This window comes from Escherichia sp. KTE31 (assembly GCF_000407925.1).
In the GTDB taxonomy this organism is placed as follows: Bacteria; Pseudomonadota; Gammaproteobacteria; order Enterobacterales; family Enterobacteriaceae; genus Escherichia; species Escherichia ruysiae.
The window spans coordinates 64,032-120,603 of the sequence record NZ_KE136726.1 but is presented as its reverse complement, the minus strand read 5'-3'; the positions used below and the strand labels follow the sequence as shown (position 1 = coordinate 120,603).

57 protein-coding genes and 3 tRNA genes (1 of these 60 running past the window's edge) are annotated in these 56,572 nt (G+C 53.0%); 39 read left to right on the top strand and 21 right to left on the bottom strand.

Annotation, left to right across the window (positions count from 1 at the left end):
* From cysI to WES_RS04930, 3 genes are all read left to right on the top strand, one after another.
* Nucleotides 1-624, top strand: the final stretch of a protein-coding gene (gene cysI, locus WES_RS04920) for an assimilatory sulfite reductase (NADPH) hemoprotein subunit (RefSeq protein ID WP_001290644.1). It extends 1,089 nt beyond the left edge of the window; the window shows 624 of its 1,713 coding nt (coding positions 1,090-1,713); the start codon falls outside the window, past its left edge; its stop codon occupies nucleotides 622-624.
* A gap of 69 nt (nucleotides 625-693) precedes the next feature.
* Nucleotides 694-1,428: a phosphoadenosine phosphosulfate reductase gene (gene cysH / locus WES_RS04925; RefSeq protein ID WP_000088608.1), complete on the top strand. Its 735-nt coding sequence runs from the start codon at nucleotides 694-696 to the stop codon at nucleotides 1,426-1,428.
* Nucleotides 1,429-1,692: 264 nt separating this feature from the next.
* Entirely contained in the window at nucleotides 1,693-1,845 is a 153-nt protein-coding gene (locus tag WES_RS04930) for a Hok/Gef family protein (protein ID WP_000956460.1), read from the top strand.
* 124 nt (nucleotides 1,846-1,969) lie between these two features.
* Here WES_RS04930 and iap read toward each other — a convergent pair whose 3' ends face one another.
* Nucleotides 1,970-3,007, bottom strand: a complete 1,038-nt coding sequence (gene iap, locus WES_RS04935) for an alkaline phosphatase isozyme conversion aminopeptidase (RefSeq protein WP_016159617.1) — start codon at nucleotides 3,005-3,007, stop codon at nucleotides 1,970-1,972.
* Between the two features lie 251 nt (nucleotides 3,008-3,258).
* Here iap and cysD point away from each other — a divergent pair, with 251 nt between their 5' ends.
* The 12 genes from cysD (at nucleotide 3,259) to rpoS (ending at nucleotide 13,029) form a co-directional block, all read left to right on the top strand.
* Entirely contained in the window at nucleotides 3,259-4,167 is a 909-nt protein-coding gene (gene cysD, locus WES_RS04940; protein ID WP_000372392.1) for a sulfate adenylyltransferase subunit CysD, read from the top strand.
* Nucleotide 4,168: 1 nt separating this feature from the next.
* A complete protein-coding gene (gene cysN / locus WES_RS04945; RefSeq protein WP_016159616.1) occupies nucleotides 4,169-5,596 on the top strand; it encodes a sulfate adenylyltransferase subunit CysN in 1,428 nt (475 codons plus the stop codon).
* Nucleotides 5,596-6,201: an adenylyl-sulfate kinase gene (gene cysC / locus WES_RS04950; protein ID WP_016159615.1), complete on the top strand. Its 606-nt coding sequence runs from the start codon at nucleotides 5,596-5,598 to the stop codon at nucleotides 6,199-6,201. The genes cysN and cysC overlap by 1 nt, the downstream gene beginning before the upstream one ends.
* A gap of 49 nt (nucleotides 6,202-6,250) precedes the next feature.
* Nucleotides 6,251-6,574, top strand: a complete 324-nt coding sequence (locus WES_RS04955; protein ID WP_016159614.1) for a DUF3561 family protein — start codon at nucleotides 6,251-6,253, stop codon at nucleotides 6,572-6,574.
* 193 nt (nucleotides 6,575-6,767) lie between these two features.
* Entirely contained in the window at nucleotides 6,768-7,079 is a 312-nt protein-coding gene (ftsB, locus tag WES_RS04960; protein WP_000517479.1) for a cell division protein FtsB, read from the top strand.
* 18 nt (nucleotides 7,080-7,097) lie between these two features.
* On the top strand, nucleotides 7,098-7,808 hold the full coding sequence (gene ispD, locus WES_RS04965; protein ID WP_000246151.1) for a 2-C-methyl-D-erythritol 4-phosphate cytidylyltransferase: 711 nt from the start codon (nucleotides 7,098-7,100) through the stop codon (nucleotides 7,806-7,808).
* A complete protein-coding gene (gene ispF, locus WES_RS04970) occupies nucleotides 7,808-8,287 on the top strand; it encodes a 2-C-methyl-D-erythritol 2,4-cyclodiphosphate synthase (protein WP_001219242.1) in 480 nt (159 codons plus the stop codon). The genes ispD and ispF overlap by 1 nt, the downstream gene beginning before the upstream one ends.
* Complete coding sequence (gene truD / locus WES_RS04975; RefSeq protein ID WP_000568938.1) at nucleotides 8,284-9,333, top strand: tRNA pseudouridine(13) synthase TruD; 1,050 nt, start codon at nucleotides 8,284-8,286, stop codon at nucleotides 9,331-9,333. The genes ispF and truD overlap by 4 nt, the downstream gene beginning before the upstream one ends.
* Entirely contained in the window at nucleotides 9,314-10,075 is a 762-nt protein-coding gene (surE, locus tag WES_RS04980; RefSeq protein ID WP_016159613.1) for a 5'/3'-nucleotidase SurE, read from the top strand. The genes truD and surE overlap by 20 nt, the downstream gene beginning before the upstream one ends.
* Nucleotides 10,069-10,695, top strand: a complete 627-nt coding sequence (gene pcm / locus WES_RS04985; protein WP_000254704.1) for a protein-L-isoaspartate O-methyltransferase — start codon at nucleotides 10,069-10,071, stop codon at nucleotides 10,693-10,695. The genes surE and pcm overlap by 7 nt, the downstream gene beginning before the upstream one ends.
* Nucleotides 10,696-10,834: 139 nt before the next feature.
* A complete protein-coding gene (gene nlpD, locus WES_RS04990; protein WP_001272603.1) occupies nucleotides 10,835-11,974 on the top strand; it encodes a murein hydrolase activator NlpD in 1,140 nt (379 codons plus the stop codon).
* A gap of 62 nt (nucleotides 11,975-12,036) precedes the next feature.
* Nucleotides 12,037-13,029: an RNA polymerase sigma factor RpoS gene (gene rpoS, locus WES_RS04995; RefSeq protein WP_000081550.1), complete on the top strand. Its 993-nt coding sequence runs from the start codon at nucleotides 12,037-12,039 to the stop codon at nucleotides 13,027-13,029.
* A 202-nt stretch (nucleotides 13,030-13,231) separates the two neighbouring features.
* On the opposite strand, the gene pphB is transcribed toward rpoS, so the two are convergent.
* Together pphB and mutS are read right to left on the bottom strand one after the other, a co-directional pair.
* The gene (gene pphB, locus WES_RS05000) at nucleotides 13,232-13,888 is read right to left on the bottom strand and encodes a protein-serine/threonine phosphatase (RefSeq protein ID WP_016159612.1); all 657 of its coding nucleotides are present in this window, start codon (nucleotides 13,886-13,888) and stop codon (nucleotides 13,232-13,234) included.
* 105 nt (nucleotides 13,889-13,993) lie between these two features.
* A complete protein-coding gene (mutS, locus tag WES_RS05005; RefSeq protein ID WP_016159611.1) occupies nucleotides 13,994-16,555 on the bottom strand; it encodes a DNA mismatch repair protein MutS in 2,562 nt (853 codons plus the stop codon).
* A 285-nt stretch (nucleotides 16,556-16,840) separates the two neighbouring features.
* Here mutS and WES_RS05010 point away from each other — a divergent pair, with 285 nt between their 5' ends.
* On the top strand, nucleotides 16,841-17,194 hold the full coding sequence (locus WES_RS05010; RefSeq protein ID WP_000015504.1) for a nitrous oxide-stimulated promoter family protein: 354 nt from the start codon (nucleotides 16,841-16,843) through the stop codon (nucleotides 17,192-17,194).
* A 38-nt stretch (nucleotides 17,195-17,232) separates the two neighbouring features.
* Here the strand turns inward: WES_RS05010 and flhA are convergent, their stop codons facing one another.
* From flhA to hypA, 6 genes are all read right to left on the bottom strand, one after another.
* Nucleotides 17,233-19,311, bottom strand: a complete 2,079-nt coding sequence (gene flhA / locus WES_RS05015) for a formate hydrogenlyase transcriptional activator FlhA (protein WP_016159610.1) — start codon at nucleotides 19,309-19,311, stop codon at nucleotides 17,233-17,235.
* Between the two features lie 73 nt (nucleotides 19,312-19,384).
* Entirely contained in the window at nucleotides 19,385-20,395 is a 1,011-nt protein-coding gene (gene hypE / locus WES_RS05020) for a hydrogenase maturation carbamoyl dehydratase HypE (RefSeq protein ID WP_001059920.1), read from the bottom strand.
* Nucleotides 20,392-21,513, bottom strand: a complete 1,122-nt coding sequence (gene hypD, locus WES_RS05025; protein ID WP_016159609.1) for a hydrogenase formation protein HypD — start codon at nucleotides 21,511-21,513, stop codon at nucleotides 20,392-20,394. The genes hypE and hypD overlap by 4 nt, the downstream gene beginning before the upstream one ends.
* A complete protein-coding gene (gene hypC / locus WES_RS05030; protein ID WP_000334881.1) occupies nucleotides 21,513-21,785 on the bottom strand; it encodes a hydrogenase 3 maturation protein HypC in 273 nt (90 codons plus the stop codon). The genes hypD and hypC overlap by 1 nt, the downstream gene beginning before the upstream one ends.
* Entirely contained in the window at nucleotides 21,776-22,648 is an 873-nt protein-coding gene (gene hypB, locus WES_RS05035) for a hydrogenase nickel incorporation protein HypB (protein WP_016159608.1), read from the bottom strand. Before hypB ends, hypC begins: the two co-directional genes overlap by 10 nt.
* A 3-nt stretch (nucleotides 22,649-22,651) precedes the next feature.
* Nucleotides 22,652-23,002, bottom strand: a complete 351-nt coding sequence (gene hypA / locus WES_RS05040) for a hydrogenase maturation nickel metallochaperone HypA (RefSeq protein ID WP_001516945.1) — start codon at nucleotides 23,000-23,002, stop codon at nucleotides 22,652-22,654.
* A 212-nt stretch (nucleotides 23,003-23,214) separates the two neighbouring features.
* Here hypA and hycA point away from each other — a divergent pair, with 212 nt between their 5' ends.
* From hycA to WES_RS05090, 10 genes are all read left to right on the top strand, one after another.
* Nucleotides 23,215-23,676 (top strand): formate hydrogenlyase regulator HycA, encoded by a 462-nt coding sequence (hycA, locus tag WES_RS05045; protein ID WP_000158052.1) that lies wholly within the window; start codon nucleotides 23,215-23,217, stop codon nucleotides 23,674-23,676.
* A 124-nt stretch (nucleotides 23,677-23,800) separates the two neighbouring features.
* Nucleotides 23,801-24,412 carry a formate hydrogenlyase subunit HycB gene (hycB, locus tag WES_RS05050; protein WP_016159607.1) on the top strand — a complete coding sequence of 204 codons (612 nt, stop codon included), beginning with the start codon at nucleotides 23,801-23,803 and terminating at the stop codon, nucleotides 24,410-24,412.
* Nucleotides 24,409-26,235 (top strand): formate hydrogenlyase subunit 3, encoded by a 1,827-nt coding sequence (gene hycC / locus WES_RS05055; RefSeq protein WP_016159606.1) that lies wholly within the window; start codon nucleotides 24,409-24,411, stop codon nucleotides 26,233-26,235. Before hycB ends, hycC begins: the two co-directional genes overlap by 4 nt.
* A 2-nt stretch (nucleotides 26,236-26,237) precedes the next feature.
* A complete protein-coding gene (gene hycD, locus WES_RS05060; RefSeq protein WP_000115224.1) occupies nucleotides 26,238-27,161 on the top strand; it encodes a formate hydrogenlyase subunit HycD in 924 nt (307 codons plus the stop codon).
* Nucleotides 27,162-27,178: 17 nt separating this feature from the next.
* Nucleotides 27,179-28,888: a formate hydrogenlyase subunit HycE gene (gene hycE, locus WES_RS05065; protein ID WP_016159605.1), complete on the top strand. Its 1,710-nt coding sequence runs from the start codon at nucleotides 27,179-27,181 to the stop codon at nucleotides 28,886-28,888.
* A 9-nt stretch (nucleotides 28,889-28,897) separates the two neighbouring features.
* A complete protein-coding gene (gene hycF, locus WES_RS05070) occupies nucleotides 28,898-29,440 on the top strand; it encodes a formate hydrogenlyase subunit HycF (protein ID WP_000493799.1) in 543 nt (180 codons plus the stop codon).
* Nucleotides 29,440-30,207 carry a formate hydrogenlyase subunit HycG gene (hycG, locus tag WES_RS05075; RefSeq protein WP_000067387.1) on the top strand — a complete coding sequence of 256 codons (768 nt, stop codon included), beginning with the start codon at nucleotides 29,440-29,442 and terminating at the stop codon, nucleotides 30,205-30,207. The genes hycF and hycG overlap by 1 nt, the downstream gene beginning before the upstream one ends.
* Nucleotides 30,204-30,614: a formate hydrogenlyase assembly protein HycH gene (hycH, locus tag WES_RS05080; RefSeq protein WP_001291925.1), complete on the top strand. Its 411-nt coding sequence runs from the start codon at nucleotides 30,204-30,206 to the stop codon at nucleotides 30,612-30,614. Before hycG ends, hycH begins: the two co-directional genes overlap by 4 nt.
* Nucleotides 30,607-31,077, top strand: a complete 471-nt coding sequence (hycI, locus tag WES_RS05085) for a hydrogenase maturation peptidase HycI (RefSeq protein WP_000132966.1) — start codon at nucleotides 30,607-30,609, stop codon at nucleotides 31,075-31,077. Before hycH ends, hycI begins: the two co-directional genes overlap by 8 nt.
* A gap of 42 nt (nucleotides 31,078-31,119) precedes the next feature.
* Nucleotides 31,120-31,875, top strand: a complete 756-nt coding sequence (locus WES_RS05090) for a hypothetical protein (protein WP_016159604.1) — start codon at nucleotides 31,120-31,122, stop codon at nucleotides 31,873-31,875.
* 103 nt (nucleotides 31,876-31,978) lie between these two features.
* Here WES_RS05090 and ascB read toward each other — a convergent pair whose 3' ends face one another.
* Together ascB and ascF are read right to left on the bottom strand one after the other, a co-directional pair.
* Nucleotides 31,979-33,403, bottom strand: a complete 1,425-nt coding sequence (ascB, locus tag WES_RS05095; RefSeq protein ID WP_016159603.1) for a 6-phospho-beta-glucosidase AscB — start codon at nucleotides 33,401-33,403, stop codon at nucleotides 31,979-31,981.
* 8 nt (nucleotides 33,404-33,411) lie between these two features.
* Entirely contained in the window at nucleotides 33,412-34,869 is a 1,458-nt protein-coding gene (gene ascF / locus WES_RS05100; protein WP_001107826.1) for a PTS cellobiose/arbutin/salicin transporter subunit IIBC, read from the bottom strand.
* 259 nt (nucleotides 34,870-35,128) lie between these two features.
* Here ascF and ascG point away from each other — a divergent pair, with 259 nt between their 5' ends.
* The 3 genes from ascG (at nucleotide 35,129) to hypF (ending at nucleotide 39,226) form a co-directional block, all read left to right on the top strand.
* The gene (gene ascG, locus WES_RS05105; protein WP_016159600.1) at nucleotides 35,129-36,139 is read left to right on the top strand and encodes a DNA-binding transcriptional regulator AscG; all 1,011 of its coding nucleotides are present in this window, start codon (nucleotides 35,129-35,131) and stop codon (nucleotides 36,137-36,139) included.
* 148 nt (nucleotides 36,140-36,287) lie between these two features.
* Nucleotides 36,288-36,815 (top strand): electron transport protein HydN, encoded by a 528-nt coding sequence (gene hydN / locus WES_RS05110; RefSeq protein WP_001078777.1) that lies wholly within the window; start codon nucleotides 36,288-36,290, stop codon nucleotides 36,813-36,815.
* 152 nt (nucleotides 36,816-36,967) lie between these two features.
* Entirely contained in the window at nucleotides 36,968-39,226 is a 2,259-nt protein-coding gene (hypF, locus tag WES_RS05115; protein WP_016159599.1) for a carbamoyltransferase HypF, read from the top strand.
* A 128-nt stretch (nucleotides 39,227-39,354) separates the two neighbouring features.
* Here the strand turns inward: hypF and norW are convergent, their stop codons facing one another.
* Nucleotides 39,355-40,488, bottom strand: a complete 1,134-nt coding sequence (gene norW, locus WES_RS05120; protein WP_000064714.1) for an NADH:flavorubredoxin reductase NorW — start codon at nucleotides 40,486-40,488, stop codon at nucleotides 39,355-39,357.
* On the bottom strand, nucleotides 40,485-41,924 hold the full coding sequence (gene norV, locus WES_RS05125) for an anaerobic nitric oxide reductase flavorubredoxin (RefSeq protein ID WP_016159598.1): 1,440 nt from the start codon (nucleotides 41,922-41,924) through the stop codon (nucleotides 40,485-40,487). Before norV ends, norW begins: the two co-directional genes overlap by 4 nt.
* A 186-nt stretch (nucleotides 41,925-42,110) precedes the next feature.
* Here norV and norR point away from each other — a divergent pair, with 186 nt between their 5' ends.
* Entirely contained in the window at nucleotides 42,111-43,625 is a 1,515-nt protein-coding gene (norR, locus tag WES_RS05130) for a nitric oxide reductase transcriptional regulator NorR (protein WP_016159597.1), read from the top strand.
* On the opposite strand, the gene gutQ is transcribed toward norR, so the two are convergent.
* From gutQ to srlA, 7 genes are all read right to left on the bottom strand, one after another.
* Complete coding sequence (gutQ, locus tag WES_RS05135) at nucleotides 43,622-44,587, bottom strand: arabinose-5-phosphate isomerase GutQ (protein ID WP_016159596.1); 966 nt, start codon at nucleotides 44,585-44,587, stop codon at nucleotides 43,622-43,624. The genes norR and gutQ overlap by 4 nt on opposite strands.
* On the bottom strand, nucleotides 44,580-45,353 hold the full coding sequence (gene srlR / locus WES_RS05140; RefSeq protein WP_000804552.1) for a glucitol operon DNA-binding transcriptional repressor SrlR: 774 nt from the start codon (nucleotides 45,351-45,353) through the stop codon (nucleotides 44,580-44,582). Before srlR ends, gutQ begins: the two co-directional genes overlap by 8 nt.
* Before the next feature lie 66 nt (nucleotides 45,354-45,419).
* Nucleotides 45,420-45,779, bottom strand: coding sequence for a transcriptional regulator GutM (gutM, locus tag WES_RS05145; protein WP_000252898.1), 360 nt, complete (start codon nucleotides 45,777-45,779; stop codon nucleotides 45,420-45,422).
* Between the two features lie 118 nt (nucleotides 45,780-45,897).
* Nucleotides 45,898-46,677: a sorbitol-6-phosphate dehydrogenase gene (gene srlD, locus WES_RS05150; RefSeq protein ID WP_001077345.1), complete on the bottom strand. Its 780-nt coding sequence runs from the start codon at nucleotides 46,675-46,677 to the stop codon at nucleotides 45,898-45,900.
* Nucleotides 46,678-46,682: 5 nt separating this feature from the next.
* Nucleotides 46,683-47,054: a PTS glucitol/sorbitol transporter subunit IIA gene (srlB, locus tag WES_RS05155; protein ID WP_000216197.1), complete on the bottom strand. Its 372-nt coding sequence runs from the start codon at nucleotides 47,052-47,054 to the stop codon at nucleotides 46,683-46,685.
* 10 nt (nucleotides 47,055-47,064) lie between these two features.
* The gene (gene srlE / locus WES_RS05160) at nucleotides 47,065-48,024 is read right to left on the bottom strand and encodes a PTS glucitol/sorbitol transporter subunit IIB (protein WP_016159595.1); all 960 of its coding nucleotides are present in this window, start codon (nucleotides 48,022-48,024) and stop codon (nucleotides 47,065-47,067) included.
* A complete protein-coding gene (srlA, locus tag WES_RS05165) occupies nucleotides 48,021-48,584 on the bottom strand; it encodes a PTS glucitol/sorbitol transporter subunit IIC (protein ID WP_000573315.1) in 564 nt (187 codons plus the stop codon). The genes srlE and srlA overlap by 4 nt, the downstream gene beginning before the upstream one ends.
* Before the next feature lie 255 nt (nucleotides 48,585-48,839).
* Between srlA and mltB the strand changes: the two genes are divergently transcribed.
* Complete coding sequence (gene mltB / locus WES_RS05170) at nucleotides 48,840-49,925, top strand: lytic murein transglycosylase B (protein WP_000476834.1); 1,086 nt, start codon at nucleotides 48,840-48,842, stop codon at nucleotides 49,923-49,925.
* Nucleotides 49,926-49,963: 38 nt separating this feature from the next.
* Here the strand turns inward: mltB and WES_RS05175 are convergent, their stop codons facing one another.
* Entirely contained in the window at nucleotides 49,964-50,212 is a 249-nt protein-coding gene (locus WES_RS05175) for a hypothetical protein (RefSeq protein WP_000201678.1), read from the bottom strand.
* Nucleotides 50,213-50,393: 181 nt separating this feature from the next.
* Here WES_RS05175 and pncC point away from each other — a divergent pair, with 181 nt between their 5' ends.
* The 8 genes from pncC to WES_RS05215 all read left to right on the top strand — a co-directional run bounded on the left by pncC (nucleotide 50,394) and on the right by WES_RS05215 (nucleotide 56,571).
* A complete protein-coding gene (gene pncC / locus WES_RS05180) occupies nucleotides 50,394-50,891 on the top strand; it encodes a nicotinamide-nucleotide amidase (protein WP_010353997.1) in 498 nt (165 codons plus the stop codon).
* Between the two features lie 79 nt (nucleotides 50,892-50,970).
* Entirely contained in the window at nucleotides 50,971-52,032 is a 1,062-nt protein-coding gene (gene recA / locus WES_RS05185; protein ID WP_000963153.1) for a recombinase RecA, read from the top strand.
* Between the two features lie 230 nt (nucleotides 52,033-52,262).
* Entirely contained in the window at nucleotides 52,263-52,763 is a 501-nt protein-coding gene (recX, locus tag WES_RS05190; protein ID WP_000140512.1) for a recombination regulator RecX, read from the top strand.
* Nucleotides 52,764-52,891: 128 nt separating this feature from the next.
* Nucleotides 52,892-55,522 carry an alanine--tRNA ligase gene (gene alaS, locus WES_RS05195; RefSeq protein ID WP_016159593.1) on the top strand — a complete coding sequence of 877 codons (2,631 nt, stop codon included), beginning with the start codon at nucleotides 52,892-52,894 and terminating at the stop codon, nucleotides 55,520-55,522.
* Between the two features lie 234 nt (nucleotides 55,523-55,756).
* Nucleotides 55,757-55,942 (top strand): carbon storage regulator CsrA, encoded by a 186-nt coding sequence (gene csrA, locus WES_RS05200; RefSeq protein ID WP_000906486.1) that lies wholly within the window; start codon nucleotides 55,757-55,759, stop codon nucleotides 55,940-55,942.
* A gap of 315 nt (nucleotides 55,943-56,257) precedes the next feature.
* Nucleotides 56,258-56,350: transfer RNA gene (locus WES_RS05205), tRNA-Ser, on the top strand.
* 3 nt (nucleotides 56,351-56,353) lie between these two features.
* A tRNA-Arg gene (locus tag WES_RS05210) sits at nucleotides 56,354-56,430 on the top strand.
* Nucleotides 56,431-56,494: 64 nt separating this feature from the next.
* Nucleotides 56,495-56,571: transfer RNA gene (locus tag WES_RS05215), tRNA-Arg, on the top strand.
* Nucleotide 56,572 lies beyond the last annotated feature (1 nt).

Genomic DNA, 56,572 nt, shown 5'->3' with positions numbered 1-56,572 from the left:
AATGGTCGTATTCTCGATTATCCGGGGCGTCCGCTGAAAACGGGGCTGCTGGAGATCGCGAAGATCCACAAAGGCGATTTCCGCATTACGGCGAACCAGAATCTGATCATCGCCGGTGTACCGGAAAGTGAGAAAGCGAAGATCGAGAAGATCGCCAAAGAGAGCGGGTTGATGAATGCCGTCACGCCGCAGCGTGAAAACTCAATGGCCTGCGTGTCATTCCCGACTTGCCCGCTGGCGATGGCGGAAGCGGAGCGTTTCCTGCCGTCTTTTATCGACAACATCGATAATTTAATGGCGAAACATGGTGTCAGCGATGAGCATATCGTGATGCGTGTAACAGGCTGCCCGAACGGTTGTGGTCGCGCGATGCTGGCGGAAGTGGGCCTGGTGGGTAAAGCGCCGGGTCGCTACAACCTGCATCTTGGCGGCAACCGCATTGGGACACGTATCCCCCGGATGTATAAAGAAAACATCACCGAGCCGGAAATCCTGGCGTCGCTTGATGAACTGATAGGGCGCTGGGCGAAAGAGCGCGAAGCGGGTGAAGGCTTCGGCGACTTTACGGTGCGTGCGGGCATCATTCGCCCGGTGCTCGATCCGGCGCGTGATTTGTGGGATTAACGCATCTCCTGACTATTCCCTCTCCTTTTGGGAGAGGGTTAGGGTGAGGGGAAAAGTGCAGAGGTAATTATGTCCAGACTCGATCTAAACGCCCTGAATGACCTGCCGAAGGTAGAGCGTATTCTGGCGCTGGCGGAAACTAACGCCCAACTGGAAAAACTGGACGCTGAAGGCCGCGTTGCCTGGGCGCTGGAAAATCTGCCCGGTGAATATGTGCTCTCTTCCAGTTTCGGTATTCAAGCAGCGGTGAGCCTGCATCTGGTGAACCAGATTCGCCCGGATATTCCGGTGATCCTCACCGATACTGGTTATCTGTTCCCGGAAACCTACCGCTTTATTGATGAGTTAACGGACAAACTCAAACTGAACCTGAAGGTCTACAGGGCAAAAGAAAGCGCCGCCTGGCAGGAAGCACGCTACGGCAAACTGTGGGAGCAGGGTGTTGATGGCATTGAAAAATACAATGAGATCAACAAAGTCGAACCGATGAACCGGGCGCTGAAAGAGCTGAATGCGCAAACCTGGTTTGCAGGATTACGCCGTGAACAATCTGGCAGCCGCGCCAATTTACCGGTGCTGGCTATCCAGCGTGGCGTATTTAAAGTGCTGCCGATTATAGACTGGGATAACCGAACTATTTATCAGTATCTGCAAAAACATGGCCTGAAATATCACCCATTATGGGATGAAGGATATTTATCGGTCGGTGATACTCATACAACCCGTAAATGGGAACCCGGAATGGCGGAAGAAGAAACGCGTTTCTTTGGCTTAAAAAGGGAATGTGGATTACACGAAGGGTAAATGTTATCCGGATAAATTAAACGCCTCTGTCAGAAATGATGGGGGCGTTTTTATTTTGCGAGCAGCATTCCGGCATTTAAACGTGAACGTCGCAGGGAGAATCAACAGGTATAGAATGGTGTCGGGTGCTTGAGGCTGTCTGGCGTTAAGCATTCGCGAGGTTCCAGATGGACAAAAGCCCCAGGCGATATTTCTATCAACCTGAGGCCAGCGTTCGAACGTAGCAATTCGGATGTTAGTCTCTTCTTTGCAGGGAGGCAAGACATGCTGACAAAATATGCCCTTGTGGCAATCATAGTGCTGTGTTTTACAGTACTGGGATTCACGCTGATGGTAGGCGACTCGTTGTGTGAGTTGAGTATCAGAGAACGTGGTATGGAGTTTAAGGCAGTTCTCGCTTACGAATCGAAGAAGTAGCCACCACGCGGGGGTAAAACCCCGCGTATTGAATTGTGATGGTTTGGTCTCCTGCACCCTTTTTTTACTCTGTTTCAGGTGGCATTGATTTCCTGCAGGCACAGGAATAATCAGTTAAAACTCCTCAAGACGCCTTCGCCAGCTCCTTCACCAGCGGTAGCATTATCCGCATTACATCACGGCAGCGGCGTTCTATTCTTCCAGGAAGTGCCTTATCAATATGCTGTTGATTATCCAGTCTTACATCATGCCAGCTGGTTCCCTCAGGGAATGCGGCTGTTTTTGCGCGTTGCTGATAACCGTCTTTATTTCCCAGATTCCAGTTTGTCGCTTCCACCGAAAGTACGGCAATACCGGCTTTGTCGAAAACTTCGGCGTCATTACAACATCCGGTGCCTTTCGGATAATTTTTATTTAGACCCGGATTGGTCGTGGCGGCAATTCCATGACTGCGGGCAATTGCCAGTGCCCTGTCTCGCGTTAATTTCCTTACTGCTTCAGGGGTTTTTACGCCACTGTTGAAATACAATTTATCGCCAACAATTAAGTTATCGAGATTAATCACCAGCAGCGTATTTTTCTTTTCGGTGTCACTCATCCGCTTGAGTAAATTCTCAGCGCCTAATTTCCCTTCCTCTTCGCCGCTGGTCGCCACAAATCGAATACCATACTCGGTAGGCGTATTTTTCAGGCGTTCTGCCAATTCCAGCATGACACCTAAACCTGCGGCGTTATCATCCATTCCTTGTAACGTCAGCCCGCCGAGATTGGCATCGGCGTCAGCATCGCTCTGCGGGGCGTAGGTATCCAGATGCGCCATAATAATGATCTGCTGCGGCGCTTTGCCTTCATGGGCGGCAATCACCGTACTTCCCGTCACGTTATGCCAGTTCTTGCGATTATCGCGGGCGGTATAAATATATCGGCTATTAAATGTCCGAATATCACTGCGATAACCCATTTGCTGAAACTGTTGGCGAATATAATCGGCAGATAACATTTCTGCGGGTGTTCCGGTCATGCGTCCCGGAAAGAAAGTGGCAATATGTCGCGCCTTTGTATTGGCAAAATCACCAGGTTTAGGTGACGAGGCGTGTACGGGGAGAATAAAGCATACGCCGAGCGCCAGGGCAGCGGTACGGTGGCGCAATGCGGAAAACATAGTGAGTCCTTAAATACCATGCAAATTTTTTTACCGCCATAGTATGAAACTGCCGCTGCGCTAAAACAATTTCAAATCTTCCTAAATGCCCGAAATCCGGAGCCTTAAGCACTTTTTGATATTAGCTTTGCCAAATCGTTATTCCGTTAAGGAACTACTCATTCTAATTGGTAATTTCATTCGTTCTCTTACGCTCCCTATAGTCGAAACATCTGATGGCAAGAAAATAGCGGTATTGCAAAGGAACGGTTATGGATCAAAAACGACTTACTCACCTGCGGCAACTGGAGGCGGAAAGCATCCACATTATTCGCGAGGTGGCTGCAGAATTCTCAAATCCGGTGATGCTCTACTCTATCGGTAAAGATTCCAGCGTCATGCTGCATCTGGCGCGCAAGGCGTTTTATCCAGGTACGCTGCCTTTCCCATTGCTGCATGTTGATACTGGCTGGAAATTCCGCGAGATGTATGAGTTCCGCGATCGCACGGCAAAAGCCTATGGCTGCGAGCTGCTGGTGCATAAAAATCCGGAAGGCGTGGCAATGGGGATTAATCCATTCGTGCACGGCAGCGCCAAACATACCGACATCATGAAAACTGAAGGTCTGAAGCAGGCACTGAACAAATACGGTTTTGATGCCGCCTTCGGTGGTGCACGCCGTGACGAAGAAAAATCCCGCGCTAAAGAGCGTATCTACTCTTTCCGTGACCGCTTTCATCGTTGGGATCCAAAAAATCAGCGCCCGGAGCTGTGGCACAACTACAACGGGCAGATTAACAAAGGCGAAAGTATCCGCGTCTTCCCGCTTTCCAACTGGACCGAACAGGATATCTGGCAGTACATCTGGCTGGAAAATATCGACATTGTTCCGCTGTATCTCGCCGCTGAACGTCCGGTTCTGGAACGCGACGGTATGTTGATGATGATTGATGACAACCGTATCGACCTGCAACCCGGCGAAGTGATTAAAAAACGGATGGTGCGTTTCCGCACGCTGGGCTGCTGGCCGCTGACCGGCGCGGTGGAGTCAAATGCGCAAACACTGCCGGAGATCATCGAAGAGATGCTGGTTTCCACCACCAGTGAACGTCAGGGCCGCGTGATTGACCGCGACCAGGCAGGGTCTATGGAGCTGAAAAAACGTCAGGGGTATTTTTAAGATGAACACCGCACTTGCACAACAAATCGCCAATGAAGGTGGCGTCGAAGCCTGGATGATCGCGCAACAACATAAAAGCCTGCTGCGTTTTCTGACCTGCGGCAGCGTCGATGATGGCAAAAGTACCCTGATTGGTCGCCTGCTGCACGATACCCGCCAAATCTATGAAGATCAGCTCTCATCACTGCATAACGACAGTAAGCGTCACGGCACCCAGGGCGAAAAACTGGATCTGGCATTGCTGGTGGATGGTCTGCAAGCTGAGCGCGAGCAGGGCATCACCATTGACGTGGCTTACCGCTATTTCTCCACCGAGAAGCGTAAATTTATTATCGCCGACACTCCTGGGCACGAACAGTACACCCGCAATATGGCGACCGGCGCGTCAACATGTGAGCTGGCGATCTTGCTGATCGACGCCCGTAAAGGCGTACTCGATCAAACCCGCCGGCACAGTTTTATCTCCACGCTGTTGGGGATCAAACATCTGGTCGTGGCGATCAACAAAATGGATCTGGTGGATTACAGCGAAGAGACGTTCACCCGCATTCGTGAAGACTACCTGACTTTCGCGGAACAATTACCGGGCAATCTGGATATCCGCTTTGTGCCACTCTCCGCGCTGGAAGGCGATAATGTGGCTTCGCAAAGTGAAAGGATGCCGTGGTACAGCGGTCCGACACTGCTCGAAATGCTGGAAACTGTAGAGATCCAACGAGTGGTGGATGCCCAGCCAATGCGCTTCCCGGTGCAGTATGTTAACCGCCCGAATCTTGATTTTCGTGGTTACGCCGGAACGCTGGCCTCTGGCAGCGTGAAAGTCGGGCAACGTGTCAAAGTGCTCCCCTCTGGCGTGGAGTCAAACATTGCGCGGATCGTTACTTTTGATGGCGATCGCGAAGATGCCTTTGCCGGAGAAGCGATCACTCTGGTGCTGACGGATGAGATCGACATCAGCCGTGGCGATCTGCTGCTGGCGGCAGATGAAGCGTTACCGGCTGTGCAGAGCGCGTCGGTGGATGTGGTATGGATGGCGGAACAGCCGCTTTCCCCGGGCCAGAGTTACGACATCAAAATTGCCGGTAAGAAGACGCGCGCTCGTGTTGATGGCATTCGCTATCAGGTTGATATTAATAACCTTAATCAACATGAAGTTGAAAACCTGCCGCTGAACGGCATCGGCCTGGTGGATCTCACCTTTGATGAGCCGCTGGTGTTAGATCGTTATCAGCAAAACCCGGTTACTGGTGGGCTGATTTTTATCGATCGCCTGAGCAACGTGACCGTGGGTGCTGGTATGGTGCATGAGACGAAAAACGAGGCCACCGTTGCACCGTCGGAATTTAGCACGTTCGAGCTGGAACTGAATGCGTTAGTACGCCGCCACTTCCCACACTGGGGTGCGCGCGATTTACTGGGAGGTAAATGATGGCGCTGCATGACGAAAATGTCGTCTGGCATAGCCATCCAGTAACTGTGCAACAACGCGAGCAACACCACGGTCATCGTGGTGTTGTGCTGTGGTTCACCGGTCTCTCTGGTTCCGGTAAATCAACGGTTGCGGGGGCGCTGGAGGAGGCGTTACATAAACTTGGTGTCAGTACGTATTTGCTGGACGGCGACAACGTTCGCCACGGTTTATGCAGCGATCTCGGTTTTAGCGATGCCGATCGTAAAGAAAATATCCGCCGGGTTGGTGAAGTGGCGAATTTGATGGTTGAAGCCGGACTGGTGGTGCTGACTGCGTTTATTTCCCCACACCGCGCCGAACGCCAGATGGTTCGTGAACGTGTAGGAGCAGGTCGATTTATCGAAGTGTTTGTCGATACTCCGCTGGCGATTTGCGAAGCTCGCGATCCAAAAGGCTTGTATAAAAAAGCGCGCGCTGGTGAACTGCGTAACTTTACCGGAATAGACTCCGTTTACGAAGCGCCTGAATCGGCAGAAATTCATCTCAATGGTGAACAATTAGTAACAAATTTGGTTCAGCAATTATTAGATCTACTGAGACAGAACGATATTATCAGATCCTGAGACACCACCGGGTTTCCATGCCCGGTTCGTCAAAGTAACAGGATCAGATATGCGTAATAGCCATAACATTACACTAACAAATAGTGAAAGCCTTACTGAGGATGAAGAAACCACATGGTCGCTGCCAGGTGCTGTGGTCGGTTTTGTCTCCTGGCTGTGTGCGCTGGCGATACCGATGTTGATTTATGGCTCTAACACGCTGTTCTTCTTTATCTATACCTGGCCTTTCTTTCTGGCGCTGATGCCCGTCGCGGTGGTGGTGGGTATTGCGCTGCATTCATTGATGGACGGAAAGCTACGCTACAGTATTGTTTTCACCCTGGTGACTGTCGTCATTATGTTTGGTGCGCTGTTTATGTGGTTGCTGGGCTAATTTGTTCTTTCCCGTCTACTCTGTTCATAATTCAAACCGTAACCAATAATGAGATTATGTTCTGCACGCCCTGGGTATACGTAACAATGGACAAATGTGGTACATTTGCCCGCGTTGTCGCGGTATCCCCAACAGAGGATGTAGAGTCGTCTTCGGATGCATGGGATGAAGATGCCGTTTTTCAGGGGGCAGGATGGGTAAACTAACGCTGCTGTTGCTGGCTATTCTGGTCTGGCTACAGTATTCGCTGTGGTTCGGTAAGAACGGTATACATGACTATACCCGCGTCAATAATGATGTGGCGGCACAGCAAGCTACAAACGCAAAACTTAAAGCGCGAAACGATCAGCTTTTTGCCGAAATTGACGATCTCAATGGCGGTCAGGAGGCGCTCGAAGAGCGAGCGCGTAATGAACTCAGCATGACCAGGCCGGGCGAAACTTTTTATCGTCTGGTGCCTGACGCGTCGAAACGCGCACAGTCTGCGGGGCAAAACAATCGATAAATCAGCCCAGGAATTAACATGGCAACCACTCATTTGGATGTTTGCGCCGTGGTTCCGGCGGCCGGATTTGGCCGCCGAATGCAAACGGAATGTCCTAAGCAATATCTCTCAATCGGTAATCAAACCATTCTTGAACACTCGGTACATGCGCTGCTGGCGCATCCCCGGGTGTCGCGTGTCGTCATTGCTATAAGCCCTGGCGATAGTCGTTTTGCACAACTTCCTCTGGCAAATCATCCGCAAATCACCGTTGTTGACGGTGGTGAAGAGCGTGCTAATTCCGTGCTGGCGGGTCTGAAAGCCGCAGGTGACGCGCAGTGGGTGTTGGTGCATGACGCCGCTCGCCCTTGTCTGCATCAGGATGATCTTGCGCGTCTGTTAACTCTGAGCGAAACCAGCCGCACGGGGGGCATTCTCGCTGCGCCGGTACGCGATACCATGAAACGCGCCGAACCGGGCAAAAATGCGATTGCTCATACCGTTGATCGCAACGGTTTATGGCACGCGCTGACGCCGCAATTTTTTCCTCGTGAGCTGTTACATGACTGCCTGACGCGTGCTTTAAATGAAGGCGCTACCATTACCGATGAAGCCTCGGCGCTGGAATACTGCGGTTTTCATCCACAGCTGGTCGAAGGCCGTGCAGATAACATTAAAGTCACGCGCCCGGAAGATTTGGCGCTTGCCGAATTTTACCTCACCCGAACCATCCATCAGGAGAATACATAATGCGAATTGGACACGGTTTTGACGTACACGCCTTTGGCGGCGAAGGCCCAATTATCATTGGTGGCGTGCGCATTCCTTACGAAAAAGGGCTGTTGGCGCATTCTGATGGCGACGTGGCGTTACATGCGCTTACCGATGCATTGCTTGGTGCAGCGGCGCTGGGGGATATCGGCAAGCTGTTCCCGGATACCGATCCGGCATTTAAAGGAGCAGACAGCCGCGAGCTGCTGCGTGAAGCCTGGCGACGCATTCAGGCGAAGGGGTATACCCTCGGAAACGTCGATGTCACTATCATCGCTCAGGCACCGAAAATGCTGCCGCACATTCCACAAATGCGCGTGTTTATTGCTGAAGATCTCGGCTGCCATATGGATGATGTTAACGTGAAAGCCACTACTACGGAAAAACTCGGATTTACCGGCCGTGGGGAAGGGATTGCCTGTGAAGCGGTGGCGCTACTCATTAAGGCAACAAAATGATTGAGTTTGATAATCTCACTTACCTCCACGGTAAACCGCAAGGCACCGGGCTGCTGAAAGCCAACCCGGAAGATTTTGTGGTGGTGGAAGATTTAGGCTTTGAGCCTGATGGTGAAGGTGAGCATATTCTGGTGCGCATTCTTAAAAACGGCTGCAATACCCGTTTTGTGGCTGACGCGCTGGCGAAATTCCTGAAAATCCATGCGCGTGAAGTCAGCTTCGCCGGGCAGAAAGACAAACATGCAGTGACGGAACAGTGGTTATGCGCTCGCGTTCCGGGCAAAGAGATGCCCGATCTGAGCGCCTTTCAACTGGAAGGTTGCCAGGTGCTGGAGTATGCGCGCCACAAGCGTAAACTGCGTTTAGGGGCGCTGAAAGGCAACGCCTTTACCCTGGTGCTGCGAGAAGTGAGCAATCGCGATGACGTTGAACAGCGACTGATCGATATTTGCGTGAAAGGTGTACCGAACTACTTTGGCGCGCAGCGTTTCGGTATTGGCGGTAGTAACCTGCAGGGCGCGCTGCGCTGGGCGCAAACCAATACTCCGGTACGCGATCGCAATAAACGCAGTTTTTGGTTGTCGGCAGCACGTAGTGCGTTGTTTAATCAGATTGTTGCTGAGCGCCTCAAAAAAGCAGAAGTTAATCAAGTTGTTGACGGCGATGCGCTACAATTAGCCGGGCGCGGCAGTTGGTTTGTTGCAACTAACGAAGAACTGGCGGAATTACAGCGTCGCGTCAACGATAAAGAGCTGATGATTACCGCAGCTTTGCCCGGTAGCGGCGAGTGGGGAACCCAACGTGAGGCGCTGGCATTCGAACAAGCAGCCGTGGCCGAAGAAACTGAATTACAAGCTTTACTGCTGCGCGAAAAAGTTGAAGCCGCGCGCAGAGCGATGCTGTTATATCCGCAACAATTAAGCTGGAACTGGTGGGATGACGTCACCGTAGAAATCCGTTTCTGGCTTCCGGCGGGAAGTTTTGCGACCAGCGTTGTCAGGGAACTTATCAACACAACAGGTGATTATGCGCATATTGCTGAGTAATGATGACGGGGTACATGCACCCGGTATACAAACGCTGGCGAAATCCTTGCGTGAGTTTGCTGATGTTCAGGTGGTCGCCCCGGATCGTAACCGCAGCGGCGCTTCAAATTCCCTGACGCTGGAATCCTCCCTGCGTACGTTTACCTTTGAAAATGGTGATATCGCTGTGCAAATGGGAACCCCGACTGACTGCGTCTATCTTGGCGTGAACGCACTGATGCGTCCACGTCCGGATATTGTAGTTTCGGGCATTAACGCCGGGCCCAATCTGGGGGATGATGTTATCTATTCCGGTACGGTAGCCGCTGCGATGGAAGGCCGTCATTTAGGTTTTCCGGCGCTGGCTGTTTCGCTTGACGGGCATAAACATTATGACACTGCGGCGGCGGTAACCTGTTCCATTTTGCGCGCACTGTGTAAAGAGCCGCTGCGCACCGGGCGCATTCTCAATATTAATGTTCCAGATTTACCACTGGATCAAATCAAAGGTATTCGCGTGACGCGCTGCGGTACGCGACATCCGGCAGATCAGGTGATCCCGCAGCAAGATCCACGCGGCAATACGCTGTACTGGATTGGCCCACCGGGCGGTAAGTGCGATGCTGGTCCGGGAACCGATTTTGCTGCGGTAGATGAGGGATATGTCTCCATCACGCCGCTGCATGTGGATTTAACGGCGCATAGCGCGCAAGATGTGGTTTCAGACTGGTTAAACAGCGTGGGAGTTGGCACGCAATGGTAAGCAGACGCGTACAAGCACTTCTGGATCAGTTACGTGCGCAAGGTATTCAGGATGAGCAGGTGCTGAATGCACTCGCCGCCGTGCCGCGTGAAAAATTCATTGATGAAGCGTTTGAACAAAAGGCCTGGGACAATATCGCGTTGCCGATAGGTCAGGGGCAGACAATTTCGCAGCCGTATATGGTGGCGCGAATGACCGAATTACTTGAACTGACGCCGCAGTCGCGGGTGCTGGAAATCGGCACCGGTTCGGGATATCAAACGGCAATCCTGGCGCATCTTGTCCAGCATGTATGTTCGGTCGAACGGATTAAAAGCTTGCAGTGGCAGGCGCGTCGTCGCCTGAAAAATCTTGATTTACATAATGTTTCAACCCGTCACGGCGATGGATGGCAAGGTTGGCAAGCACGTGCGCCGTTTGACGCTATCATTGTAACGGCAGCACCGCCTGAAATTCCTACTGCGCTAATGACGCAACTGGATGAAGGCGGGATTCTCGTCTTGCCGGTCGGGGAAGAGCACCAGTATTTGAAACGGGTGCGTCGCCGTGGGGGCGAATTTATTATCGATACCGTAGAGGCCGTGCGCTTTGTCCCCTTAGTGAAGGGGGAGCTGGCTTAAAGTGCGAGAGAATACCTGGAATTTTCCTGGTTATTTTGCAGCAAGTCAGCGTATCGTGAACATCTTTTCCAGTGTTCAGTAGGGTGCCTTGCACGGTAATTATGTCACTGGTTATTAATCAATTTTTCCTGGGGGATAAATGAGCGCGGGAAGCCCAAAATTCACCGTTCGCCGTATTGCGGCTTTGTCACTGGTTTCGCTATGGCTGGCTGGCTGTTCTGACACATCGAATCCACCGGCACCAGTTAGTTCCGTTAATGGCAATGCGCCGGCAAATACCAATTCAGGTATGCTGATTACGCCGCCGCCGAAAATGGGAACGACATCTACAGCGCAGCAACCGCAAATTCAGCCGGTACAGCAGCCACAAATTCAATCTACGCAACAACCACAAATCCAGCCGGTACAGCCTGTCGCTCAGCAACCGGTGCAAATGGAAAATGGGCGTATCGTCTACAACCGTCAGTACGGGAATATTCCGAAAGGCAGTTATAGCGGCAGTACCTATACCGTGAAAAAAGGCGACACACTTTTCTATATCGCCTGGATCACCGGCAACGATTTCCGTGACCTCGCTCAGCGCAATAATATTCAGGCACCATACGCGTTGAACGTCGGTCAGACCTTGCAGGTTGGCAACGCCTCCGGTACGCCGATTACTGGCGGAAATGCCATTACCCAGGCGGATGCAGCAGAGCAAGGAGTTGTGATCAAGCCTGCACAAAATTCCACCGTTGCTGTTGCGTCGAAACCGACAATTACGTATTCTGAGTCTTCGGGTGAACAGAGTGCTAACAAAATGTTGCCGAACAACAAGCCAACTGCGACCACGGTCACAGCGCCTGTAACGGTGCCAACAGCAAGCACAACCGAGCCGACTGTCAGCAGTACATCGACCAGTACGCCTATCTCCACCTGGCGCTGGCCAACTGAGGGCAAAGTGATTGAAACCTTTGGCGCTTCTGAGGGGGGCAACAAGGGAATTGATATCGCAGGTAGCAAAGGACAGGCAATTACCGCGACCGCAGATGGCCGCGTTGTTTATGCCGGTAATGCGCTGCGCGGTTACGGTAATCTGATTATCATCAAACATAATGATGATTACCTGAGTGCCTACGCCCATAACGACACAATGCTGGTCCGGGAACAACAAGAAGTGAAGGCGGGGCAAAAAATAGCAACCATGGGTAGCACCGGAACCAGTTCAACACGATTGCATTTTGAAATTCGTTACAAGGGGAAATCCGTAAACCCGCTGCGTTATTTACCGCAGCGATAATTCGGCGGAACCAGGCTGTTGCTTGAGCGTTCCGTCAAGGGATCACGGGTAGGAGCCACCTTATGAGTCAGAATACGCTGAAAGTTCATGATTTAAATGAAGATGCGGAATTTGATGAGAACGGAGTTGAGGTTTTTGACGAAAAGGCCTTAGTAGAAGAGGAACCCAGTGATAACGATTTGGCCGAAGAGGAACTGTTATCGCAGGGTGCCACACAGCGTGTGTTGGACGCGACTCAGCTTTACCTTGGTGAGATTGGTTATTCGCCACTGTTAACGGCCGAAGAAGAAGTTTATTTTGCGCGTCGCGCACTGCGTGGAGATGTTGCCTCCCGCCGCCGGATGATTGAGAGTAACTTACGTCTGGTGGTAAAAATTGCCCGCCGTTATGGCAATCGTGGTCTGGCTTTGCTGGATCTTATCGAAGAGGGCAACCTGGGGCTGATCCGCGCGGTTGAGAAGTTTGACCCGGAACGTGGTTTCCGCTTCTCAACATACGCAACATGGTGGATTCGTCAGACGATCGAACGGGCGATTATGAATCAAACCCGTACTATTCGTTTGCCGATTCACATCGTAAAGGAGCTGAACGTTTACCTGCGAACCGCACGTGAGTTGTCCCATAAGCTGGATCACGAACCGAGTGCGGAAGAGATCGCAGAGCAACTGGATAAACCAGTTGATGACGTCAGCCGTATGCTTCGTCTTAACGAGCGCATTACCTCGGTAGACACCCCTCTGGGTGGTGATTCCGAAAAAGCGTTGCTGGACATTCTGGCCGATGAAAAAGAGAACGGTCCGGAAGACACCACGCAAGATGACGATATGAAACAGAGCATCGTCAAATGGCTGTTCGAGCTGAACGCCAAACAGCGTGAAGTGCTGGCACGTCGATTCGGTTTGCTGGGGTACGAAGCGGCAACACTGGAAGATGTAGGTCGTGAAATTGGCCTCACTCGTGAACGTGTTCGCCAGATTCAGGTTGAAGGCCTGCGCCGTCTGCGTGAGATTTTGCAGACTCAGGGGCTGAATATCGAGGCGCTGTTCCGCGAATAAGCAAGCATCTATCAGAAAGGCCAGTCTCAAGTGAGGCTGGCCTTTTTCTTTTATATCATCCGTCTTGAATAGCGTTGATGGTGACGCCGGCTTCTGACAGTAAACTGGTGTGCGAAACCCGATGTCTTTATGAAGAAATTCATGACCGATATTGGCAATAGCGGATCTGAACCAGAGCTGATCCTTATCCTGACTGGATTAACTATTTAATTTTATAAAACGATAACCGTCCGCTTTTCGGCGATCCGGTATCAATATAAATCTGGTTAGCGAATGTCTGAATGTTATCAAACATCATATGTCCAAATATAAAATAATCAGCACCGTTTATTTTTTGTAACTCGCCATTAAGAGACTTCTGCACGCGATCAACAGGCCAGAGTAATTCGCTTTCCGCGATTTCTTTGCCAAATTGATATTCATTACCCGGATAATCTGCATGTGCGATGACATATTTTATAATATCGTTACTCAATTCGATAATATGCGGGAGATGATGAAATCTCAGCAACAGATCTATTGCTTCTTTTTGCTCTGAATCATTTAAATCAAAAAACCAGTCGCCGCCGCTGGCTAACCACATATTGCCATCACCGGTTGCGAATGCATCAAGCGCCATCGCTTCGTGGTTGCCTTTCACGGAGGTAAACCAGGGCTGGTTTAACAGGCGTAGCACGTTAAGACTTTCCGACCCACGATCAATATTATCGCCTGTGGAAATAAGTAAGTCTGTTTCGTGACAAAAAGATAATTCATGCAAACGGGATTGTAATAATTGATAGTCACCATGAATATCACCAACAGCCCATATATGGCGGTAGTGATGAGCATCAATTTTTTGATAGCGTGTTGATGGCATGATTTTACCCTGTAAAATAATCTCTACTATTATACAGGGTATTTTTATTAGATTCGTCAGTTGTCGTTAATATTCCCGATAGTAAAAGGCTATCGGGAATTATTTTTACACCAGACTCTTCAACCGATAAATCCACTCCAGCGCCTGACGCGGAGTCAGAGAATCTGGATCGAGATTTTCCAGTGCTTCGACCGCTGGCGAGGTTTCTTCCGGCACAGAAAGTAGCGACATTTGCGTACCATCTACCTGTGTAGCGGCAGCATTCGGCGAAATGCTTTCCAGCTCACGCAGTTTCTGTCGCGCACGTTTGATCACCTCTTTCGGTACACCTGCCAGCGCAGCAACCGCCAGACCGTAGCTCTTACTCGCCGCGCCGTCCTGTACGCTGTGCATAAAGGCGATAGTGTCTCCGTGCTCTAGCGCATCGAGATGCACGTTGGCGACGCCTTCCATTTTCTCCGGCAGTTGAGTCAGCTCGAAGTAATGGGTAGCAAACAGCGTCAACGCTTTAATTTTATTCGCCAGATTTTCCGCACATGCCCACGCCAGCGATAGGCCATCGTAAGTGGACGTCCCGCGCCCAATCTCATCCATCAACACCAGACTGTACTCGGTGGCGTTATGCAGAATATTAGCGGTTTCGGTCATCTCCACCATAAAGGTTGAACGTCCGGAAGCCAGATCATCCGCTGCGCCAACACGGGTGAATATGCGATCGATCGGTCCAATCTCGACTTTTTGTGCCGGTACGTAACTGCCAATATACGCCATCAGCGCAATCAACGCGGTCTGGCGCATATAGGTACTTTTACCACCCATGTTCGGACCGGTGATGATCAACATGCGACGCTGAGGCGACAGATTTAGCGGGTTAGCGATAAACGGCTCATTCAGCACCTGTTCAACCACCGGATGGCGACCTTCGGTAATGCGAATGCCGGGTTTATCGATAAAGGTCGGGCAGGTGTAGTTCAGGGTATATGCGCGTTCCGCCAGATTTACCAGTACGTCCAGTTCTGCCAGCGCGCTCGCACTCTGTTGTAACGCTTCCAGATGCGGCAACAGCAGGTCGAACAGCTCCTCATAAAGCTGTTTTTCCAGCGTCAGTGCTTTACCTTTTGAAGTCAGTACTTTGTCTTCGTACTCTTTCAGCTCAGGAATAATGTAACGTTCGGCGTTTTTCAGCGTCTGGCGGCGCATATAGTTGATTGGCGCCAGATGGCTTTGCCCACGGCTGATTTGAATGTAGTAGCCGTGCACCGCATTAAAGCCGACTTTCAGCGTGTCCAGACCGGTACGTTCACGCTCGCGGATTTCCAGACGCTCCAGATAATCGGTCGCACCGTCAGCCAGCGCACGCCACTCATCCAGTTCTTCGTTATAGCCTGGAGCGATGACGCCACCGTCGCGTACCAGCACTGGCGGTGTCTCGATAATTGCCCGCTCCAGCAGGTCACGCAGCTCGGTAAACTCGCCCATTTTCTCACGCAGCGCCTGTACTGGTGCGCTATCGATATTTTCTAACTGTGCGCGCAGTTCCGGCAGTTGCTGGAAGGCATGACGCATACGAGCCAGATCGCGCGGGCGAGCAGTGCGTAACGCCAGGCGTGCCAGAATACGCTCCAGATCGCCGACCTGCCGTAGTACCGGCTGTAACTCGGCGGTGAAATCCTGCAATGCGCCAATAGTTTGCTGACGCTCAAGCAACACACGGGTGTCGCGCACCGGCATATGCAGCCAGCGTTTCAGCATACGGCTACCCATCGGTGTGACGGTGCAATCGAGCACGGAAGCCAATGTATTTTCCGCACCGCCCGCCAGATTCTGGGTAATTTCCAGGTTACGACGTGTCGCAGCATCCATAATGATGCTGTCCTGCTCACGTTCCATAGTGATAGAACGAATATGCGGCAGGGTCGTGCGTTGGGTATCTTTCGCATACTGTAACAGGCAACCGGCAGCACAAAGCCCGCGAGGCGCGTTCTCGACGCCAAAACCGACAAGATCGCGGGTGCCAAATTGCAGGTTCAACTGCTGGCGCGCGGTGTCGATTTCAAACTCCCACAGCGGACGACGGCGCAGGCCGCGACGACCTTCAATTAACGACATCTCGGCGAAATCTTCTGCATAAAGCAGTTCCGCCGGATTGGTGCGTTGCAGTTCTGCCGCCATCGTTTCGCGGTCAGCCGGTTCGCTCAGACGAAAACGACCGGAACTGATATCCAGCGTCGCGTAACCGAAACCTTTGCTGTCCTGCCAGATAGCCGCCAGTAGGTTGTCCTGACGCTCCTGCAACAGGGCTTCATCGCTGATAGTGCCCGGCGTAACGATACGGACAACTTTGCGCTCAACCGGCCCTTTGCTGGTGGCCGGATCGCCGATTTGTTCACAAATCGCAACCGACTCACCTTGATTCACTAGTTTGGCGAGATAGTTTTCCACTGCATGGTAGGGAATACCCGCCATCGGGATCGGCTCGCCCGCAGATGCGCCGCGTTTAGTCAGTGAAATATCCAGCAGCTGCGACGCTCGTTTTGCGTCGTCATAAAACAGCTCGTAAAAGTCACCCATCCGGTAGAACAGCAGGATCTCAGGATGTTGGGCTTTCAGCTTGAGATACTGCTGCATCATCGGAGTATGGGCGTCGAAATTTTCTATTACACTCATGGAGTTAGATCCGGTTCCCTGATGTTAAATGTAGTGTGATGGTTTTTATTTTCGTTGTAATCACATAAGGCGCACATGATACCGGAGTTAATCATTTCAGGGGAAGACGCGAAAGGTGAGTTCTTGATGTCGGTTCCGGTAAAAATGCTGTTTTGCAGCGTTTGCTTGTTGACTGTGAAGAAGGGGCGCAACATTGCCTGATTGAAGAAATCTCCTCCTTCAGAGCCATAGTCCCCTTTAAATTTAAGTTGTAATATAAATGCACCTTAAGAGTATGGAGGCAGCATGTCCGGCAAGCGTATCTCTCGTGAAAAACTGACGATTAAAAGAATGATCGATCTTTATCAAGCGCAATGCCCGCAGGCGTCAGCGGAGCCGGGGCATTACGATGCGCTGTTTGCTTACGCGCAAAAGCGGTTGGATAAATGTGTGTTTGGCGAAGAGAAACCGGCCTGTAAGCAGTGTCCGGTTCACTGTTATCAGCCTGCGAAGCGTGAAGAGATGAAGCAGATTATGCGTTGGGCAGGGCCGCGAATGCTGTGGCGTCATCCGATCTTAACCGTGCGTCATCTGATTGATGATAAGCGTCCAGTGCCGGAATTGCCGGAAAAATATCGCCCGAAGAAACCACGTGAATAGCGTGCCGGATAGATCTTCCTGTCCGGCACTCCAGACGATTAAACCAACGCCGCTTTATCAATTCCCAGCCGTTTCATCCGTGACAGCAGGGTCGTGCGTTTTAGCCCCAGACGTTGCGCAGCGCCTTTCGGACCCGCGACTACGCCGTTCGTCTCTTTTAATACGCGAACAATCAGTTGATATTCATCTTCGCCTTCCTGAGCGACGACCGTTGCAGCAGGCGGCGTTTCAGGTTCTGGCAGTGAGATATCGGGTAAAGAGAGTTGTAGAACATTACCGCGAGTCAGCAGTACCGCACGCTCAATAACATTTTCCAGTTCGCGCACGTTACCCGGCCATTCCATGTTGCTCAATATGCGCAGCGTCTCGGCAGGAATGCTGTCGATATTGCGCCCCAGTCGGCGGGCAATTTTGAAGGTAAAGGCTTTCGCCAGCAGCGGAATATCTTCCGGGCGCTCGCGTAACGGCGGCAGGTGGATCGGGAAGACGTTCAGGCGGTAATAGAGATCGCTACGGAACTCGCGGTCGGCGACCATTTTTTTCAGATCGCGATTAGTTGCGGCGATTAAACGCACGTCTGTCTGAATGATTTTGTTGCTGCCGAGGCGTTCAAACTCCTGCTCCTGCAATACGCGCAGCAACTTCGGCTGTAACTCCAGTGGCATATCACCCACTTCATCGAGGAACAGCGAGCTTTTATCCGCCAGTTCAAAACGACCGATGCGCTGGGCGCTGGCACCAGTAAAGGCACCACGTTCATGACCAAACAGATCGCTTTCCAGTAATCCGGCAGGCATCGCCGCGCAGTTCATTTTCACCATGCGACGATTGTTACGCCCACTCAGATTGTGAATTGCGCGGGCGATTAGCTCTTTTCCTGTGCCAGTTTCACCAAGAATGAGTACGGTACTGTCGCTTTGCGCCACCATCTCAACCTGTTTGAGCACGCTGTACATGCTTTCGCTGCGACCAATAATCTCGCCAAACTCACTATCCACATTGTTGAGTTGTTCAGTCAGGGCGAGGTTTTCATCAACCAGCCGCTCTTTCAGACGGTGGATTTCCTGGTAGGCGAGGGCATTATCGACGGCGATTGCCACTCGTTCGGCAATCTGGCGCAGCAAACTCAGGTTGGTGGTGGTAAACGTTTTCTCTTCGCACTGTGCCAGTTTCAGCACGCCCAGCATGGTATTGCCAGACATCAACGGCAGCAGGCACAGCGTCTGGATCTGGTTGCCCCAGGTATCAAACAACATGCGTTCGTAGGGGGCTAAATCATCCCGCTCGTGGAGATTAATCAGCAGCATCTCTTTGCTTTTAAATACGCGCTCGGTGAGGGTTCCGGCCTCATCAACTTCACTCTGTTCGTGAGTGGGATGCTGTTTATCAAGATAGTGAGTGGAATAGACGTTGAGTTTGTTTTTGCGGTGGCTACGTAAAACGATACTGATATCGTCGATATCGAAGTAGTAGTGGATCTCTTTCGCCACTTCGCTGACCAGTTCGTCCATATCCAGGCGGGAGAGTACCGCATTGGTGATGGCGACCAGAATGCGGAAGTTATCCCGTTCCCGACATAACAGTTCGTAGTCGACATTGTTGATGATGCGGCTCTGAATTTGCTCGGTGACAACAGAAACAATCTGCGTAAAGGTTTGCAGGCGATTGAACTCTTTTTCGCTCCACGGGCGATCGTCATAACGAATAAATTCACAGCCGCCAAAAATATGTCCTTCCGCTGCCTGTGGCATCAGGCAATAGTGACCAAATTTAGGGTATAGCCCGCTTGTGGCCAGTTGCGGCCAGGTTTCACAAAATTCTTCGTAGCTGCAATGCAGCGTATCAGGACGCGACAAAATGCTACGCACCGGCCCATGCGCCAGAACGGTTTCGTCTTCGTATTTTATGGGGGTATCTTTGTCACGCGACGCGTAATAAGTCGCACGTTGAGTCTGCGCTTGCCACAACACAATCGCCGCGTTGTCGGCGAGCGCAGAACGCTTTACCAGTTGCGAAAGAGCCTCACACAGCGAGGCCAGATCGGGCTGCTGCAATAGTGTCCGAGTGATGTCGAACAACCCTTGTTGCCCGAGATCACTCATCGGTGTATACGACATGTTGTTCTTCCAGGAAAGCACCGCTAAGCGGTGCAAAAGGTAAATGACAAATTATAGGAGCTTTAGATTTTTATTAGCATATACGAGGCAGCGGTTCGGCGTGAGGTAGATCGAGAGTTCGTTTCACGCCATAAAGCCCTGCGAGACGAACACCTTTACGCTCCACCACTTCGCCAATTAACGCTGCATCCTGTCCTAGTGGATGGGAATGCAGCGCCGCCAACACTTGCTCAGCCGCATTACGCTCTACGGCAATCACCAGCTTACCTTCATTGGCAAAGTTGAGGGCGTCCAGCCCCAGCAGCTCACAAACGCCGCGCACAGCAGGTTTAACCGGTAGCGCAGCTTCTGAAAGCTCAATACCGCAGCCGCAGGCTGCCGCGAACTCATGAACCACCGCGTTCACCCCACCGCGCGTGGCATCGCGCAGCGCCTTCACGCCGGGAATGTCTCGCAGCGTCTGAATCAGCGGCGTCAGCACCGCGCAGTCGCTGATCAGTTCGCCATCCAGCCCCAGTTGTTCGCGCAAGTTAAGGATAGTCGCACCGTGGTCGCCGAGTGTACCGCTAACCAGCAATACATCGCCTGCGGTCAGGGTTTGTGCGCCCCAGTGAATATTTGTCGGGATCGCGCCCATGCCTGCGGTGTTGATAAACAGTTTATCTGCCGCCCCACGCTGCACCACTTTTGTATCGCCAGTAACGATGGCGATGCCAGCCGCACGGGCAGTTTCAGCCATGCTGGTAACCACTGCTTTCAGCGTCTCCATCGGCAATCCTTCTTCAAGGATAAATCCACAGGAGAGATAGCGTGGAATTGCGCCGCTGACCGCTACGTCGTTCGCCGTGCCGCAAATCGCCAGCTTGCCAATATTGCCACCAGGAAAGAACAGCGGGTCAATGACGTAGCTGTCGGTGGAAAAGGCCAGACGGTCGCCTTCCGCCACCAGTTGCGCCAGATCAAGACGCGCCTGATCTTCCTGCTCAGCCAGCCACGGATTCGCAAAGGCTTCCATAAACAGGCTGTTGATTAATTGCTGCATCGCCTGGCCGCCGCTGCCGTGGGCGAGTTGGATATTATTCACGCTTCACTCTCCTGCTGACGATACTGATACCACGCGGCGCACGCTCCTTCAGAGGAGACCATCAGCGCGCCGAATGCGGTTTGAGGATTACAGGTGTTACCAAACAGCGGGCATTGATGCGGCTTACATTTGCCCGTCAATACTTCGCCACAGCGCGCGCGTGGATCATCGCAAACCTGCTGCGGTGCCGGGCGGAAATGCGCTTCAGCGTCAAATCGCTGATAATCCGGCGTCAGATGCACGCCAGATGATTCGATCACCCCAAGGCCACGCCATTCGCTATCGCCGTTAACACAGAACACGTCGGCTATCGCCTGTTGCGCCAGCAGGTTACCTGCGTCAGGCACCACCCTACGGTACTGATTCTCTACTTTGCTGTGGGCCGCTATTTTCTGCTCTACCAGCATCACCACGCCTTGTAGTAGATCAAGTGGTTCGAAACCAGCGACCACCAGCGGACGATTAAAATCGCTGGCGATAAAATTATAGGCGTCGGTGCCGATAACCATACTGACGTGGCCCGGCGCGAGGAACGCATCAATGCCATTGTCCGGTTGTTCCAGCAAACTGCGCAGCGTGGGGATAAGCGTAATGTGCTGGCAGAAGAAGTAAAAGTTCTGCACATCGCGGGCTTTCGCCTGTTGCAGGGTGATGGCGGTGGTCGGCATGGTGGTTTCAAACCCTAAGCCGAAGAACACCACTTTGCGGGTTGGGTTCTCCTGCGCCAGTTTCAACGCATCCATTGGCGAGTAGACGATGCGCACATCGGCACCGCGTGCTTTTGCCTGCAACAGTGACCCCTGTTTTCCTGGTACGCGCATGGCGTCGCCAAAGGTACAGAAAATCACTTCCGGATGGCTGGCAATTTCCACGCAGGTGTCGATTCTGCCCATCGGCAGTACGCACACCGGGCAGCCCGGACCGTGGATAAACTCAACGTTTTCTGGCAGTAACTGATCGAGGCCGAATTTAAAAATGGCGTGGGTATGACCGCCGCACACTTCCATAATACGCAGAGGGCGTTCGGTGGTGTAAGAGAGGTGTGAAGCACGTTCGCGCAGATGCTCAATTAACTGCATCACCTGTTCCGGCGCGCGATATTCATCAACAAAACGCATTATTTTTCCTCGCCATACAACAGCGCACCGACATCCGGCTCAACGTCAAACATATTTTGTAAGGCGTCGAGGGTGTCGCGCGCTTCGGCTTCATTAATTACGCTCATGGCAAAGCCAACGTGAACCAGTACCCACTGACCCACGCGCGGCTGACCGTTTTCATCGCAGCTGCCGACTAACGTTAAATCGACATCGCGCTGAATGCCGCAGACGTCGACTTTCGCCTGGTTGCCGTCAATGGTGCGAATCTGGCCGGGAACGCCTATGCACATCGCTGTGTCTCCAGCCAGTTCAGCCACTGATCCATCCCTTCGCCGCTGGTGGCGGAAATGAGGATGATTTCAATTTCTGGATTGACTTCGCGGGCGCAGGCGATGCATTTCTCAACGTCGAAATTGAGATACGGCAGCAGGTCAACTTTGTTGAGTAGCATCAGCGAGGCGGCGGCAAACATATGCGGATATTTCAGCGGCTTGTCTTCGCCTTCGGTAACGGAAAGCACCGCCACTTTATGTTTCTCACCCAGATCGAAGCTGGCCGGGCACACCAGGTTGCCAACGTTTTCGATAAACAGAATACCGTTATCGTTCAGTGGCAGGCGCGGCGCGGCGTCGGCGATCATCTGTGCATCGAGATGGCAGCCTTTACCGGTGTTCACCTGAATTGCTGGCGTGCCGGTAGCACGAATACGTGCGGCATCGTTCACGGTTTGCTGATCGCCTTCAATTACCGCGCATGGAACGCTGTCTTTCAGGCGCATTAAGGTTTCAGTCAGCAGCGTGGTTTTACCGGAACCTGGGCTGGATACCAGGTTGAGCACCAGTTGATTACGGGCAGCAAAACGCGCGCGGTTACGTTCAGCCAGGCGATTATTTTTGTCCAGTACGTCAATTTCGACTTCCAGCATCCGGCGCTGGCTCATGCCCGGCGCGTGTGTGCCTGCTTCACCATGACCGTAATGCAGGTCGCCTTCTTCGGTCTGGCTGGGGGTAAATTCAGGCGCTTTAATGCCGGTGATTTTCATCTTCGGGCGTGCTGCCGGGGCAAAAGGCGCGCTACGAAACGCGGAATGAGGGTTATGTTCATCACCCTCGATATACAGGTTGCCTTCACCGCAACCGCATGTTGTACACATCGCTCACTCCTGGTCTATTTCTATCCGCCGAATCTGTAAACCGTCGTCTGCCACAATGCGCAGCATGTCGCCATGACACTGTGGGCAGCGGCGGACGCGCTGGGTCAGTAGCGTCACATACTGTTGGCATGTTTCACACCAGCATTCGGCCTCTTGTTCTTCGAGGTGCAGTTTACAACCTTCCGCCACGCTGCCACGGCAAACCAGATCAAAACAAAAGGCAAGAGAGCTGGTTTCGACACAAGAAAATGCGCCAATTTTGAGCCAGACCCCAGTTACGCGTTTTGCGCCGTGCTTTGCGGCCTGTTGTTCGATCAATTCCAGTGCCCGTTGGCAGAGGGTTATTTCGTGCATATCGCCTCCCATTAACTATTGCCAGCTCTAAGCAATAATTGTGCCAGTGTTGACTATCCCTGCGGTGAATAATGTCGATGATGTCGAAATGACACGTCGACACGGCGTCGAAATTCAGTGAAATCATAAAAATCACCTAAATAACAATGAATTAAAAATTGGCACAGAAAATGCTTAAGGGCAGGCATCTCTGTTAAACGGGTAACCTGACAATGACTATTTGGGAAATAAGCGAGAAAGCCGATTACATCGCACAGCGGCATCGTCGCCTACAGGACCAGTGGCATATCTATTGCAATTCGCTGGTTCAGGGGATCACGTTATCAAAAGCGCGTTTGCATCACGCGATGAGCTGCGCGCCAGATAAAGAGCTCTGTTTCGTTCTTTTTGAACATTTTCGAATTTACGTCACCCTGGCGGATGGTTTTAACAGCCATACCATCGAGTACTACGTCGAAACGAAAGATGGCGAAGATAAGCAGCGGATTGCACTGGCTCAGTTGAGCAGTGACGGCATGATTGATGGCAAGGTCAACATCCGTAATCGCGAACAAGTGCTGGAACACTATCTCGAAAAAATCGCCGGCGTTTACGACAGCTTATACACCGCCATTGAAAACAATACCCCGGTGAATTTAAGCCAACTGGTAGAGGGACAAAGCTCGGCAGCATGAGCTGAGGCTTTGCCCGTTTTGCAGGCGTCATGCCTGTTTGGGGATGGGCGTGTCGATGAGTGTCGAAAATGACATTTCATCGGCATGTTTTCGTCAAAAATGACAATCACCTGAGGAATGCCTGGTGAATCGTTTTGTAATTGCTGACTCCACGCTCTGTATCGGCTGCCACACCTGTGAGGCCGCCTGTTCAGAGACGCATCGCCAGCACGGCCTGCAATCCATGCCGCGCCTGAGAGTGATGCTAAATGAAAAAGAATCTGCACCGCAGCTCTGTCACCACTGTGAAGATGCGCCCTGTGCGGTGGTCTGTCCGGTTAATGCCATCGAGCGCGTTGATGGTGCCGTGCAGTTGAATGAAAGTCTGTGCGTAAGCTGCAAACTGTGCGGCATCGCCTGCCCGTTTGGCGCAATTGAATTTTCCGGCAGCCGCCCGCTGGATATTCCGGCAAATGCCAATACCCCGAAAGCACCACCGGCACCGCCTGCTCCGGCGCGTGTCAGCACATTGCTTGACTGGGTGCCGGGCATTCGTGCGATCGCCGTCAAATGTGACCTTTGTAGCTTTGATGAACAGGGTCCAGCTTGCGTGCGGATGTGCCCAACTAAAGCCCTGCATCTGGTGGATAACACCGATATCGCCCGCGTCAGCAAACGTAAGCGTGAGCTGACTTTTAACACCGATTTTGGCGAGCTCACCTTGTTTCAGCAGGCTCAAAGTGGAGAGGCTAAATGAGCGCAATTTCCCTGATCAATAGCGGCGTTGCGTGGTTTGTCGCCGCCGCTGTTCTGGCATTTCTCTTTTCTTTTCATAAGGCGCTAAGCGGCTGGGTCGCCGGGATTGGCGGCGCGGTTGGTAGCGTGTACACGGCAGCAGCAGGTTTCACCGTGCTGACAGGGGCGGTCGGCGTGAGCGGTACGCTGTCACTGGTGAGTTTTGATATCCAAATCTCCCCGCTTAACGCGATTTGGTTGATTACCCTCGGCCTGTGCGGCCTGTTTGTCAGCCTCTACAACATTGACTGGCATCGCCACGCGCAGGTGAAATGCAACGGCTTGCAGATCAATATGCTGATGGCTGCCGCCGTGTGCGCCGTTATCGCCAGCAATCTGGGCATGTTAGTGGTAATGGCAGAAATCATGGCTCTGTGCGCGGTGTTCCTCACCAGCAACAGCAAAGAGGGCAAACTGTGGTTTGTGCTGGGGCGCCTCGGTACTTTGCTGCTGGCGATAGCCTGCTGGCTGGTCTGGCAGCGTTACGGCACGCTGGATCTGCGCCTGCTGGATATGCGCGTACAACAACTGCCGCTCGGTTCCGATATCTGGCTGCTCGGTGTGATTGGCTTTGGCCTGCTGGCCGGGATTATCCCGCTGCACGGCTGGGTGCCGCAGGCTCATGCTAACGCTTCAGCTCCTGCTGCGGCGCTGTTTTCCACAGTAGTGATGAAAATTGGCCTGCTGGGCATTTTAACCCTGTCGCTGCTGGGCGGTAATGCGCCGCTGTGGTGGGGAATTGCGCTGCTGGTGCTCGGCATGATCACCGCGTTCGTCGGTGGTCTATATGCGCTGATGGAACACAACATCCAGCGTCTGCTGGCTTACCACACCCTGGAAAATATCGGCATTATCCTGCTGGGGCTGGGCGCTGGCGTAACGGGTATCGCGCTCGAACAACCGGCGCTGATTGCTCTTGGCCTGGTCGGTGGTCTGTACCATCTGCTTAACCATAGCCTGTTCAAAAGCGTACTGTTCCTCGGTGCGGGTAGCGTCTGGTTCCGTACTGGTCATCGCGATATCGAAAAACTCGGCGGCATTGGCAAGAAAATGCCGGTTATCTCCATCGCCATGTTAGTCGGGCTGATGGCAATGGCTGCGCTGCCGCCGCTGAACGGGTTTGCCGGGGAATGGGTTATTTATCAATCCTTCTTCAAACTGAGCAATAGCGGCACCTTCGTTGCCCGTCTGCTGGGACCGCTGCTCGCCGTGGGGCTGGCCATTACCGGTGCGCTGGCGGTGATGTGTATGGCGAAAGTCTATGGCGTTACGTTCCTTGGCGCGCCGCGTACCAAAGAAGCCGAAAACGCCACCTGTGCGCCGCTCCTGATGAGCGTAAGCGTAGTGGCACTGGCGATTTGCTGCGTAATTGGCGGTGTTGCTGCGCCGTGGCTACTGCCGATGCTCTCTGCTGCTGTACCTCTGCCGCTGGAGCCTGCTAACACCACCGTTTCTCAACCAATGATCACCCTGCTGCTGATTGCCTGCCCGCTGCTGCCATTCATCATTATGGCGATTTGTAAAGGCGACCGCCTGCCGTCGCGTTCCCGTGGCGCAGCCTGGGTGTGCGGCTACGACCACGAAAAATCAATGGTGATTACTGCTCACGGTTTTGCCATGCCGGTGAAACAGGCGTTTGCGCCGGTGCTGAAACTGCGCAAAGTGCTGAATCCGGTGTCGCTGGTGCCGGGCTGGCAGTGCGAGGGGAGTGCGTTGCTGTTCCGCCGGATGGCGCTGGTTGAACTGGCGGTACTGGTGGTGATTATTGTTTCACGAGGAGCCTGAGAATGAGTGTTTTATATCCGTTAATTCAGGCGCTGGTGTTATTTGCCGTTGCGCCGCTGCTCTCCGGTATTACCCGCGTGGCGCGCGCCCGTCTGCATAACCGTCGCGGGCCGGGCGTGTTGCAGGAGTATCGCGACATTATCAAACTGCTGGGGCGTCAGAGCGTTGGCCCGGATGCCTCCGGCTGGGTGTTCCGCCTGACGCCGTATGTGATGGTGGGCGTAATGCTGACTATCGCTACTGCGCTGCCGGTGGTGACTGTCGGTTCTCCGCTGCCGCAGCTGGGTGATTTGATCACCTTACTGTATCTCTTCGCCATCGCGCGTTTCTTCTTTGCCATTTCCGGTCTGGATACCGGTAGCCCGTTTACCGCTATCGGCGCGAGCCGTGAAGCGATGCTCGGTGTGCTGGTCGAGCCGATGTTGTTGCTCGGCCTGTGGGTCGCGGCGCAGGTTGCCGGTTCCACCAACATCAGCAACATCACCGACACCGTTTACCACTGGCCTCTGAGCCAGAGCATCCCGCTGGTGCTGGCGCTCTGTGCCTGTGCGTTCGCCACCTTTATCGAAATGGGCAAACTGCCGTTCGACCTTGCGGAAGCCGAGCAGGAGTTGCAGGAAGGTCCGCTCTCTGAATACAGCGGCAGCGGCTTTGGCGTCATGAAATGGGGTATCAGCCTGAAACAGCTGGTGGTGTTGCAGATGTTCGTCGGGGTGTTTATTCCGTGGGGACAAATGGAAACCTTCACCGCAGGCGGGCTGCTGCTGGCGCTGGTGATTGCCATCGTCAAACTGGTGGTCGGCGTCCTGGTTATCGCGCTGTTCGAAAACAGTATGGCCCGTCTGCGTCTTGATATTACTCCGCGCATTACCTGGGCTGGGTTTGGCTTTGCATTTTTAGCGTTCGTCTCCTTGCTGGCGGCGTGATTAAAGAGAGTATGAGCATGTCTGAAGAAAAATTAGGTCAACATTATCTCGCCGCGCTGAATGAGGCATTTCCGGGCGTCGTACTGGATCACGCCTGGCAGACCAAAGATCAGCTGACCGTTACCGTAAAGGTGAACTATCTGCCGGAAGTGGTGGAGTTCCTCTACTACAAACAGGGTGGCTGGCTGTCGGTGCTGTTTGGTAACGATGAACGCAAACTGAATGGTCATTACGCTGTTTACTACGTGCTGTCGATGGAGAAGGGCACGAAGTGCTGGATAACCGTGCGCGTCGAAGTTGACGCCAACAAACCGGAATATCCGTCCGTGACGCCACGCGTTCCGGCGGCGGTCTGGGGCGAGCGCGAAGTGCGCGATATGTACGGTTTGATTCCGGTTGGTCTGCCGGATGAACGTCGTCTGGTGCTGCCGGATGACTGGCCGGATGAACTTTATCCGCTGCGTAAAGACAGCATGGATTACCGTCAGCGTCCGGCACCGACCACCGATGCTGAAACCTACGAGTTCATCAACGAACTGGGCGACAAGAAAAACAACGTTGTGCCGATTGGTCCGCTGCATGTCACTTCTGACGAACCGGGTCACTTCCGTCTGTTCGTCGATGGCGAAAATATTATCGACGCCGACTACCGCCTGTTCTACGTCCATCGCGGCATGGAAAAACTGGCGGAAACCCGTATGGGTTACAACGAAGTGACCTTCCTCTCTGACCGTGTGTGCGGGATCTGCGGCTTTGCTCACAGCACCGCCTACACCACGTCGGTGGAAAACGCGATGGGTATTCAGGTGCCAGAACGTGCGCAGATGATCCGCGCCATTCTGCTGGAGGTGGAACGCCTGCATTCGCATCTGCTCAACCTCGGCCTCGCCTGTCACTTTACCGGCTTTGACTCCGGCTTTATGCAGTTCTTCCGCGTGCGCGAATCCTCCATGAAAATGGCGGAGATCCTCACCGGGGCGCGTAAAACTTACGGTCTGAACCTGATCGGCGGGATTCGTCGCGATCTGCTGAAAGATGACATGATCCAGACCCGTCAACTGGCGCAGCAAATGCGTCGTGAAGTGCGGGAACTGGTGGATGTGCTGCTGAGTACACCGAACATGGAACAGCGCACCGTCGGCATTGGTCGCCTCGACCCGGAAATCGCCCGCGATTTCAGTAACGTTGGCCCGATGGTTCGCGCCAGCGGCCACGCTCGTGATACCCGTGCCGATCACCCGTTTGTTGGTTATGGCCTGCTGCCGATGGAAGTTCACAGCGAGCAGGGCTGCGACGTTATTTCCCGCCTGAAAGTGCGTATCAACGAAGTCTTTACCTCGCTCAATATGATTGACTACGGCCTGGACAACCTGCCAGGCGGCCCGCTGGCGGTGGAAGGATTCACCTACATTCCGCACCGTTTTGCGCTGGGCTTTGCCGAAGCGCCGCGTGGCGATGATATCCACTGGAGCATGACCGGCGACAACCAGAAGCTGTACCGCTGGCGCTGCCGTGCCGCGACCTACGCGAACTGGCCGACCCTGCGCTACATGCTGCGCGGCAACACCGTTTCTGATGCGCCGCTGATTATCGGTAGCCTCGACCCTTGCTACTCCTGTACCGACCGCATGACCGTGGTCGATGTGCGTAAGAAGAAGAGCAAAGTGGTGCCGTACAAAGAACTCGAGCGTTACAGCATTGAGCGTAAAAACTCGCCGCTGAAATAAGGAATCGCCATGTTTACCTTTATCAAAAAAGTCATCAAAACCGGCACGGCGACCTCGTCTTATCCGCTGGAGCCGATTGCGGTTGATAAAAACTTCCGTGGTAAGCCAGAGCAGAACCCGCAGCAGTGCATCGGCTGTGCGGCCTGCGTCAATGCCTGCCCGTCAAACGCCTTAACGGTTGAAACCGACCTCGCCACCGGTGAGCTGGCGTGGCAGTTCAATCTCGGGCGCTGCATCTTCTGTGGACGCTGCGAAGAAGTTTGCCCGACGGCGGCGATCAAACTGTCGCAAGAGTACGAACTAGCGGTGTGGAAGAAAGAAGACTTCCTGCAACAGTCCCGCTTCGCGCTGTGCAACTGCCGCGTCTGCAATCGTCCTTTCGCCGTACAGAAAGAGATCGACTACGCCATTGCGCTGCTTAAGCACAACGGTGACAGTCGCGCGGAAAACCACCGCGAAAGCTTTGAGACTTGCCCGGAATGTAAGCGCCAGAAATGCCTGGTGCCGTCCGACCGTATTGAACTGACTCGCCATATGAAAGAGGCCATCTGATGAGCAATTTATTAGGCCCCCGTGACGCCAACGGCATTCCGGTTCCGATGACGGTGGATGAATCCATCGCCAGCATGAAGGCGTCGTTACTGAAAAAAATCAAACGTTCTGCCTACGTTTACCGCGTGGACTGCGGCGGCTGCAACGGCTGCGAAATCGAAATTTTCGCCACGCTTTCGCCGCTGTTCGATGCAGAACGCTTCGGTATTAAAGTCGTTCCGTCCCCGCGTCATGCGGATATTTTACTGTTTACCGGCGCGGTCACCCGTGCAATGCGATCCCCTGCGCTGCGTGCGTGGCAGTCCGCGCCGGACCCTAAAATCTGTATCTCCTACGGTGCCTGCGGTAACAGCGGCGGCATTTTCCACGATCTCTACTGCGTGTGGGGCGGTACGGATAAAATCGTCCCGGTGGATGTTTACATCCCAGGTTGCCCGCCAACGCCAGCCGCCACGCTGTACGGCTTTGCAATGGCGCTCGGCCTGCTGGAGCAGAAAATCCACGCCCGTGAGCCAGGCGAACTGGATGAGCAACCGGCAGAGATTCTGCATCCGGATATGGTTCAGCCGCTGCGTGTGAAAGTGGATCGCGAAGCGCGCCGCCTGGCGGGTTACCGTTACGGTCGCCAGATTGCCGATGATTTCCTGACGCAATTAGGGCAGGGTGAAGAGCAGGTTGCACGCTGGCTGGAAGCGGAAAACGATCCGCGTCTGAACGAGATTGTCAGCCATCTGAATCATGTTGTTGAAGAGGCGCGTATCCGATGAGTGAAAAGGTGGTGTTCAGTCAACTGAGCCGTAAATTTATTGATGAGAACGATGCCACGCCCGCCGAGGCGCAGCAGGTGGTCTATTACAGCCTGGCGATTGGTCACCACCTTGGGGTTATCGATTGCCTGGAAGCGGCGCTCACCTGCCCGTGGGATGAATACCTGGCATGGATCGCCACTCTGGAGGCGGGCAGCGAAGCCCGTCGTAAAATGGAGGGCGTGCCGAAATATGGTGAGATCGTTATCGACATTAACCATGTGCCGATGCTGGCCAACGCATTCGATAAAGCCCGGGCTGTGCAAACTTCGCAGCAGAAGGAATGGAGTACAATGCTGTTAAGTATGCTGCATGATATTCATCAGGAAAACGCCATCTATTTGATGGTGAGGAGACTGCGTGACTGACGTTTTACTCTGTGTTGGCAATAGCATGATGGGCGATGATGGCGCAGGTCCGCTGCTGGCGGAAAAGTGCGCCGCCGCGCCGAAAGGTAACTGGGTGGTGATTGACGGCGGTAGTGCACCGGAAAACGATATCGTCGCTATCCGCGAACTGCGCCCGACACGACTGCTTATTGTCGATGCCACTGATATGGGGCTAAACCCCGGCGAGATCCGCATCATCGACCCGGATGATATCGCCGAGATGTTTATGATGACCACCCATAACATGCCGCTGAACTACCTTATCGACCAGTTGAAAGAAGACATTGGTGAGGTGATTTTCCTCGGTATCCAGCCGGACATCGTTGGCTTTTACTACCCGATGACCCAGCCGATTAAAGATGCGGTGGAAACCGTTTATCAACGGCTGGAAGGTTGGGAAGGGTACGGCGGATTCGCGCAGTTAGCGGTGGAAGAAGAGTAGTTTTTCAGCAAGGAATTCAGGGAATTGAAAATCAGGACAGGGATGTGCGCTTTTTTATTGAGCTTAGTGTTGCCAGCGCAGGCCACCAGCTTTACCGAATATCTGCCGATGAGTGACAGCGAATACGCACAAAAGCGGGCGCTGAAACCTCTCCTGACCATGCCTTATTTTACCGAGCAAAACTGGCATTTTAGAAAAGTGGGCGTTGCTGGCGTAACGCTTGAGAAGATGCCAAATGAAGAGGATGACTGGCAATTAACCGCAAAAGACCGCGCCGGTAAATCCTGGACAGTGCCTGTGGGTATGCTGGCAAACATAGCGGGCAAAGGGCAACTCTATCGCGTCGATCTTGATCGTAACGGCATTCAGGATCTGGTTATCTGGTTACCCAGTGCCGGTAATGGTCTGGCTCCTTATGCACATTTAATCCTGTTGACGTTCACACGCGAAGGTCGTCCCTGTGTCTTTGAACCCTGGGGATTCTACACCGCAAGCAAAACTGGCGTTGATGATTTGCTGGATTTGCAAGGCAATGGTCACACGCAGGTGCTGGATATGCAGTTTGATTCCGGTTACTGGCTAACCAGTTTGTATCAGGTAAAAGAGGCCAAATGGCAGCGTGTTCATGGCTGGTTTGGCAAGTTAAGCTATCCTGCACTCACGCGTTTTACTTATACTCCCAACCGTAAACTCGTTCTCAAACCCATCGCTGGACGCGACCCGCAAACGGAAGATTTGGCGCTGACGCAGCGTTGTTTGATAACGGGGGATGTGCTTGATGGGGTGAATCAGAACTGATGGCAAACGCTAAATTGCCCGATGCGCTGCGCTTATCGAGCCTACAAAGTTCGTGCGACATGTAGGCCGGATAAGGCGTTCACGCCGCATCCGGCACGGTTGCTTACTCTAAATCTTCGCCGTTACTGGCAATCACTTTTTTATACCACCAGAACGATTTCTTACGCGTGCGCGTCAGCGTACCGTTGCCTGCGTCGTCACGGTCTACATAGACAAAACCGTAGCGTTTGCTCATTTCACCCGTTGAGGCGGAAACCAAATCAATACAGCCCCAGGTGGTGTAGCCCATCAGCGGAATGCCGTCTGCAATCGCTTCGCCCATTGCGCGGATGTGCTCGCGTAAATAGCTGATGCGATAGTCATCGTTAATCTCTCCATTGGCAGAAAATTCATCTTTTGCACCCAGGCCGTTTTCCACCAGAAACAGCGGCTTCTGATAACGGTCGTACATCATATTCATGGTGATACGCAGACCGAGCGGATCAATACCCCAGCCCCAGTCGCTTACCTGTAGATACGGGTTACGCAGCGATTTCACCACGTTTGCCGCACTGCTGTTGTTGGCGTTCATCTCCGCCGAGGCGCAGCGCGAGGCGTAATAGCTGAAAGAGACAAAATCGACGGTGTTTTTCAGGATTTCATCATCGCCAGGCGCTTTGTCGATAGTCACGCCTTTTTCGCGAAATACGCGGGCAGAGTAAGCTGGGTACGCGCCACGCGCCTGCACATCGATAAAAAACAGGTTTTCGCGGTCTTTCTCCAGCGCCGCCCAGACATCTTCTGGCTTGCAGCTATATGGGTAGAAGTTACCGCCCGCCAGCATACAGCCCACCTGATTTTGCGGGTTAACCTCATGGGCGATTTTGGTGGCTAATGCACTGGCAACCAGTTGGTGATGTGCGGCCTGATATTTCACCTGATCCTGATTTTCCCCTTCTTCAAACACCAGACCCGCGCCGGAGAACGGGCTATGCAACATAATGTTGATTTCATTGAAGGTTAGCCAGTATTTCACCAGTCCATCAAATGCTTCAAAACAGGTTCGGGCGTAGCGAGTGAAAAACTCCACCAGCTTACGGTTACGCCAGGAGCCATATTCCGTCACCAGATGCATCGGCACATCGAAGTGACACAACGTGACCAGCGGTTCGATTCCGTACTTTTTACACTCTTCAAAGACAGAACGATAAAAAGCAATGCCTTGCTGGTTGGGCGTCAGCTCATCGCCCTGCGGAAAGAGGCGGCTCCAGGCAATCGAGGTGCGGAAAACCCTGAATCCCATCTCAGCCATCAGGGCGATATCTTCTTTATACCGATGATAAAAATCCGTCGCCTCATGGCTGGGATAAAACTCGTCATCGCGCAACTGAAAACGTTTTTCCAGCCCCAGTTTCACCGCCATTCGATGCTCGCCGTGTGGGATCATATCGACCGTGGTCAGCCCTTTGCCACCTTCACGGTACGCACCTTCAGACTGGTTGGCGGCAAGCGCGCCGCCCCATAAAAAACCTTGCGGAAATACTGACATTTTCATCCTCAATTAAGACTTACTTCTTTGGCGACGGTCGGTTGTGCGCCCTGATGCTTTCGCGCCTCGGCAGCCGCTTCCTCAACAGGGATATCCTCAAAGCCGAGCAACAGTGTGAGGATAAACGACAGCACGACCGCCAGTGCCATGACGGCGAACACCCAGACGATGCTCATTGGATTTGCCGGATCGAAGAACTGTACGCTGGTAAATAACCCCGGCGCTGCCATTGAGTGGCTGGCAAGCCCCGCCATACCGGCAACCGCGCCGCAAATAAAACCGCTGATAAGACTGGCGATAAGCGGACGTTTCAGACGGATCGCCACGCCGTATAACGCCGGTTCGGAAATCCCCGCCATAATGGCTGATGCCGCCGCAGCCAGCGCCGTCTGGCGCAGTTCCGGGTTTTTCGTTTTCCACGCCACCGCCAGCGATGAACCGCCCAGCGACAGGTTAGCGCCGATTTCTGACGGCATGACCATCCCTTCTTTTCCGGTTTCGGCAATGGTCTGAATGATGGTTGGTGTAAAGACGCGGTGCATCCCGGTCATTACCAGCAGCGGCCACAGCGCGCCCATAATGGCGACTGAAAGCCAGCCCAGATAACCATGAATGGTGTAAACCAGCGCCGAAATGGCGCTACCGATCCAGATACCAATCGGGCCAATCAGCAGGATTGCCAGCGGTGCGGCAATCAACACAATCAGCATCGGCTTGAGGAAGTTTTTCGTCACTGCCGGTGTAATGCTGTCCACCCAGCGTTCGATATATGACAGGCACCAGGTCATCACCAGCGCCGGGATCACCGTGTAGGTGTATTTCACCGCCGTGACCGGAATCAGGGCAAATTCAACATGTTCACCCTGAGCCGCTTTCGCCATCAGCTCAATGAAACTCGGATGTACCAGTACACCCGCGATGGCAATCGCCAGCGACATATTGGTTTTAAATTTGATGGCGGCAGAAGCCGCGACCATCAGCGGCAGGAAGAAGAAAGCACCGTCACCAATCACATTCAGGATGGTTAAGGTCGGCGATCCTTTAGTCAGCACGCCGCTCATTTCGAGGATCATCGCCAGCAGTTTGACCATCGATCCGCCGATAATCGCCGGGATCAGCGGTGACATGGTGCCGATCAGCGCATCGAGGATCCCGGCACCAATGCGACGTAACGTGAGCTTTGGTTTACCCACGGGCTGCGCGGGCTGCATATCTCCAGGTAACAAGCTGACGACTTCCTGAAAGGCCTGCGAAACGGTATTGCCGATAATCACCTGGCACTGGTTGTCGCTACGTACCACGCCGAGCACGCCGGGGATGGTTTTTAACGTCGGGCTGTCGATAAGCGCATCATCTTTGATAACAAAGCGCAAACGCGTCATACAGTGCGTGACCGCCGAGATGTTATCAACGCCGCCCAGTGCCGCTATCACCGAGCGCGCCAGCGCCGCATAATTTTTGGCCATCGGATTTTATCCTGTTATCAGTAGGGTAGAGGTAGTTGTTATCAGTCGACGTGACGGGAAAATGCCGATGCTGAAACGGAAATAAGAAACCGGTTTCACAAAATCATGAATAGTTGTCATTTAATAAGCAAGAGAGTTGATTGTTCATTTTTTATATTTGTGAAACCGGTCACCTGAATATTTTTCCCGCTGATTGCGCAAGGACAACCAGCCAACGGTGCAGTAAACTGCGATGACTGCGTGTAAAGGGATGAAAACAATGACGACGATGCTGGAAGTGGCGAAGCGCGCCGGGGTTTCAAAAGCGACCGTTTCCCGCGTGCTTTCAGGTAATGGCTACGTCAGCCAGGAGACTAAAGATCGCGTGTTTCAGGCGGTAGAAGAGAGCGGTTACCGCCCAAATTTGCTGGCGCGCAATCTGTCGGCGAAGAGTACTCAGACGCTGGGGCTGGTAGTGACCAACACGCTTTACCACGGCATTTATTTTAGTGAATTACTGTTTCATGCCGCGCGGATGGCGGAAGAGAAAGGGCGGCAACTGTTGTTGGCTGATGGTAAACACAGTGCCGAAGAAGAGCGCCAGGCGATTCAGTATCTGCTGGATCTGCGCTGCGACGCCATTATGATTTACCCGCGTTTTTTAAGCGTGGATGAGATTGATGACATTATTGATGCACACAGTCAGCCGATAATGGTGCTTAATCGCCGCCTGCGCAAACACAGCAGCCATAGCGTCTGGTGCGATCATAAACAGACCAGCTTTAACGCCGTGGCAGAGTTGATAAACGCCGGACATCAGGAGATTGCTTTCCTTACCGGCTCGATGGATTCCCCCACCAGCATTGAGCGTCTTGCCGGATATAAAGACGCGCTGGCGCAGCATGGTATTGCGCTCAATGAAAAACTTATCGCTAACGGTAAGTGGACGCCCGCCAGCGGAGCCGAAGGGGTAAAAACGTTGCTCGAACGTGGGGCTAAATTTAGCGCGTTAGTCGCCAGTAATGACGATATGGCAATAGGTGCGATGAAAGCGTTGCACGAGCGCGGCGTAGCGGTGCCGGAGCAGGTGTCGGTGATTGGATTTGATGATATCGCTATGGCACCGTACACGATCCCGGCGCTCTCCAGCGTAAAAATTCCGGTGACTGAGATGATTCAGGAAATTATTGGACGTCTGATTTTTATGCTCGATGGCGGGGATTTCTCACCGCCGAAAACCTTCAGCGGAAAACTGATCCGCCGCGACTCCCTCATTGCTCTTTCGCAATAAACATTGTCATCACATGTCATCGTCACTTGTGTCGATGACATCGTTTTTTCTGCATTACAGAATTTAATTTCCTTAAATAACAGTAAATTAAAAACTGGCATGATTTGTGAATGTATCGGCGCATTAACTGTCATTGCTGGAGAATTTGATGAACCGTTTCATCATTGCTGACGCGAGTAAATGTATTGGTTGCCGTACCTGTGAAGTGGCGTGCGTGGTTTCTCATCAGGAAAATCAGGACTGTGCATCGCTGACCCCGGAAACTTTTTTACCGCGAATCCATGTCATTAAAGGTGTGAACATTTCCACTGCTACGGTTTGCCGTCAGTGTGAAGATGCACCGTGCGCTAACGTCTGCCCGAATGGTGCTATCAGCCGTGATAAAGGGTTTGTTCATGTGATGCAGGAACGTTGCATTGGTTGCAAAACCTGCGTTGTGGCTTGCCCGTATGGCGCGATGGAAGTGGTGGTACGTCCGGTGATTCGCAACAGCGGTGCGGGGCTGAATGTACGTGCAGACAAAGCCGAAGCCAATAAATGCGACCTGTGCAACCATCGTGAAGACGGCCCGGCGTGTATGGCGGCTTGCCCGACCCATGCGCTGATTTGTGTCGATCGTAATAAACTTGAACAACTGAGCGCAGAAAAACGTCGCCGCACGGCGCTGATGTTCTAAAAATCTTACAGAACTGTTCTGGCATCAAAGGAATTCCCGGAAATATTCGTAGAATACGGGGCGGGCGATATCGCCGACCTGTGACTGCCGGATGCGACGCGCTCGTGTCCGGCAGGGTGGGTTACGCAATTCATGATGGCGGGAATAACTCAATGGCAAAAAACACATCTTGCGGTGTTCAACTGCGTATTCGTGGCAAAGTGCAGGGCGTCGGTTTTCGTCCGTTTGTCTGGCAGCTGGCACAGCAATTAAATCTTCACGGCGATGTCTGTAATGACGGCGATGGCGTAGAAGTCCGACTGCTGGAAGACCCGGAAACGTTTCTTGCGCAATTGCATCTGCATTGTCCGCCGCTGGCGCGTATTGATAGCGTCGAGCGTGAACCTTTTACCTGGCCACAACTGCCCACTGAGTTCACTATCCGCCAGAGCGCAGGTGGCGCCATGAATACGCAAATTGTTCCCGATGCCGCCACTTGCCCTGCCTGTCTTGCCGAAATGAATACTCCAGGCGAGCGGCGTTATCGTTATCCGTTTATCAACTGTACTCACTGTGGCCCGCGTTTCACTATTATTCGCGCGATGCCCTATGACCGTCCGTTTACCGTCATGGCGGCGTTTCCGCTGTGTCCGGCCTGTGACAAAGAATATCGCGATCCGCTCGATCGCCGCTTTCACGCCCAGCCGGTGGCCTGCCCAGAGTGTGGCCCGCATCTTGAATGGGTAAGTCATGGCGAACATACCGAACAAGAAGCCGCATTACAGGCGGCTATCGCACAGTTAAAAGCGGGCAAGATTGTCGCCATCAAAGGGATTGGCGGATTTCATCTCGCCTGCGATGCACGTAACAGTAACGCGGTGGCGACACTTCGGGCACGCAAACATCGCCCGGCGAAACCGCTGGCGGTTATGTTGCCAACAGCAGAAGTCTTACCAGACGCTGCACGCCAGTTGCTCACCACGCCCGCCGCGCCGATTGTGCTGGTGGATAAAAAATACATCTCCGAACTTTGTGACGATATCGCCCCTGGCCTTAACGAAGTCGGGGTGATGTTACCTGCAAATCCGCTCCAGCATTTGCTGTTGCAGGAACTGCAATGTCCGTTGGTGATGACCTCCGGCAACCTGAGCGGTAAACCACCGGCTATCAGCAATGAACAGGCGCTGGCGGATTTGCAGGGCATTGCCGACGGATTCTTGATACATAACCGCGACATCGTTCAGCGTATGGATGATTCGGTGGTGCGCGAAAGCGGCGAAATGCTGCGCCGTTCGCGGGGGTATGTGCCGGACGCGCTGGCTTTGCCTCCGGGCTTTAAAAATGTTCCGCCTGTGCTGTGTCTCGGCGCGGATCTGAAAAACACCTTCTGCCTGGTGCGCGGTGAGCAAGCGGTGTTGAGTCAGCATCTGGGCGATTTAAGTGACGATGGCATCCAGATGCAATGGCGCGAAGCGTTACGTCTGATGCAAAACATCTACGATTTCACCCCGCAATACGTTGTGCATGACGCGCATCCGGGCTATGTCTCCAGCCAGTGGGCGCGTGAGATGAACCTGCCGACGCAAACGGTGCTGCATCATCATGCTCACGCGGCGGCGTGTCTGGCAGAACATCACTGGCCGCTGGAGAGCGGTGATGTCATTGCTTTGACGCTCGACGGTATCGGTATGGGGGAGAACGGCGCTTTGTGGGGCGGCGAGTGCCTGCGGGTGAACTATCGCGAATGTGAGCACCTGGGCGGCTTGCCTGCGGTGGCGCTTCCGGGGGGCGATTTGGCTGCAAAGCAGCCGTGGCGTAACCTGCTGGCGCAGTGCCTGCGCTTTGTGCCGCAGTGGCAGAGTTACCCTGAAACGGCAAGTGTGCAACAGCAAAACTGGAGCGTGCTGGCGCGAGCCATTGAGCGTGGAATTAACGCGCCGCTGGCGTCATCGTGTGGGCGTTTGTTCGATGCCGTAGCGGCGGCGCTGGGCTGTGCGCCAGTCACGTTAAGTTATGAAGGTGAAGCGGCTTGTGCTCTGGAGGCGCTCGCAGCCTCATGCGACGGAGTGACGCATCCGGTGACGATGCCGCTGGTGGACAATCAACTGGATCTCGCCACTTTCTGGCAGCAGTGGCTGAACTGGCAGGCACCGGTTAATCAACGCGCGTGGGCGTTTCATGATGCGCTGGCGCAGGGTTTTGCCGCGTTGATGCGTGAGCAGGCCACGATGCGTGGTATCACTACGCTGGTATTTAGCGGCGGGGTTATTCATAACCGTTTGCTTCGTGCACGTCTGGCGCATTATCTCGCTGATTGCACATTGCTTTTTCCACAGAGTTTACCGGCGGGTGATGGCGGTTTGTCTCTGGGGCAGGGGGTTATTGCTGCGGCGCGCATCCTGCAATGCGGTATAGTGGCGGATGTGGCGTAACTGAATCTTAAAAAAAGCACGAACAGTCCCCTCGCCCCACTGGGGAGAGGGTTAGGGTGAGGGGAACTGCTGACACTGGTGCGCACAATGACTTTCTCGCCCTTCCAGGACGAGGGAGAGAACCATGCCTACACCGGCAACGTTTTCAACAATCCAAATGCCTCTTTCATCCGATCCTCGCTGACCACAAAGGCGCGAAGCTGGTCGGCATCATCAACGCCGCGCGCCACCATCCCCTGGCTTTCTGTATTAATCTGCCAGCGTAAATCCTGACGCTGGGTTTCGCCTGCCAGATGCAGCGGTAATTCCGGCGTTTTGATTTTCACCAACATCGCCGGTAGTTTCAGCGGCGTGTTATTGCCGAGAAGATTTTTTGCCAGCACCATCGCGCTAAGTTGAATCGGCTGGAGGAACGGCAGTACCTGACCGTTAATTTCTGCGCAATCGCCCAGCGCATAAATATCGGCATTACTGGTTTGCAGATAACTATCGACGCAAACGCCGCGATTAATCGTCAGCCCGGCGCGTCGTGCCAGGGCGGTTTCCGGGAGCAGTCCGGTTGCGGCAATTACCGCATCCACTTCGATGCTGCGTTGGCGATCCAGCGTTGCCCGAATGCCAGAATCCGTTTTTTCCAGCCCCTGCAACTGAGATTTCAACAGCAGATGAACGCCCATCTCCGTCAACCGATGCTGCAAGCGGCTGCTTACTTCCGGTGGCATTAACGATGCCAGAATACTGGCAGCGTTGTCGATTAGCGTGACCGCTTTGCCTGCACGACAAAAATCCATCGCCAGTTCGCTACCAATCAAACCACCGCCGACAATCAACACGCGTCGGGCATCCCGCAGTTGCGTTTCACAGGCGCGATACTCTTGCTGACTATTTAACGTCAGCATTAACTCACGCCCGGGCACTGGCGGGACAAAGGCGCTGGCACCGGTTGCCAGCACTAACTTGTCATATTGCCACTGATTATTCTGACTTTTCACCACATGGGCTTCGGCATCGATATCCGTCACCCAGGTGTGCGGAAACAGGCGCAGATTAAACTGCTCGGCAAATTCACCTGCCGTCTGGCGGGTAAGGTCGTCGGCACGTTGCCCCTGACTGATCACATGGCTGAGGTCAGGTTTGTTGTACTCATCCATGCTGTCGGCGGCAATCAGGGTTAACGGAATACTGGCGTCCTGTTTGCGAATATTTTTCACCAGTTGGCGGGCGGCGAAGCCCGAACCAATGATCACAATGCCGTTGCTCATTTTGCCTCCGATGCCAGTTCGTCAAAGACGTCTTTACCGAGGGAACATTCCGGGCACAGGAAGTTGTCCGGGACTTCACTCCACGGCGTTCCTGGTGCAACGTCCTGCATTGGCTCGCCTTTTGCCGGATCGTAAATCCACTGGCAGACGCTGCACTGCATCCGTGGGCCGAGGTCAGCCGTCGTGGTGGCACAGGTTTCTTCTTTAACCACCGTATTCATCGTGTTCTGCGGCAGCGGTGAAAGCGCCCACTGACGGGCAATTTCACGACCGTGTTCACGGCATAACTCCAGCGCGTCCTGGTCCGGTCGCCATTTGGCTTTCAGGCTAAGCGACATTTCGAAACCCGCATCCTGCAAGCGCGTGGAAAGACGATCCACCGCACCGCCGCTCCAGCCGTGAGAGCCGAAAGCACTGGCGCGTTTGTTACGAAAGCGCAATCCGGTCATCTCCTCCACCAGCCCGGCGATTTTCGGCATCATCACGTTATTCATCGTCGAAGTACCGACCAGCACACCTTTTGAGCGGAAGACATTGGTCAGGATTTCGTTTTTATCGCTACGGGCGACGTTGAAAATTTTCACCGCTACGCGCGGGTCGGTTTCCGCGATCCCCTGGGCGATAGCGTCAGCCATCATGCGGGTGTTATTCGACATGGTGTCGTAGAAAATGGTGATTCTGTCTTCCTGATAATCCGCCGCCCATTTCAGGTACAGCTCGACAATCTGCGTTGGGTTATCGCGCCACACCACACCGTGAGAGGTAGCAATCATATCGACCGGCAAGTTAAAGCCGAGGATCTCGGTGATTTTCGGTGTTACCAGGCGGCTGAACGGCGTCAGGATATTGGCGTAGTAACGCTGGCACTGCTCGAAAAGCTCGGTCTGATCCACTTCATCGTTGAACAGATGCTCGTCGCAGTAGTGCTGACCGAAAGCATCGTTACTGAACAGCACTGCGTCGCCCGTCAGGTAAGTCATCATGCTGTCCGGCCAGTGCAGCATTGGCGTTTCGACAAAAATGAGTTGCTTGCCGTTGCCGATATCCAGCGTGTCTCCGGTTTTCACCACGTTGAAATTCCACTCAGGATGATGGTGATGACCATTTATCGAATCGATCGCGTTTGCAGTGCAGTAGATCGGCGTATCCGGAATTTGCGCCATCAGTTCGGTCAGCGCCCCGGCGTGATCCTCTTCAGCATGGTTAATCACGATGTAATCAATATCCGCCAGATCGATTTCATTACGCAGGTTCTGTACAAATTCGCGGCTGAATTTATGGTCAACGGTGTCGATCAGCACGTTTTTTTCTTCGCGAATGAGGTAGCTGTTGTAGCTGCTGCCGCGCAGCGTTTTATATTCCGTGCCGTGAAAATCACGTACTTCCCAGTCACGTTGACCCACCCAATGAATGTTATTTTTCACCACAATAGACATAGCAACCTCAATTTATTCAGCGTGTTCTAAAAAGATGTCTTGTTAATTGCAGATTGCGTGCCAGCTTTTTATCTGATTGTTTTTACTATATAAATTTATTTGTGCTCATTAGTGAGTAGTCAAAATGACTATCAATAAAATGGTCGATATGACAATATCTATAGTCAAATTGACAGTGAGGCAAAGATGAGTTTTTCCGTTGATGTGCTGGCGAATATCGCCATCGAATTGCAGCGTGGGATTGGTCATCAGGATCGTTTTCAGCGCCTGATCACCACGCTGCGCCAGGTGCTGGAGTGCGATGCGTCTGCGTTGCTACGTTACGACTCGCGGCAGTTTATTCCGCTTGCCATCGACGGGCTGGCGAAGGATGTACTCGGTAGACGCTTTGCGCTGGAAGGTCATCCACGGCTGGAAGCGATTGCCCGCGCGGGGGACGTGGTGCGTTTTCCCGCAGACAGCGAATTGCCCGATCCCTATGACGGTTTGATCCCTGGGCAGGAGAGTCTGAAGGTTCACGCCTGCGTTGGTCTGCCGTTGTTTGCCGGACAAAACCTGATCGGCGCACTGACGCTCGACGGGATGCAGCCCGATCAGTTCGATGTTTTCAGCGATGAAGAGTTACGGCTGATTGCCGCGCTGGCGGCGGGAGCGTTAAGCAATGCGTTACTGATTGAACAACTGGAAAGCCAGAATATGCTGCCGGGCGATGCCGCGCCGTTTGAAGCGGTGAAACAGACGCAAATGATTGGCTTGTCCCCTGGCATGATGCAACTGAAAAAAGAGATTGAGATTGTGGCGGCCTCCGATCTCAACGTCCTGATCAGCGGTGAGACGGGAACCGGTAAGGAGCTGGTGGCGAAAGCGATTCATGAAGCCTCGCCACGTGCGGTGAATCCGCTGGTCTATCTCAACTGTGCCGCACTGCCGGAAAGTGTGGCGGAAAGTGAATTGTTCGGGCATGTGAAAGGAGCGTTTACTGGCGCTATCAGTAACCGCAGCGGGAAGTTTGAAATGGCGGATAATGGCACGCTGTTTCTCGATGAGATCGGCGAGCTGTCGTTGGCATTGCAGGCCAAGCTGCTGCGGGTGTTGCAGTATGGCGATATTCAGCGCGTTGGCGATGACCGCAGTTTGCGGGTCGATGTGCGCGTACTGGCGGCGACTAACCGCGACTTACGCGAAGAGGTGCTGGCAGGGCGATTCCGCGCCGATTTGTTCCATCGCCTGAGCGTGTTTCCGCTTTCGGTGCCGCCGCTGCGTGAGCGGGGCGATGACGTCATTCTGCTGGCGGGGTATTTCTGCGAGCAGTGCCGCCTGCGACTGGGGCTTTCTCGTGTGGTATTAAGCGTCGGAGCGCGGAATTTATTGCAACACTATGGTTTTCCGGGGAACGTGCGTGAACTGGAACATGCTATTCATCGCGCGGTGGTGCTGGCGAAAGCGACCCGCAGCGGCGATGAAGTGATTCTCGAGGCGCAACATTTTGCTTTTCCAGAAGTGGCGGTGCCGCCGCCAGAAGTGGCAGCGGTACCCGTTGTTAAGCAAAACCTGCGTGAAGCGACAGAAGCGTTCCAGCGTGAAACCATTCGCCAGGCGCTGGCACAAAATCATCACAACTGGGCCGCCAGCGCACGGATGCTGGAAACCGACGTCGCCAACCTGCATCGGCTGGCGAAACGTCTGGGGTTGAAGGATTAAATAATCCCGGCCTGATAGAAATCCTGCAGGTTAATCGCGCCGGTGAGTTTGCCGTTTTCATCCACCACCGGTGCGGCGGTGATTTTGCGCTTCATCAGGATTTCTTTGGCGTCGATGGCGCGACTTTGTGCCTGTAATGTGGTGCCGCCTGTCGTCATCGCTTCATTAACCGGCGTGGTGAGTGCGCCGCCGCCAACCAGCCAGCGACGTAAATCGCCGTCAGTAAAGACGCCTTGTACCTGTTGTTGAGCGTCACATACTGCCACCAGCCCCAGACCGGTGCGGCTGAGTTCCAGCATCGCGTCCATCACGCTGGCGGTTAACGCTACCTGCGGGATGGCGTCATCACGGCGCATCAGATGATGCACTTTGTTCAGCAAGCGAGCGCCCAGCGCGCCGGCAGGGTGGGAGCGGGCAAAATCTTCTTCATTAAATCCGCGTGCCTGCATGACCGCCATCGCCAGCGCGTCACCCATCATCAGGGTATTGACGGTGCTGGAGGTCGGCGCAAGGTGCATCGGACAGGCTTCGCGTTCTACGGAGATATCCAGCACCGCTTTTGCCGCCAGGCCCAGCGGTGACGTCGGTTTGCCGGTCATCGCCAGCAGCGCGATAGATTTGTCTTCCAGACGCGGAATAATCAGATCCAGTTCCTTCGCGCCACCGGAGTAAGAGATAAACAGCATCACATCGCGGCTTTCAATCATCCCCAGATCGCCGTGCAGTGCTTCTGCGGGATGGACAAAAAAAGCCGGTGTGCCGGTACTGGCAAGCGTTGCGGCGATTTTCTTACCAATGTGGCCCGATTTGCCAATTCCCGAAACCACCACTTTGCCTTCGCAGTGCAGGATGATATTGGCGGCGCGAACAAAATCATCGCCCAGACGTTCCGGTAAACGGCTTGCTTCCTGCAACTCCAGTATTAACGTCTGACGTCCCGCGTTCAGTAGTGCTTCACTCATTGCTCTCTCCGGTTATGATCACATCGATCCCTTTCTTTTCCAGCGCCTGACGAAACGCCGGATCGATACCTGCGTCGGTAATTAGCTTATCGACGCTTTCAAGACTGCAAACTACGTTGGGGCTTTTACGGCCAAACTTTGATGAGTCCGCCATCAAAATCACTTCGCGCGCGGCATTGCACATTGCCTTACTGACGGTATAAACCTCGTTGAACGTGGTTACGCCCGCATTGAGATCGATGCCGTCGGTGCCCATAAACAATTTGTCGAAGGTGAAATGTTCGAAGGCATTCTCTGCCAGCTGCCCGTGAAATGAGGCCGATTTTTTACGAAACGTTCCGCCTGGCATCAGGATGGTTTGTTCGTTATCCAGTTCGGATAGCGCGTTGACGATATGCAGGCTGTTGGTCATCACTGTGATGTTATTAAAGCGCGAGAGCAGGGGCACCATCTGCAATACGGTACTGCCAGCATCAAGAATGATCGAATCGCCATCATGAATAAAACTAACGGCAGCTTCTGCAATCAGCTCTTTCTTATGGGTGTTGATGAGCGTTTTATGATCGATAGGCGGATCGGATTCCTCTTTATTTAACACCACGCCGCCATAGGTTCGGATGACGGTTCCGGCATGTTCCAGAATCACCAGATCTTTGCGAATGGTGGTGCCTGTGGTGTCAAAGTATTGCGCCAATTCTTCAACCGAGCATTTCCCCTGCTTTTGCAGATACTCCAGAATGGCGGCCTGACGCTGACGAGGTTTCATGGGCGTGATTACCTGATTTAGGTTTCAAAATGATAACTTCGCAAGCTAGTAACATTCACAACGAAATTATCTACGTTTCAGTTTAAGCGCCAATGATAGAGCATTCTGTGATAGTGGATCATGGGGAAAGATCACATCGGGCTTTAAATCACCAGAATACATACCCTTAATTGCGGGAATTTTTTGTGGTCGGGCGAAAACGGTCAGTCCTTTCATAAACAAGGTGTCGGTGACGCGCTGCTGATCGTCCAGGGCGATGGCGACCACGACCCGTGGCTTAAAGCGCCCACTGGAACGGCCTACACCGACGCGCCCTTGCTGGCAGAGCGCGTCGAAGGCTCGATTAAAACGAGAAATTTGCCAGCCGCCTAAGGCCAGTTGCGCACACCAGGCGATAACGGCGACGGTGATGAGAGCTGATACCATAACTTTTCCTAAATGTGGGTACGGTTTTCCCCCTCACCCCAAAGAGGCGAGGGGATCGTCCGAACCCTTTTTGAACATTGTCATCAGTCTGAAATCCTAAAAGGATCTCCGCTGTTGATCAGAACATCACCTGACCACCGGTGACATTGATTGACTGTCCGGTGCAGTACGACGCTTTGGGACTGGCGTAGAACAGCAGCATATTCAGCACATCCTGATAATCGCAGCCGCGTTTGAGCGGTACTTTATCGATGTAATAGTGCTCGACTTCGTCCGGTTTGATACCCAGCTTGGTGGCGTATTGCGGCAACAGTGACTGGAACATCGGCGATTTCAGCAGGTTACCGAGCATCAGCGAATGCACCGTAATGCCATACTCTGCCAGATCCAGCGCCAGTGATTGAGTCAGCCCTACGCCACCAAATTTCGCGGCGCTGTAGCCAGAGTTATGTTTACTGCCCACCTTGCCGGATTTCGAGTTGATCTGAATAATGCGTCCCTGAATGCCGTCGCGGATCATCAAACGCGAAAATTCACGCGCGCACAGGAAATAGCCCACCAGATTCACCTGTAGCGAACGGTCAAAATCGCCGAGCTGGAAATCGCTGATAAACGCTGCTTTTGCAATTCCGGCGCTGTAGACCAGTAAATCGACGCGACCAAAGATTTCATCTATCCCACGAGAGAGCGCCAGAACGCTCTGCTCGCTGGTGGCGTCAGCACCAAAACCGTACGCCGTTCCCTCACCATATTCGGCGTTAATTTCTTGCGCCACATTTGCGGCTTTGTCGCTCTGAATATCGACAACTGCCACACGATACCCCTCGGCAGCCAGACCATGGCACAGGAACGCGCCCAGAGTTTGCCCACCACCGATGACAACGGCAACCTGATTCATTTTTTTTACTCCTTAACAGATTCAAACTTCAAAACCGATCCCGGCGCGATATCGTCGGGTACAGGGCCTGCCACATGGACAGTGCCCGGAAATTCCGCTTCGCTTAAACCATCGAAGCGCAGGGTGACATGACCCAGTTCGCGAAGATTGTTCTCCGCCACGCTGCCAACGGCGGTCACCGGATAGCGATGCTGCCCGAGAGAAAATTGCAAACCGGGATGGAGTTCTCCTTTCAATTCGCCGTGGCAATGGATGAAGCAATACTCTTCGAGATCCGCAGGTGCACCTTCACGAAAGGTGATGAGCATCTGGTCGCTGAAGGCGTCAGTGGCGCTCGCGCCGATACGGGTGATGGTGGTCTGATAAATAACGGTCATGTTTCAGCCTCTATTGATAGATAAAACCGGAGACAAACCAGGCGATCAGTACAGTTGGTGCGCCGGTCAAAAAGCGGCTCACCAGTACAGAAGGGACGCCGACGCGAACCGTGTCCTGACGGGCTTCCGCCAGCGATAAACCGACCGGGATAAAGTCGCAGGCCGCCTGCGCGTTGATGGCAAACAGCGCCGGTAAAGCCAGATGCGGCGGAATATTGCCGAGACCAATCTGCACACCAATCAATACGCCGATAACCTGCGCAATAACGGCGCCTGGGCCGAGGAAAGGCGAAAGCAGCGGGAAGGAGCAGATGAGCGCCAGCATTACCAGCCCCAGTGGATGGCTCGCCAGCGGAGCAAGACCGTGGGCAATCCAGTCGCCAAGGCCGGAAGCCATAATGATGCCGATGAGCGCCGAGACGAACGCCATAAACGGCAGAATGGTTTTTAATACGGTGTCGATAGTGTCGCGCCCGGACTGAAACAGCACGGCAACGGCAGACCCCATGCCCATTCCCACCTTCGCCAGTAAACCATCGCTTTGTTCGGTGATTTTCTTGCTGGCATCGTAGTCACGGCCTACGGAAGAGGGTTGCGGAGTTTCAGCGCCGACCACAGTAATATTTTCTTCTTTCACGCCAGAGACATAAATATCTTCCACGATGTACTGCGCCAGCGGACCGGACTTGCCCGTCGAGTGGATATTAATGGTGGGAATACGCCGTTTTGGATAGATGCCGCAGCGCAGTGTGCCGCCGCAGTCGATTACTGCAACGCCGATTTCCGCTTCCGCTGGTTCACCTTCTTTAAAGCCGTCGATAGCCTGCCAGCCAGTAAGTTGTGCCAGTTTGTCGACAATTGCTGGCCGGGTTCCGGCGGTGATATAGACGATTTTTTTACCTGGCGTGGCTTCCAGTTCAAGTGAGCCACCCCAGCCACCAGTGCCTTTTTCGATCTGAATACGCGTCATGATGTTGCTCCTGCCAGGTGAACTTTCTGTTCAAGTTGAATGCCCATCTTTCTCTCGAAAATGGCGGTGGTCAGGTCGGTCACCCAGCCACGGAAGAAGTTCGTAACCAGACCAACCAGCAGGTAGCTCACTGCCAGTGGGCCAAGTGGCAGATTCAGCGTCGTCAGACCGCTGGCAATTCCCAGATAAACAAACAGTTCGCCGGGGTTGATATGAGGGAAGAGACCGTTCATTGAGTGGCAGCTATAAGAAGCCGCCGCGTAATAGCTGGGTTTGAACTTTTCCGGCATAAAACGCCCCAGACTTAAGGTCATCGGGTTACAAAAAACAAACGTGCCAATACACGGTAATAGCAGGTAACGGGAAACAGGATTGCCGGCGCAACGTTGAGCAAATCGTTCAATGCGGTGCTGCCCGATAAAATTAATCAGCGCGTTCATGATTACCAGCAGGCTTATCAACAGCGGAAGAATGCCGGTCACCATCCCGGTAAACACCTCTCCACCTTTCTGGAACAGCCCGATGAACCACTCTGCGCCATGAGTAATGGTTTCTATCATTGTTCTCTCCTTTGAAATTTATTGTTTTATTACCAAACGGCAACACAATCTAATCAGAATGAAAGATTTAAAAGTGTTATTTTGATCGCAAAATGAAAGATAAATATTTTAATTTGAAAGTTTGGTTGAAAGGATGGTGAGGAAGGTGATTTGTGTTATGTAAAGTCCGTATTGGGCAGTGACTACCGCTTCCTTGTGCGGGGCGGGATGCTTTACCATACTTGCCCCTGGTTGAATCTGTTAAATGGACTCCTCATGTTCAAGCGTCGTTATGTAACATTGCTTCCCCTTTTTGTGTTGCTTGCCGCCTGTAGCAGCAAGCCAAAACCTACTGAGACTGAAACGACCACCGGAACGCCGTCCGGCGGCTTCCTGCTTGAGCCGCAGCACAATGTGATGCAGATGGGCGGTGACTTTGCTAACAACCCGAATGCGCAGCAGTTCATCGACAAAATGGTGAAAAAACACGGCTTCAATCGTCAGCAGTTGCAGGAAATCCTCTCCCAGGCGAAACGTCTGGATTCGGTACTGCGGCTGATGGATAACCAGGCACCAACCACATCGGTGAAGCCGCCATCTGGCCCGAACGGCGCATGGCTGCGTTATCGCAAAAAATTTATTACTCCGGATAACGTGCAGAACGGCGTGGTTTTCTGGAACCAGTATGAAGATGCGCTGAATCGCGCGTGGCAGGTGTATGGCGTACCGCCGGAAATTATCGTCGGGATTATCGGCGTTGAAACCCGCTGGGGACGCGTGATGGGTAAAACTCGCATCCTCGATGCGTTGGCGACGCTGTCATTTAACTACCCGCGCCGCGCGGAGTATTTCTCTGGTGAACTGGAAACCTTCCTGCTAATGGCGCGCGATGAGCAGGACGATCCGCTCAATCTGAAAGGTTCCTTTGCCGGTGCAATGGGCTACGGTCAGTTTATGCCGTCGTCTTACAAACAATACGCAGTGGATTTCAGCGGCGACGGGCATATCAACCTGTGGGACCCGGTTGATGCCATTGGCAGCGTGGCGAACTATTTCAAAGCGCATGGCTGGGTGAAAGGCGATCAGGTCGCTGTAATGGCAAATGGTCAGGCTCCGGGGTTGCCAAATGGCTTCAAAACCAAGTACAGCATTTCACAACTTGCAGCGGCAGGGCTGACGCCACAGCAGCCACTGGGCAATCATCAGCAGGCCAGCTTGCTGCGTCTGGATGTCGGGACGGGGTATCAGTACTGGTACGGTTTGCCGAACTTCTACACTATTACCCGTTACAACCACAGCACTCACTACGCAATGGCGGTCTGGCAGTTAGGACAAGCCGTGGCGCTGGCGCGCGTACAGTAACTATTTGCAAGAGGGAGGTTAAACCTCCCTCTGCTATCTTACTGTTTATTCGAAAGAGATTGCTGACGTAATTGTTTGATTTTCTTAGACAGCGACACGGTATATCCCAGGCAGACAACGCCTAACGCAGCCTGACCAAAATCGAAAGGTTCAAGATAGCCGGAAGATAAAATCTTACATACCACTGCAATCAGGGCGCTGACGCCGCCAATGGTGACCCACATACGCATTTGCGTGGTCTGTTTGAGTACGTTTTGTGGGGTGTTATCCGTTTTCTTTGTTGCCATTACTTTTCTCTCCCTGTGAATACATATCAATGCGAACGCGGCATGGTAGCCTTTTTTCTTTACTGGTTGGTCGTAACAGTCTTATTTCGGAATGCGACTCGTAAAATGAATCGCTCGTCCCCATCTTTTACGGGAAAGTGCTATCTTGTCCGGCATAAATATCTGACTGACAGAGGTTGTGATGACTGACAGTGAACTGATGCAATTAAGCGAGCAGGTAGGGCAGGCGCTGAAAGCCCGTGGCGCAATCGTAACAACCGCTGAGTCTTGTACCGGCGGCTGGGTAGCGAAAGTTATTACCGATATTGCTGGCAGTTCCGCCTGGTTTGAACGCGGATTTGTCACCTACAGTAACGAAGCCAAATCGCAGATGATCGGCGTGCGAGATGAGACGCTGGTGCAGCATGGCGCGGTGAGTGAACCCGTCGTGGTGGAAATGGCGATTGGCGCCCTGAAAGCGGCTCGTGCCGATTATGCCGTTTCTATCAGCGGTATCGCCGGGCCGGATGGCGGCAGCGAAGAGAAGCCAGTTGGCACTGTCTGGTTTGCTTTTGCTTCAGCCAGCGGCGAAGGTATTACCCGCCGGGAATGCTTCAGCGGTGACCGTGATGCCGTGCGTCGGAAGGCGACGGCTTATGCATTGCAGACGTTGTGGCAACAATTTCTACAAAACACTTGATACTGTATGAGCATACAGTATAATTGCTTCAACAGAATATATTGACTATCCGGTAATACCCGGCATGACAGGAGTAAAAATGGCTATCGACGAAAACAAACAGAAAGCGTTGGCGGCAGCACTGGGCCAGATTGAGAAACAATTTGGTAAAGGCTCCATCATGCGCCTGGGTGAAGACCGTTCTATGGATGTGGAAACCATCTCTACCGGTTCGCTTTCACTGGATATCGCGCTCGGGGCAGGCGGTCTGCCGATGGGGCGTATTGTCGAAATCTACGGACCGGAATCTTCCGGTAAAACGACACTGACGCTGCAGGTTATTGCCGCTGCGCAGCGCGAAGGTAAAACCTGTGCGTTTATCGATGCTGAACACGCGCTGGACCCGGTCTACGCACGTAAACTGGGTGTCGATATCGATAACCTGTTGTGCTCTCAGCCGGACACCGGCGAGCAGGCACTGGAAATCTGTGACGCCCTGGCGCGTTCTGGCGCCGTAGACGTTATCGTCGTTGACTCCGTTGCGGCACTGACGCCGAAAGCGGAAATCGAAGGCGAAATCGGCGACTCTCATATGGGCCTTGCGGCACGTATGATGAGCCAGGCGATGCGTAAGCTGGCGGGTAACCTGAAACAGTCCAACACGCTGCTGATCTTCATCAACCAGATCCGTATGAAAATTGGTGTGATGTTCGGTAACCCGGAAACCACAACCGGTGGTAACGCGCTGAAATTCTACGCCTCTGTTCGTCTTGATATCCGTCGTATCGGCGCGGTGAAAGAGGGCGAAAACGTGGTGGGTAGCGAAACCCGCGTGAAAGTGGTGAAGAACAAAATCGCTGCGCCATTTAAACAGGCTGAATTCCAGATCCTCTACGGCGAAGGTATTAACTTCTACGGCGAGCTGGTTGACCTGGGCGTGAAAGAGAAGCTGATCGAGAAAGCGGGTGCATGGTACAGCTACAAAGGCGAGAAAATCGGCCAGGGTAAAGCGAATGCAACAGCCTGGCTGAAAGACAACCCGGAAACCGCGAAAGAGATCGAGAAGAAAGTTCGTGAGCTGCTGCTGAGCAACCCGAACTCAACGCCGGATTTCTCTGTAGATGACAGCGAAGGCGTAGCAGAAACTAACGAAGATTTTTAATCGTTAGTTATGATAATAGATAATGTGTGCACGGACGGTTCCCTCGCCCCTTTGGGGAGAGGGTGAGGGGAACAGGCCAGCACTGGCGTGAAAAATTACTCTCACCTCGATCCTCTGAGTGACAGGGCCTGCGGGGAAATCCTGCCACTCATTGACTATTAAACCTGTTTGTCAGCAAAACCTGGGTCGCATTTGCGACCCTTTTGCTTTTTAAGTTTTAAGGATATGCCATGACAGAATCAACATCCCGTCGTCCGGCATATGCTCGCCTGTTGGATCGTGCGGTACGCATTCTGGCGGTACGCGATCACAGCGAGCAAGAATTGCGACGTAAACTCGCAGCACCGATTATGGGCAAAAATGGCCCGGAAGAGATTGATGCCACGGCAGAGGATTATGAACGTGTTATTGCCTGGTGCCATGAACATGGCTATCTCGATGACAGCCGATTTGTTGCGCGCTTTATCGCCAGCCGTAGCCGTAAAGGTTATGGACCAGCGCGTATTCGTCAGGAACTGAACCAGAAAGGTATCTCCCGAGAGGCCACAGAAAAAGCGATGCGTGAATGTGACATCGACTGGTGCGAACTGGCGCGCGATCAGGCTACGCGAAAATATGGCGAACCACTGCCAACAGTCTTTTCAGAAAAAGTTAAGATCCAGCGTTTTCTGCTCTATCGTGGCTATCTGATGGAAGATATCCAGGAGATTTGGCGAAATTTTGCCGACTGAACGCATACGGTATTTTACTTCCCAGTCAAGAAAACTTATCTTATTCCCACTTTTCAGTTACCAGCCCAGCGGTTATTAACTTGCTGCTGCTGGTGGCGATATTTCGTTAGCTTGATTTCAGGATAATTATGAGCAAGAGCACCGCTGAGATCCGTCAGGCGTTTCTCGACTTTTTCCATAGTAAGGGACATCAGGTAGTTGCCAGCAGCTCCCTGGTTCCCCATAACGACCCAACTTTGTTGTTTACCAACGCCGGGATGAACCAGTTCAAGGATGTGTTCCTTGGGCTCGACAAGCGTAATTATTCCCGCGCTACTACCTCCCAACGCTGCGTGCGTGCGGGGGGTAAACACAACGACCTGGAAAACGTCGGTTACACCGCGCGTCACCATACCTTCTTCGAGATGCTGGGCAACTTCAGCTTCGGCGACTATTTCAAACACGATGCCATTCAGTTTGCATGGGAATTACTGACCAGCGAAAAATGGTTTGCTCTGCCGAAAGAGCGTCTGTGGGTTACCGTCTATGAAAGCGACGACGAAGCCTACGAAATCTGGGAAAAAGAAGTTGGTATCCCGCGCGAACGTATTATTCGCATCGGTGATAACAAAGGTGCGCCATACGCGTCTGATAACTTCTGGCAGATGGGTGACACTGGTCCGTGCGGCCCGTGTACTGAAATTTTCTACGATCATGGTGACCACATCTGGGGTGGCCCTCCGGGAAGCCCGGAAGAAGACGGCGACCGGTACATTGAGATCTGGAACATCGTCTTCATGCAGTTCAACCGTCAGGCTGATGGCACGATGGAACCGCTGCCGAAGCCGTCTGTAGATACCGGTATGGGTCTGGAGCGTATTGCTGCGGTACTGCAACACGTTAACTCTAACTATGACATCGACCTGTTCCGCACGCTGATCCAGGCGGTAGCAAAAGTCACTGGCGCGACCGATCTAAGCAATAAATCGCTGCGCGTAATCGCTGACCACATTCGTTCTTGTGCGTTCCTGATAGCGGATGGCGTAATGCCGTCCAACGAAAACCGTGGTTATGTACTGCGTCGTATCATTCGTCGCGCGGTGCGTCACGGCAATATGCTGGGTGCGAAAGAAACCTTCTTCTACAAGCTGGTGGGGCCACTGATCGAGGTCATGGGCTCTGCGGGTGAAGACCTGAAACGCCAACAGGCTCAGGTTGAGCAGGTGCTGAAAACTGAAGAAGAGCAGTTTGCGCGTACTCTGGAGCGCGGTCTGGCGCTACTGGATGAAGAGCTGGCGAAACTTTCTGGCGATACGCTGGATGGCGAAACCGCTTTCCGTTTGTACGACACTTACGGCTTCCCGGTTGATCTGACGGCTGACGTTTGTCGTGAGCGCAACATCAAAGTTGACGAAGCTGGCTTTGAAGCAGCAATGGAAGAGCAGCGTCGTCGTGCGCGCGAAGCCAGCGGCTTTGGTGCTGATTACAACGCAATGATCCGTGTTGACAGTGCATCTGAATTTAAAGGCTATGACCATCTGGAACTGAACGGCAAAGTGACCGCGCTGTTTGTTGATGGTAAAGCGGTTGATGCCATCAATGCAGGCCAGGAAGCGGTAGTCGTGCTGGATCAAACGCCATTCTATGCAGAATCTGGCGGTCAGGTTGGCGATAAAGGCGAACTGAAAGGCGCAAACTTCTCCTTTGCGGTAGAAGATACGCAGAAATACGGCCAGGCGATTGGCCACATCGGTAAACTTGCTGCGGGTTCTCTGAAAGTGGGCGACGCGGTGCAGGCCGATGTTGATGAAGCGCGCCGTGCTCGTATTCGTCTGAATCACTCCGCAACGCACTTGATGCATGCTGCGCTGCGCCAGATTCTGGGTACTCATGTATCGCAGAAAGGTTCTCTGGTTAACGACAAAGTGCTGCGTTTCGACTTCTCACATAATGAAGCGATGAAACCAGAGGAAATTCGTGCCGTTGAGGATCTGGTGAACGCACAAATTCGTCGTAACTTGCCGATTGAAACCAACATCATGGATCTCGAGGCTGCGAAAGCGAAAGGCGCGATGGCGCTATTTGGCGAGAAGTATGATGAACGTGTACGTGTACTGAGCATGGGCGATTTCTCCACAGAGCTGTGTGGCGGTACTCACGCCAGCCGCACCGGTGATATCGGTCTGTTCCGTATTATCTCTGAATCGGGTACTGCTGCGGGCGTTCGTCGTATCGAAGCTGTAACCGGAGAAGGTGCTATTGCCACCGTTCATGCAGACAGCGATCGCTTAAGCGAAGTTGCGCATCTGCTGAAAGGCGATAGCAATAATCTGGCTGATAAAGTTCGTTCAGTACTGGAACGTACGCGTCAGTTGGAAAAAGAGCTACAACAGCTTAAAGAACAGGCTGCCGCGCAGGAGAGTGCAAATCTTTCCAGTAAGGCAATTGATGTTAATGGTGTTAAGCTGTTGGTTAGCGAGCTTAACGGTGTTGAGCCGAAGATGTTGCGTACCATGGTTGACGATTTAAAAAATCAGCTGGGGTCGACAATTATCGTGCTGGCAACGATAGCCGAAGGTAAGGTTTCTCTGATTGCAGGCGTATCTAAGGACGTCACAGATCGTGTGAAAGCAGGGGAACTGATTGGTATGGTCGCTCAGCAGGTGGGCGGCAAGGGTGGTGGACGTCCTGACATGGCGCAAGCCGGTGGTACGGATGCTGCGGCCTTACCTGCAGCGTTAGCCAGTGTGAAAGGCTGGGTCAGCGCGAAATTGCAATAATATTAGCGTCAGGCAATGCCGTGGACTTGTTCCACGGCATTCGCATCAACGCTATCGACAACGATAAAGTCAGGTTGAAGTTGTGTATATCGGCTAAACTTAGGTTTAACAGAATGTAATGCCATGACTGCTTACATGTAATGTGTTTGTCATTGCTTACTTTTTGGCGTTATATGATGGATAATGCCGGGATACAGAGAGACCCGACTCTTTTAATCTTTCAAGGAGCAAAGAATGCTGATTCTGACTCGTCGAGTTGGTGAGACCCTCATGATTGGGGATGAGGTCACCGTGACAGTTTTAGGGGTAAAGGGCAACCAGGTACGTATTGGCGTAAATGCCCCGAAGGAAGTTTCTGTTCACCGTGAAGAGATCTACCAGCGTATCCAGGCTGAAAAATCCCAGCAGTCCAGTTACTAATCTTTCCGCGTCTCATCTTTAACGGTGAGACGCACCCTCAAAATCTCTCCTTCACTTCATTTTCTTTTCGCATTACTCCCGTTCATTCAACGTTAACATCCATTTTTCTGCATCACGCCTGCCTGTCATAGGCCATTTTTTCTGTTGATAAAACACTCTTTTTGACGTTTTTACAGTCTAATTGAGCGTGAAGTGTGCAAACGATAAAAGTGTGGGAAAAATTGTTTGACTTATAAGTCTCAGAAAGTAATATGTGCGCCACGCAGCGACGATGAGCGATAAACAAGTTCTTCGAAGCACTCGTAAGAGGCGTGTGGTGAGGTGGCCGAGAGGCTGAAGGCGCTCCCCTGCTAAGGGAGTATGCGGTCAAAAGCTGCATCCGGGGTTCGAATCCCCGCCTCACCGCCATTTGCATCCGTAGCTCAGCTGGATAGAGTACTCGGCTACGAACCGAGCGGTCGGAGGTTCGAATCCTCCCGGATGCACCATCTCTTACTTGATATGGCTTTAGTAGCGGTATCAAAAAATCTGCAGTAAAGTAAGTTTCCCGATGCATCCGTAGCTCAGCTGGATAGAGTACTCGGCTACGAACCGAGCGGTCGGAGGTTCGAATCCTCCCGGATGCACCAT

Excerpts from the sequence above, each read along its gene's own strand:
- cysH (WP_000088608.1), top strand. The coding sequence starts at position 694 with ATGTCCAGACTCGATCTAAACGCCCTGAATGACCTGCCGAAGGTAGAG.
- WES_RS04930 (WP_000956460.1), top strand. The coding sequence starts at position 1,693 with ATGCTGACAAAATATGCCCTTGTGGCAATCATAGTGCTGTGTTTTACA.
- iap (WP_016159617.1), bottom strand. The coding sequence starts at position 3,007 with ATGTTTTCCGCATTGCGCCACCGTACCGCTGCCCTGGCGCTCGGCGTA.
- cysD (WP_000372392.1), top strand. The coding sequence starts at position 3,259 with ATGGATCAAAAACGACTTACTCACCTGCGGCAACTGGAGGCGGAAAGC.
- cysN (WP_016159616.1), top strand. The coding sequence starts at position 4,169 with ATGAACACCGCACTTGCACAACAAATCGCCAATGAAGGTGGCGTCGAA.
- cysC (WP_016159615.1), top strand. The coding sequence starts at position 5,596 with ATGGCGCTGCATGACGAAAATGTCGTCTGGCATAGCCATCCAGTAACT.
- WES_RS04955 (WP_016159614.1), top strand. The coding sequence starts at position 6,251 with ATGCGTAATAGCCATAACATTACACTAACAAATAGTGAAAGCCTTACT.
- ftsB (WP_000517479.1), top strand. The coding sequence starts at position 6,768 with ATGGGTAAACTAACGCTGCTGTTGCTGGCTATTCTGGTCTGGCTACAG.
- ispD (WP_000246151.1), top strand. The coding sequence starts at position 7,098 with ATGGCAACCACTCATTTGGATGTTTGCGCCGTGGTTCCGGCGGCCGGA.
- ispF (WP_001219242.1), top strand. The coding sequence starts at position 7,808 with ATGCGAATTGGACACGGTTTTGACGTACACGCCTTTGGCGGCGAAGGC.
- truD (WP_000568938.1), top strand. The coding sequence starts at position 8,284 with ATGATTGAGTTTGATAATCTCACTTACCTCCACGGTAAACCGCAAGGC.
- surE (WP_016159613.1), top strand. The coding sequence starts at position 9,314 with ATGCGCATATTGCTGAGTAATGATGACGGGGTACATGCACCCGGTATA.
- pcm (WP_000254704.1), top strand. The coding sequence starts at position 10,069 with ATGGTAAGCAGACGCGTACAAGCACTTCTGGATCAGTTACGTGCGCAA.
- nlpD (WP_001272603.1), top strand. The coding sequence starts at position 10,835 with ATGAGCGCGGGAAGCCCAAAATTCACCGTTCGCCGTATTGCGGCTTTG.
- rpoS (WP_000081550.1), top strand. The coding sequence starts at position 12,037 with ATGAGTCAGAATACGCTGAAAGTTCATGATTTAAATGAAGATGCGGAA.
- pphB (WP_016159612.1), bottom strand. The coding sequence starts at position 13,888 with ATGCCATCAACACGCTATCAAAAAATTGATGCTCATCACTACCGCCAT.
- mutS (WP_016159611.1), bottom strand. The coding sequence starts at position 16,555 with ATGAGTGTAATAGAAAATTTCGACGCCCATACTCCGATGATGCAGCAG.
- WES_RS05010 (WP_000015504.1), top strand. The coding sequence starts at position 16,841 with ATGTCCGGCAAGCGTATCTCTCGTGAAAAACTGACGATTAAAAGAATG.
- flhA (WP_016159610.1), bottom strand. The coding sequence starts at position 19,311 with ATGTCGTATACACCGATGAGTGATCTCGGGCAACAAGGGTTGTTCGAC.
- hypD (WP_016159609.1), bottom strand. The coding sequence starts at position 21,513 with ATGCGTTTTGTTGATGAATATCGCGCGCCGGAACAGGTGATGCAGTTA.
- hypC (WP_000334881.1), bottom strand. The coding sequence starts at position 21,785 with ATGTGCATAGGCGTTCCCGGCCAGATTCGCACCATTGACGGCAACCAG.
- hypB (WP_016159608.1), bottom strand. The coding sequence starts at position 22,648 with ATGTGTACAACATGCGGTTGCGGTGAAGGCAACCTGTATATCGAGGGT.
- hypA (WP_001516945.1), bottom strand. The coding sequence starts at position 23,002 with ATGCACGAAATAACCCTCTGCCAACGGGCACTGGAATTGATCGAACAA.
- hycA (WP_000158052.1), top strand. The coding sequence starts at position 23,215 with ATGACTATTTGGGAAATAAGCGAGAAAGCCGATTACATCGCACAGCGG.
- hycC (WP_016159606.1), top strand. The coding sequence starts at position 24,409 with ATGAGCGCAATTTCCCTGATCAATAGCGGCGTTGCGTGGTTTGTCGCC.
- hycD (WP_000115224.1), top strand. The coding sequence starts at position 26,238 with ATGAGTGTTTTATATCCGTTAATTCAGGCGCTGGTGTTATTTGCCGTT.
- hycE (WP_016159605.1), top strand. The coding sequence starts at position 27,179 with ATGTCTGAAGAAAAATTAGGTCAACATTATCTCGCCGCGCTGAATGAG.
- hycF (WP_000493799.1), top strand. The coding sequence starts at position 28,898 with ATGTTTACCTTTATCAAAAAAGTCATCAAAACCGGCACGGCGACCTCG.
- hycG (WP_000067387.1), top strand. The coding sequence starts at position 29,440 with ATGAGCAATTTATTAGGCCCCCGTGACGCCAACGGCATTCCGGTTCCG.
- hycH (WP_001291925.1), top strand. The coding sequence starts at position 30,204 with ATGAGTGAAAAGGTGGTGTTCAGTCAACTGAGCCGTAAATTTATTGAT.
- WES_RS05090 (WP_016159604.1), top strand. The coding sequence starts at position 31,120 with ATGTGCGCTTTTTTATTGAGCTTAGTGTTGCCAGCGCAGGCCACCAGC.
- ascB (WP_016159603.1), bottom strand. The coding sequence starts at position 33,403 with ATGTCAGTATTTCCGCAAGGTTTTTTATGGGGCGGCGCGCTTGCCGCC.
- ascF (WP_001107826.1), bottom strand. The coding sequence starts at position 34,869 with ATGGCCAAAAATTATGCGGCGCTGGCGCGCTCGGTGATAGCGGCACTG.
- ascG (WP_016159600.1), top strand. The coding sequence starts at position 35,129 with ATGACGACGATGCTGGAAGTGGCGAAGCGCGCCGGGGTTTCAAAAGCG.
- hydN (WP_001078777.1), top strand. The coding sequence starts at position 36,288 with ATGAACCGTTTCATCATTGCTGACGCGAGTAAATGTATTGGTTGCCGT.
- hypF (WP_016159599.1), top strand. The coding sequence starts at position 36,968 with ATGGCAAAAAACACATCTTGCGGTGTTCAACTGCGTATTCGTGGCAAA.
- norW (WP_000064714.1), bottom strand. The coding sequence starts at position 40,488 with ATGAGCAACGGCATTGTGATCATTGGTTCGGGCTTCGCCGCCCGCCAA.
- norV (WP_016159598.1), bottom strand. The coding sequence starts at position 41,924 with ATGTCTATTGTGGTGAAAAATAACATTCATTGGGTGGGTCAACGTGAC.
- norR (WP_016159597.1), top strand. The coding sequence starts at position 42,111 with ATGAGTTTTTCCGTTGATGTGCTGGCGAATATCGCCATCGAATTGCAG.
- gutQ (WP_016159596.1), bottom strand. The coding sequence starts at position 44,587 with ATGAGTGAAGCACTACTGAACGCGGGACGTCAGACGTTAATACTGGAG.
- srlR (WP_000804552.1), bottom strand. The coding sequence starts at position 45,353 with ATGAAACCTCGTCAGCGTCAGGCCGCCATTCTGGAGTATCTGCAAAAG.
- gutM (WP_000252898.1), bottom strand. The coding sequence starts at position 45,779 with ATGGTATCAGCTCTCATCACCGTCGCCGTTATCGCCTGGTGTGCGCAA.
- srlD (WP_001077345.1), bottom strand. The coding sequence starts at position 46,677 with ATGAATCAGGTTGCCGTTGTCATCGGTGGTGGGCAAACTCTGGGCGCG.
- srlB (WP_000216197.1), bottom strand. The coding sequence starts at position 47,054 with ATGACCGTTATTTATCAGACCACCATCACCCGTATCGGCGCGAGCGCC.
- srlE (WP_016159595.1), bottom strand. The coding sequence starts at position 48,024 with ATGACGCGTATTCAGATCGAAAAAGGCACTGGTGGCTGGGGTGGCTCA.
- srlA (WP_000573315.1), bottom strand. The coding sequence starts at position 48,584 with ATGATAGAAACCATTACTCATGGCGCAGAGTGGTTCATCGGGCTGTTC.
- mltB (WP_000476834.1), top strand. The coding sequence starts at position 48,840 with ATGTTCAAGCGTCGTTATGTAACATTGCTTCCCCTTTTTGTGTTGCTT.
- WES_RS05175 (WP_000201678.1), bottom strand. The coding sequence starts at position 50,212 with ATGGCAACAAAGAAAACGGATAACACCCCACAAAACGTACTCAAACAG.
- pncC (WP_010353997.1), top strand. The coding sequence starts at position 50,394 with ATGACTGACAGTGAACTGATGCAATTAAGCGAGCAGGTAGGGCAGGCG.
- recA (WP_000963153.1), top strand. The coding sequence starts at position 50,971 with ATGGCTATCGACGAAAACAAACAGAAAGCGTTGGCGGCAGCACTGGGC.
- recX (WP_000140512.1), top strand. The coding sequence starts at position 52,263 with ATGACAGAATCAACATCCCGTCGTCCGGCATATGCTCGCCTGTTGGAT.
- alaS (WP_016159593.1), top strand. The coding sequence starts at position 52,892 with ATGAGCAAGAGCACCGCTGAGATCCGTCAGGCGTTTCTCGACTTTTTC.
- csrA (WP_000906486.1), top strand. The coding sequence starts at position 55,757 with ATGCTGATTCTGACTCGTCGAGTTGGTGAGACCCTCATGATTGGGGAT.